Origin of the sequence: Micromonospora sp. WMMA1976, assembly GCF_027497335.1 — a bacterium.
Lineage (GTDB): Bacteria > Actinomycetota > Actinomycetes > Mycobacteriales > Micromonosporaceae > Micromonospora > Micromonospora aurantiaca.
Map to the genome: position 1 here is coordinate 2952827 of NZ_CP114912.1, position 57671 is coordinate 3010497.

46 protein-coding genes (2 of these 46 running past the window's edge) are annotated in these 57671 nt (G+C 69.9%); 26 read left to right on the forward strand and 20 right to left on the reverse strand.

The annotated features are described in order from the left end of the window. Nucleotides 1–284, reverse strand: the 5' portion of a protein-coding gene (locus O7546_RS13650; protein WP_281601007.1) for an arginase family protein. Its footprint begins 607 nt before the window's first position; the window shows 284 of its 891 coding nt (coding positions 1–284); the start codon lies at nt 282–284; its stop codon lies off the left edge, out of view. Between the two features lie 38 nt (nt 285–322). Next, nucleotides 323–1054 (reverse strand): class I SAM-dependent methyltransferase, encoded by a 732-nt coding sequence (locus O7546_RS13655; RefSeq protein WP_281601008.1) that lies wholly within the window; start codon nt 1052–1054, stop codon nt 323–325. An 80-nt stretch (nt 1055–1134) separates the two neighbouring features. Between O7546_RS13655 and O7546_RS13660 the strand changes: the two genes are divergently transcribed. Then, nucleotides 1135–1602 (forward strand): hypothetical protein, encoded by a 468-nt coding sequence (locus O7546_RS13660; RefSeq protein ID WP_281601009.1) that lies wholly within the window; start codon nt 1135–1137, stop codon nt 1600–1602. Nucleotides 1603–2070: 468 nt separating this feature from the next. Here the strand turns inward: O7546_RS13660 and O7546_RS13665 are convergent, their stop codons facing one another. Then, nucleotides 2071–3765: a DUF6119 family protein gene (locus O7546_RS13665; protein WP_281601010.1), complete on the reverse strand. Its 1695-nt coding sequence runs from the start codon at nt 3763–3765 to the stop codon at nt 2071–2073. A 99-nt stretch (nt 3766–3864) separates the two neighbouring features. Then, nucleotides 3865–4437: a DUF4352 domain-containing protein gene (locus O7546_RS13670; protein ID WP_281601011.1), complete on the reverse strand. Its 573-nt coding sequence runs from the start codon at nt 4435–4437 to the stop codon at nt 3865–3867. Between the two features lie 99 nt (nt 4438–4536). Here O7546_RS13670 and O7546_RS13675 point away from each other — a divergent pair, with 99 nt between their 5' ends. The 4 genes from O7546_RS13675 to O7546_RS13690 all read left to right on the forward strand — a co-directional run bounded on the left by O7546_RS13675 (nt 4537) and on the right by O7546_RS13690 (nt 15380). Further along, complete coding sequence (locus tag O7546_RS13675) at nt 4537–6483, forward strand: N-6 DNA methylase (protein ID WP_281601012.1); 1947 nt, start codon at nt 4537–4539, stop codon at nt 6481–6483. A gap of 99 nt (nt 6484–6582) precedes the next feature. Then, nucleotides 6583–7650 (forward strand): serine/threonine-protein kinase, encoded by a 1068-nt coding sequence (locus O7546_RS13680; protein ID WP_281601013.1) that lies wholly within the window; start codon nt 6583–6585, stop codon nt 7648–7650. 15 nt (nt 7651–7665) lie between these two features. Then, a complete protein-coding gene (locus O7546_RS13685; protein WP_281601014.1) occupies nt 7666–10467 on the forward strand; it encodes a helicase-related protein in 2802 nt (933 codons plus the stop codon). After that, nucleotides 10464–15380, forward strand: coding sequence for a class I SAM-dependent DNA methyltransferase (locus O7546_RS13690; protein WP_281601015.1), 4917 nt, complete (start codon nt 10464–10466; stop codon nt 15378–15380). Before O7546_RS13685 ends, O7546_RS13690 begins: the two co-directional genes overlap by 4 nt. Nucleotides 15381–15721: 341 nt before the next feature. Here O7546_RS13690 and O7546_RS13695 read toward each other — a convergent pair whose 3' ends face one another. The 5 genes from O7546_RS13695 to O7546_RS13715 all read right to left on the reverse strand — a co-directional run bounded on the left by O7546_RS13695 (nt 15722) and on the right by O7546_RS13715 (nt 20771). Then, nucleotides 15722–15910, reverse strand: coding sequence for a DUF397 domain-containing protein (locus O7546_RS13695; RefSeq protein WP_281601016.1), 189 nt, complete (start codon nt 15908–15910; stop codon nt 15722–15724). Next, nucleotides 15903–16784, reverse strand: a complete 882-nt coding sequence (locus tag O7546_RS13700; protein ID WP_281601017.1) for a helix-turn-helix transcriptional regulator — start codon at nt 16782–16784, stop codon at nt 15903–15905. The genes O7546_RS13695 and O7546_RS13700 overlap by 8 nt, the downstream gene beginning before the upstream one ends. A 279-nt stretch (nt 16785–17063) precedes the next feature. Further along, on the reverse strand, nt 17064–17210 hold the full coding sequence (locus O7546_RS13705) for a hypothetical protein (protein WP_281601018.1): 147 nt from the start codon (nt 17208–17210) through the stop codon (nt 17064–17066). After that, on the reverse strand, nt 17177–17560 hold the full coding sequence (locus tag O7546_RS13710) for a hypothetical protein (RefSeq protein ID WP_281601019.1): 384 nt from the start codon (nt 17558–17560) through the stop codon (nt 17177–17179). The genes O7546_RS13705 and O7546_RS13710 overlap by 34 nt, the downstream gene beginning before the upstream one ends. 196 nt (nt 17561–17756) lie before the next feature. After that, complete coding sequence (locus O7546_RS13715; RefSeq protein ID WP_281601020.1) at nt 17757–20771, reverse strand: N-6 DNA methylase; 3015 nt, start codon at nt 20769–20771, stop codon at nt 17757–17759. A gap of 486 nt (nt 20772–21257) precedes the next feature. Between O7546_RS13715 and O7546_RS13720 the strand changes: the two genes are divergently transcribed. The 3 genes from O7546_RS13720 (at nt 21258) to O7546_RS13730 (ending at nt 25319) form a co-directional block, all read left to right on the forward strand. Beyond that, nucleotides 21258–24122, forward strand: a complete 2865-nt coding sequence (locus tag O7546_RS13720; RefSeq protein WP_281601021.1) for an AAA domain-containing protein — start codon at nt 21258–21260, stop codon at nt 24120–24122. Nucleotides 24123–24229: 107 nt separating this feature from the next. Further along, nucleotides 24230–24562 (forward strand): hypothetical protein, encoded by a 333-nt coding sequence (locus tag O7546_RS13725; RefSeq protein ID WP_281601022.1) that lies wholly within the window; start codon nt 24230–24232, stop codon nt 24560–24562. Between the two features lie 19 nt (nt 24563–24581). Further along, complete coding sequence (locus O7546_RS13730) at nt 24582–25319, forward strand: TauD/TfdA family dioxygenase (protein ID WP_281601023.1); 738 nt, start codon at nt 24582–24584, stop codon at nt 25317–25319. Between the two features lie 19 nt (nt 25320–25338). Here the strand turns inward: O7546_RS13730 and O7546_RS13735 are convergent, their stop codons facing one another. Continuing rightward, a complete protein-coding gene (locus O7546_RS13735) occupies nt 25339–25617 on the reverse strand; it encodes a hypothetical protein (RefSeq protein ID WP_281601024.1) in 279 nt (92 codons plus the stop codon). A gap of 87 nt (nt 25618–25704) precedes the next feature. Between O7546_RS13735 and O7546_RS13740 the strand changes: the two genes are divergently transcribed. The 3 genes from O7546_RS13740 to O7546_RS13750 are packed head-to-tail and all read left to right on the forward strand — an operon-like array spanning nt 25705 to nt 27617. After that, on the forward strand, nt 25705–26334 hold the full coding sequence (locus O7546_RS13740; RefSeq protein WP_281601025.1) for a hypothetical protein: 630 nt from the start codon (nt 25705–25707) through the stop codon (nt 26332–26334). Beyond that, entirely contained in the window at nt 26283–27149 is an 867-nt protein-coding gene (locus O7546_RS13745; RefSeq protein ID WP_281601026.1) for a protein phosphatase 2C domain-containing protein, read from the forward strand. The genes O7546_RS13740 and O7546_RS13745 overlap by 52 nt, the downstream gene beginning before the upstream one ends. A 27-nt stretch (nt 27150–27176) precedes the next feature. After that, nucleotides 27177–27617, forward strand: coding sequence for an NUDIX domain-containing protein (locus O7546_RS13750; protein WP_281601027.1), 441 nt, complete (start codon nt 27177–27179; stop codon nt 27615–27617). A 299-nt stretch (nt 27618–27916) separates the two neighbouring features. On the opposite strand, the gene O7546_RS13755 is transcribed toward O7546_RS13750, so the two are convergent. Beyond that, entirely contained in the window at nt 27917–30445 is a 2529-nt protein-coding gene (locus O7546_RS13755) for a DUF262 domain-containing protein (RefSeq protein ID WP_281601028.1), read from the reverse strand. Between the two features lie 191 nt (nt 30446–30636). Between O7546_RS13755 and O7546_RS13760 the strand changes: the two genes are divergently transcribed. The 3 genes from O7546_RS13760 to O7546_RS13770 are packed head-to-tail and all read left to right on the forward strand — an operon-like array spanning nt 30637 to nt 40509. Next, nucleotides 30637–37065 carry a DEAD/DEAH box helicase gene (locus O7546_RS13760; RefSeq protein WP_281601029.1) on the forward strand — a complete coding sequence of 2143 codons (6429 nt, stop codon included), beginning with the start codon at nt 30637–30639 and terminating at the stop codon, nt 37063–37065. Further along, complete coding sequence (locus tag O7546_RS13765; RefSeq protein WP_281601030.1) at nt 37062–39233, forward strand: UvrD-helicase domain-containing protein; 2172 nt, start codon at nt 37062–37064, stop codon at nt 39231–39233. Before O7546_RS13760 ends, O7546_RS13765 begins: the two co-directional genes overlap by 4 nt. Nucleotides 39234–39282: 49 nt before the next feature. Beyond that, on the forward strand, nt 39283–40509 hold the full coding sequence (locus O7546_RS13770; protein ID WP_281601031.1) for a serine/threonine-protein kinase: 1227 nt from the start codon (nt 39283–39285) through the stop codon (nt 40507–40509). Between the two features lie 46 nt (nt 40510–40555). On the opposite strand, the gene O7546_RS13775 is transcribed toward O7546_RS13770, so the two are convergent. Next, complete coding sequence (locus O7546_RS13775) at nt 40556–40771, reverse strand: DUF397 domain-containing protein (protein WP_281601032.1); 216 nt, start codon at nt 40769–40771, stop codon at nt 40556–40558. Continuing rightward, nucleotides 40764–41654, reverse strand: coding sequence for a helix-turn-helix transcriptional regulator (locus O7546_RS13780; RefSeq protein ID WP_281601033.1), 891 nt, complete (start codon nt 41652–41654; stop codon nt 40764–40766). Before O7546_RS13780 ends, O7546_RS13775 begins: the two co-directional genes overlap by 8 nt. Before the next feature lie 321 nt (nt 41655–41975). Between O7546_RS13780 and O7546_RS13785 the strand changes: the two genes are divergently transcribed. From O7546_RS13785 to O7546_RS13810, 6 genes are all read left to right on the forward strand, one after another. Next, nucleotides 41976–42257, forward strand: a complete 282-nt coding sequence (locus O7546_RS13785; RefSeq protein ID WP_281601034.1) for a DivIVA domain-containing protein — start codon at nt 41976–41978, stop codon at nt 42255–42257. Beyond that, nucleotides 42254–42505: a hypothetical protein gene (locus O7546_RS13790; RefSeq protein WP_281601035.1), complete on the forward strand. Its 252-nt coding sequence runs from the start codon at nt 42254–42256 to the stop codon at nt 42503–42505. Before O7546_RS13785 ends, O7546_RS13790 begins: the two co-directional genes overlap by 4 nt. Nucleotides 42506–42636: 131 nt before the next feature. After that, on the forward strand, nt 42637–43227 hold the full coding sequence (locus O7546_RS13795; RefSeq protein ID WP_281601036.1) for an SAVMC3_10250 family protein: 591 nt from the start codon (nt 42637–42639) through the stop codon (nt 43225–43227). A gap of 9 nt (nt 43228–43236) precedes the next feature. Continuing rightward, complete coding sequence (locus O7546_RS13800; RefSeq protein ID WP_281601037.1) at nt 43237–46695, forward strand: protein kinase; 3459 nt, start codon at nt 43237–43239, stop codon at nt 46693–46695. A gap of 6 nt (nt 46696–46701) precedes the next feature. Next, a complete protein-coding gene (locus O7546_RS13805; RefSeq protein WP_128136632.1) occupies nt 46702–47316 on the forward strand; it encodes a hypothetical protein in 615 nt (204 codons plus the stop codon). Between the two features lie 142 nt (nt 47317–47458). Then, on the forward strand, nt 47459–48253 hold the full coding sequence (locus tag O7546_RS13810) for a class I SAM-dependent methyltransferase (RefSeq protein ID WP_281601038.1): 795 nt from the start codon (nt 47459–47461) through the stop codon (nt 48251–48253). On the opposite strand, the gene O7546_RS13815 is transcribed toward O7546_RS13810, so the two are convergent. The 5 genes from O7546_RS13815 to O7546_RS13835 form a co-directional block, all read right to left on the reverse strand. Continuing rightward, complete coding sequence (locus O7546_RS13815) at nt 48254–48484, reverse strand: hypothetical protein (RefSeq protein WP_128136630.1); 231 nt, start codon at nt 48482–48484, stop codon at nt 48254–48256. 76 nt (nt 48485–48560) lie between these two features. Beyond that, entirely contained in the window at nt 48561–48881 is a 321-nt protein-coding gene (locus O7546_RS13820; RefSeq protein WP_281601039.1) for a hypothetical protein, read from the reverse strand. Continuing rightward, entirely contained in the window at nt 48881–50077 is a 1197-nt protein-coding gene (locus O7546_RS13825; protein ID WP_281601040.1) for a WXG100 family type VII secretion target, read from the reverse strand. Before O7546_RS13825 ends, O7546_RS13820 begins: the two co-directional genes overlap by 1 nt. Continuing rightward, nucleotides 50074–50394 carry a type VII secretion target gene (locus tag O7546_RS13830; RefSeq protein WP_194802458.1) on the reverse strand — a complete coding sequence of 107 codons (321 nt, stop codon included), beginning with the start codon at nt 50392–50394 and terminating at the stop codon, nt 50074–50076. The genes O7546_RS13825 and O7546_RS13830 overlap by 4 nt, the downstream gene beginning before the upstream one ends. Then, nucleotides 50381–50782: a YbaB/EbfC family nucleoid-associated protein gene (locus O7546_RS13835; protein ID WP_269696924.1), complete on the reverse strand. Its 402-nt coding sequence runs from the start codon at nt 50780–50782 to the stop codon at nt 50381–50383. The genes O7546_RS13830 and O7546_RS13835 overlap by 14 nt, the downstream gene beginning before the upstream one ends. Before the next feature lie 162 nt (nt 50783–50944). Here O7546_RS13835 and O7546_RS13840 point away from each other — a divergent pair, with 162 nt between their 5' ends. From O7546_RS13840 to O7546_RS13860, 5 genes are read left to right on the forward strand one after another with little or no spacing between them, the layout of a single operon-like run. Beyond that, entirely contained in the window at nt 50945–51802 is an 858-nt protein-coding gene (locus tag O7546_RS13840) for a hypothetical protein (RefSeq protein ID WP_194802460.1), read from the forward strand. A gap of 19 nt (nt 51803–51821) precedes the next feature. Further along, complete coding sequence (locus tag O7546_RS13845; protein WP_091427010.1) at nt 51822–52148, forward strand: hypothetical protein; 327 nt, start codon at nt 51822–51824, stop codon at nt 52146–52148. A 1-nt stretch (nt 52149) separates the two neighbouring features. Further along, nucleotides 52150–52644: a hypothetical protein gene (locus O7546_RS13850; RefSeq protein ID WP_194802461.1), complete on the forward strand. Its 495-nt coding sequence runs from the start codon at nt 52150–52152 to the stop codon at nt 52642–52644. Then, entirely contained in the window at nt 52637–53122 is a 486-nt protein-coding gene (locus O7546_RS13855; protein WP_194802462.1) for an EndoU domain-containing protein, read from the forward strand. Before O7546_RS13850 ends, O7546_RS13855 begins: the two co-directional genes overlap by 8 nt. Nucleotides 53123–53124: 2 nt before the next feature. Further along, nucleotides 53125–53538, forward strand: coding sequence for a hypothetical protein (locus O7546_RS13860; protein WP_194802463.1), 414 nt, complete (start codon nt 53125–53127; stop codon nt 53536–53538). Between the two features lie 6 nt (nt 53539–53544). Here O7546_RS13860 and O7546_RS13865 read toward each other — a convergent pair whose 3' ends face one another. Together O7546_RS13865 and O7546_RS13870 are read right to left on the reverse strand one after the other, a co-directional pair. After that, nucleotides 53545–54912 (reverse strand): pyridoxal-dependent decarboxylase, encoded by a 1368-nt coding sequence (locus O7546_RS13865; protein ID WP_281601041.1) that lies wholly within the window; start codon nt 54910–54912, stop codon nt 53545–53547. A gap of 41 nt (nt 54913–54953) precedes the next feature. Next, entirely contained in the window at nt 54954–56921 is a 1968-nt protein-coding gene (locus tag O7546_RS13870; protein WP_281601042.1) for a BTAD domain-containing putative transcriptional regulator, read from the reverse strand. A 94-nt stretch (nt 56922–57015) separates the two neighbouring features. Between O7546_RS13870 and O7546_RS13875 the strand changes: the two genes are divergently transcribed. Next, nucleotides 57016–57671, forward strand: partial view of an alpha/beta hydrolase gene (locus tag O7546_RS13875; protein ID WP_281601043.1) — the 5' portion only. The gene runs 226 nt beyond the window's last position; the window shows 656 of its 882 coding nt (coding positions 1–656); the start codon lies at nt 57016–57018; its stop codon lies off the right edge, out of view.

Consider the following 57671-nt stretch of genomic DNA (forward strand, 5'->3'; position numbering starts at 1 on the left):
TCGCCGCCGAGCACCAGCGGCGCGCGCCCCCGGCCCAGCGCCGCCGCGACCCGGTCGGCCACCGCCGAGGCGACGGCGGCCACCGCGCCCGCGTTCTGACCCCTGGGGTACGCCGGATCCGGCCGCCACCGGAAGCCCGGCACGTCACCGGCGTCCTCGACGTCGGCGCCCAGCCGGTCGAGCAGGCCCGCGGCGCGCAGGGCGTCCGGGGCGCGCTCGATACCGGGGGTGTGCGCGCCGGCGCTCGACGGCGCCCCGACGACCGTCCACTGACGATGATCCATCACCCCACCCTAACCTCGGGTGGGGCCTGACATCGGGATCAGCGCAGCACCAGCAGGTCCAGCGCGTCGATCACCGGCCCGGTGTCCGCCTGTGCTGCCTCGCGCAGCCGCCGGACGCCCTCCGCGTACTCCGCATCGGTGATGAGCTGAAGCGGCGTGTGCGCCTCCCGGCGCAGGCCGGCCGCCGCCTCCCGCAGCGAGGATGCGGTGACCTGCGGAACCTGCTCGACCGCCGCGGTGGTGAAGCCGGCGGCGGCGAAGGCGCCCTCGACGTCGGCGATGCCCGGGTAAGTGTCGAGCACGCGGATCGCCTCGGGGAAGTGGTCGAACAGTGTGATCGCCTCGTGCCGCCCGGCGAACGCGGACCGGATGAGCACCGGGGCGCCCGGCCGCAGCACCCGGCGCAGCTCGCGTGCCGTCGCGGCCAGGTCGGGTACGTGGTGGATGACCGTGGACAGCCAGGCGCCGTCGACGCTGCCATCGGCCAGGGGGAGGTGCCCGGCGTCGCCTGCTACGAGGGGCGCGAACCCGCAGCGGGCGCGCATCGCCGCCGACGGTTCGACCGCGACCACCTCGACGCCGGGGAACCAGGTGGTGAAGGAGCGTGCCCAGGTGCCGGTGCCGGCGCCCAGGTCGAGCAGTCGCATCCCCGGGCGCGGTACGAGGTGCCGGGCGACGGCGGCCCGCCAGGCCGTGAGACCGTCGTCGGTGAGGTGCCGGGTCGCGGCGAACGCCTCGGCGTCGGCGTCGTGGTACGCGATGCGGGCCATACGCGACAGCCAACTCCCCGGCGGGCCGCCGAGGCAAGCACTGTGACGCGTTACCTGCGGACCTCGGAGAGGGGTAGAGAGTGCGGTATCGGATCCACTTCGACGCAGAGCTGCCGGCGAACGCCCTTCGCCGGTTCCTGCTGACGGAGTACGGCGTCGCGCCGGAAGCTGCGTACGTCGGGCGGATCGAGGACCGGGCCGTCGACGATCCTCGGCCGGTGGTGATGCTCACCCCACCCGACGAGGACGAGGGTTTCGGCTGGATCCTGACCGGTGACACCGAACTGGCCGACGCCACCGGTCTGCGCGAACATGACCTCGCGGTCACCCTTGCCCGCGCGTTCGGCGTACGGGCGCTCGTCGACGACGGCGGCATCCATCCTGACCGGTGGGTGCTGGTGAGCGCCGACGGCAGCAGCGGCCGGGTGCTGACCGACCCCGACGCCGCCGCCGACGGGGACCTGCGGATCGTGCACGCGCTCGAACCGATCAGCGGGGAGCCGCAGCTCGCCGTCGTACCGCCGCCGGACTGGGCCCGCGACTGGTGATCGGGCGGGTCCACCGTCCGGTCGCGTACCCGATGCCACCGGTGCGCCGCCGCCTGGCGCCGGTCGCGGCGACGACCGGCGCGGGCGCCACCGTCCATTGGACGGGCAAGCCATGGCCGCGTGACGGATCGGGTTGCGGGGGACGGATGGTGCCGTGTTCCTCGGCGAGCCGCACGGCGTTGTTGAGGAGCTGCCCGGCCGCGGCGAGCCGGCCGTAGTGGGCCGCGGTGAGCGCGAGCGTGACCGCGTCGCCGACGCGCCGGCACGGCGGGCAGCCGGTGTGGAGGACGCACCGGCGAAGCGGAAGGGCGCGCTCGTGCAGGGCCGCGGGGAGCAGGCTCAGGGCGTGGCGGAACTCGTCGGGTCGCACCGTTCCTCCTGGGTGGTCGATGGCGCGGCGGCAGGTAGGGGTGACCGGCCCGGTGGGTGTGCGGTCCGCCGGGCGGTCGGATCCGGAAGCGGTGCCGGTCAGGCGGGCGGAATGGCGACGACCTCGACGTCGACGCCCTCCGTGCGCAGCGTCTTTACTGCCTGGTAGAGCGCCACCTGCGCGAACGTGAACAGCGAGTCCACGGTGACGGTGCGGCCGGCACTCAGAGCGATGGCGTAGACCACTGTGCGCGGGCGGAAGTCCTCGGGCAGGTCCGGCCCGCCCGGCTGCGCGCGCACCAGGTCGCGGAACCGGTTACGCGCCTGCTTGTCGTAGCGCAACGCGTCGAACGACGTGACGCCCTGCGCGAAGAGGTGACTGAGCGGCGAGCTGCCCGATGCCCGCTTGACGTGGATCAGCTCACCGTTCGGCCCGAGCAGGTCACACGCCTCGATGCCTCGCGGGTGCTGCCCGGTGCGGAGGAGCTTCTTGTCCAGCAGCACCAGGCCCGGGTGCTTCTTGGCTGCCTCGCGGTTGTAGCAGTCCTCGTTCGCCAGGTCCTTCGTCCACGGCGGCAACACGACGCTGGGCGGCCGATTCAGGATGCGAGCCACCTCCTGGCGCAGGAACTCGCGGTGGCGGTCACCGATCTCGTACCACTGGCCCTCGTGCAGCAGCATGTGGCTGTCGCTGACGGCGACCTCCGCGGTGACCCAGTGGGACACCGGCGTCGACGCCATCTCCTCGGTGCCGGCGGCGTCGGCGTAGAGCGTCAGCGTGCCCTTACGCAACCCGGTCCACCGGTCACCGCCGAGGGCGTGGACGGTGTGCGACAGGATGGTCCCCAGGTCCAGGTCCGTGGTCAGGCTCGGGCGTCGCCCGGATCGGGGCACGCGAACCCGGTACGAACCGACGTGCTCGACGTCGGCCACCAGGCTGCCCGGCACCGCGACGCCGAGATCCGGAGGGTCGGGCAGGCCCAGCCGCCGATCGAGAACGTCGACCAGCGCCGTGTGCCGGGGGTCGTTGGGACGCAGAGGCCGGATCTGCTCGATGAACTCCAGGTCGGCGAGCGGCGACTCCTGCCGGCACACCCGGTCGATCTCCCGCAGATCGGCGAGCAGCCGCTCGGGGGAGACGCCGAGAGGGATGCGCAGCGCATCGCTGCCTTCGACCTTCACCGAACCGCGTGCCCGCTGGCACGCCGTCAGGTTCGGGTTGTCGACGCGGCCGCACACCTGGCCGACGATCTCCCCCCACTTGTCGATGCCGTACCTCCAGATGGGCTGCCCACCCGGAACCAGGCTCCGGTCCACCCGGCCGCTGGCACCCACCACCCGGCGGCGAACCTGGCGGATGTCGGCGGGCTGAAGCGTCCGCACGGCGAAGGAGACACCGAACGTCGGGTCCACCTTCTCCAGCTCGATCATGAACCGACCCAGGGTGCCGAAGGTCAGGGCGTACGCCCGGTCGTCCACCCCAAGCAGCAGGGCGCCGCCACCGCTGCTGTAGCCGATTGTCACGTCACTGCCGACCAGGCCGGACAGGACGCCACACCACTCGGCCCGGTCACGCGGCGCGCTGCCGTGTACCAGCAGCGCCGGTGCGTCGAGGACCCGGTGCGGGGTGGGCGCGAAGCCGTGCCGCCGCAGGTAGTCCACATTGAGCGCGGAACGTAGGCCGTCTTCGGTGGCCGGAACAGTGAGTCGGTAGACCGTCGTCGGGTAGGTGCCGGACAGCGGCTGCCCGTCGTCGGCCAGTGGTGACTCGTCCGGGTTGTTCGCACTGCGCATGTCGATCTCCTCGCGTAGAGACTCGGGCTGGCGGTGGTGCGGCGGGGTGGCGCCGGAGGGCGGGGTTCGCGGATCCCGCCCCGGCCGGCGCAGGTCAGGTCAGCTCAGCGAGACGGTCACGCCGCCGGAGAACGGCGAGTCGTGCAGCTCCAGGCGGGCGAGCTTGACGTTCTTCGGGATGTCGAAGACGACCACGCCGGTGACCTGGTTGCCGGGGTTGATGTCGTTGAGGAACGTCTCGGCGTTCTTGTTGGCGTAGATGGCGGCCGAGCCGTCGGCGGAGTACTCGGTGCCGTTGGCGGCGTACGCCTTCTGGCTGCTGCCGTCGAACATCTGCGACTCCTTGCCGATGTTCTTCACGTTGACGGTGACCAGGCAGAACTGGCCCTGCGCCTTGGCGCCGAGCATCGACGTGCCGACCTTGCTGACACCGCACTTGGCGGACTTGACAGTGAACTCGAACTTGCCGTCGCGGGCCGGCTGGCCGATCTTCGCGGTCTTCGGCTTGTCGTCGCTCTTGCCGGCGTCTGCCTTGCCGCCGTCGGTGTCGCCGGAGGCCGGCTCGGTGCCGGTCTCCGCCTTGCCGCCGGTGGCGTCGTCGGTGGTGCCGGCACCGCAGCCCAGGGCGACGAGGGCGCCGGCGATCAGGGCGAGCGTGGTGGTCTTGCGCATCGCTTTCCTCCTACTGTGAACGTGGCGGCGTCAATAAGAGCATCGTCTGTGAACACTGTCAACAGAGATGATGCTTGACGGATGTGACACACTCCGAACGTGCAGGAGACACCGACAATCACCGCAGCGGAGATCGCCCGGCTCGCCGGTGTCGGCCGGGCCGCCGTCAGCAACTGGCGCAAACGACACGGCGACTTCCCCGAGCCGGTCGGCGGCAGCGCCACCAGTCCCGAGTTCGACCTGGCGCAGGTCGAGCAGTGGCTCCGCGGCCAGGGCAAGCTGCCCGAGATGTCCCGCGCCGACCGGCTCTGGCGTCACCTCACGGCAGGAAGAGAGAATCCGGCGACCGCCCTCGCCGCCGTCGGCGAACACCTGCTCATACGCCAGCGCGGCGGCGAGCGATCCAGCCGGGCCGGCGACCAACTGGCGGGCCTGCTCCCCGAGGTCGATGCCCTCGCCGACGAACTCGGCCCGCAGGGCGCGTTCGACGAGCTGTGGCAGCGCTTCTCCGCACCCGGCCCGGGGCGCCCCTTCGCCACCCCCGACGACCTCGCCGACCTCATGGCAGGGCTCGCCGGCGTCGGCGGCGGCACCGTCCTCGACCCGGCCGCCGGCACCGGCGCCACTCTCCGCGCCGCCGTCCGCGCCGGTGGCACCGCCGCGTACGGGCAGGAACTCGACGAGGAGCTGGCCCGCCTCGCCGGATTATGGCTTGCCCTCCGCGCGGTCCCCGGAGAGGTACGCCCCGGCGACTCCCTGCGCACCGACGCCTTCCCCGGCCACACGGTCGACGCTGTCGTCTGCCACCCACCGTTCGGCATCACCAACTGGGGCGTCGAAGAACTCGGCTACGACCCGCGCTGGGAGTACGGGGTCCCACCGCGTACCGAACCCGAGCTGGCCTGGGTGCAGCACGCCCTGGCCCACCTGCGCCCCGGCGGGCACGCCGTCCTGCTCATGCCCCCCACCGCCGCCGGCCGCCGCGGCGCCCGCCGCATCCGCGCCGAACTGCTGCGCCGCGGCGCGCTACGTGCCGTGATCGCGCTCCCGGCCGGGGCGGCCGCGCCGCACGGCGTACCCCTGCACTTGTGGGTGCTGCGGCGGCCCCCGGTCGACGCGCCCGCCCCCGCGCGGGCGCTGCTCGTCGACGCCGCCGACGGCGACCTCACCGCCCTCGCGCCGCGGGTCCTCGCGACCTGGCGGGCCTTCACCTCCGTGCCAGACGCCGACCTCGAGGAGGCCGGCTTCGCCCGCGCCGTCCCCGTCATCGAGCTGCTCGACGAGGAGGTCGACCTCACCCCCGCGCGCCGCCAACCCGCCGGGGGCGAGGCGACGGGAGAGCATCTGGTACGCACGAGGGAGCGGCTGGCCGCCATCGTCGGGGAGCTGCCAGCGCTGATGCCGCAGGTCACGCCCGAGTCAGACGGGGCGGCATCGCCGCTGACCCTGTCGATCGCCGAGCTGGCGCGGACAGGGGCGCTGCACCTGATCGGCCCGGTCCGCGCCGCGGGTAGTGACGGCGAGACTCCGCTGTCGGGCGGGCCGACGGTGCTAACTGTGCAGGACGTACTCAACGGCACCGAGCCGTCCGGGCAGGCCGACGAGCGGCTCGGCCAGGAGATCCGCCTTGCGGCGGGCGATGTGGTGGTGCCGATGATCGCGCGGCAGCTCACCGCCAGGGTCGTCACGTCGGAGGGGGCGCTGCTGGGGCGCAACCTCTACCTGCTGCGGCCCAACCCGGCCGCGCTGGACCCGTGGTTCCTTGCCGGGCAGTTGCGCACGTCGGCCAACGAGAAGCAGGCGTCGAGCCTGTCGGGGACGCTACGGTTCGACATCCGGCGGGCGCAGGTGCGGCGGCTGCCCCTGGCGGAGCAGCGGGCGCACGGGGAGGCGTTCAGGCGGCTCGACGCGTTCGAGTCAGCTATCCGACAGGCGGCGAACCTGGGTGCGGAACTGGTGCAGATGACCGCGGACGGACTGGCCCGAGGGGCCCTGGCGCCGACGGCGCGACGTCCGGACCAGGGCAAAGCGCCGAAGGGGCACTAGCTCCATGATCGCGCGGCGATGTACGGTCGTGCGTCCGCCGGGCGTGGTGCCGGCGGTCCGAGTCGACACTGCGGTGGGCTGTCACCGTGAGGGGGCAGGATGACGCTGGGTTCCATCGGCGGTTTCGAGTTGGTCAGGCCGTTGGGTTCCGGTGGCATGGGTGAGGTGTTCTTCGCGGTGTCGCCGACCGCGGACCGGGTCGCCCTCAAGGTGATCAGGCAGCACCTGATCGAGGCCCCGACGGTCCGGGAACGGTTCGCCGCCGAGGTGGAGAGCCTCAAGCTCGTCTTCGGCTCCCGGGTGGCCCGGCTGGAGGACGCCGACCCCTTCGCGGACCCGGCCTGGCTCGCCGTCGAGTACGTCCCCGGCGCCACCCTGCGCCAGCACGTCGACGCCCGAGGACCGCTGTCGCTCTCGATGGCGGCGATGGTGGGGGCGATGCTCGCTGATGGTCTCGCCAAGGTTCACCAGGTCGGGCTCCTGCATCGGGACCTCAAGCCGCAGAACATCATCCTCGGTCCGGACGGTCCGAAGCTGATCGACTTCGGCCTGGCCGTGCTGATCGAGCGTGAGCACTACCTGACCGAAGCCGGCGCGCTCGTGGGCACGCCCGCCTACATGTCGCCGGAGCAGGTCCGGGGCGAGCGGGAGCTGACGCCGGCCGTCGACATCTACGGCTTGGCGGCCACACTCGTCTTCGCACTCACCGGCCACGGCCTCTACCCGCCGACCAACTCGTGGAATCTGCTGCTGCGGATCACCGAACCGACCGACCTGCCTGACCTGTCCGGCGTGCCCGGCGAGCTGGTGCAGGTGCTCGGTGCCATGCTGGCCCATGATCCGACCGCCCGGCCCGCGCTCGACGACGTCCGTGCCCGCCTGCTGGCGGTCGCCACCGGCAGCAGCGGCAAGACCGCCGTCGACCTGCGCCGGGACGTCGCCGCGCTCACCTACGACGGCGACACCGAGCTGCTGGTCCCGCCCGACCTGCAAGATCCGAAACAGGATCCGGAGGACCTGCCGGTCGTCGAGGTGGACAGCACCGTGCGGGTGCCGGTCACGGCGGCCACGAAGGTCGACCCCGAGCGGCCCGCCAGCCCTCGCCCCGACGTGACCTGGCTGGTCGACAAGATCCGCCGCCAGTACGCCCGCCGCTCCACCCTGTAGGAAGGCTCCTGTCGTATGAACACCACCCAGGACGCTGCCTTCGCCCCCGGCTCCCGCATCGAGGTGCGCGACGAGGAGTGGCTGGTCCGCAGCGTGAAGACCGGCACCGCCGACGGCACCATGATCAAGGCGGTGGGTGTCTCCGAGTTCGTCCAGGACGTCGAGGCCACCTTCTTCACCGCTCTCGACGAGATCCAGGCGATGCGACCCGAGGACACCGTGCTGGTCCACGACACCTCGTCGCGGTTCCGGCAGAGCCGACTGTTCCTGGAGGCCGTGCTGCGGCGTACGCCGCTGCCCCGCACCGAACGCGGCCTGGCCCTGACCGACCGGTTCCTGCTCGACCCGCTGACCTACCAGCAGCGCCCCGTCGAGCTGGCGCTGTCCGGCCTGCGTCCACGGATCCTGCTCGCCGACGTGGTCGGCCTGGGCAAGACCCTGGAGATCGGGCTGATCCTCGCCGAGCTGATCCGCCGGGGCCGGGGTGACCGCATCCTGGTGGTCTCGCCGCAGCAGGTGCTGGAGCAGTTCCAGCGCGAGTTGTGGACCCGGTTCGCGATCCCGCTGGTGCGGCTGGACTCGACCGGCATCCAGCGCATCCAGCAGGAGATCCCGGCCGGGCGGAACCCGTTCACCCACTTCAAGCGGGCCATCATCTCGGTCGACACGCTCAAGGACGCCGGCCAGTTCGGCCACCACCTGGACGCCACGACGTGGGACGTCGTCGTCATCGACGAGTCGCACAACCTCATCAACCGGGGCACCCAGCGCAACGAGCTGGCCCGCCGCCTGGCCGCGAAGACCGACGCGCTGCTGCTGGCCAGCGCCACCCCGCACAACGGCGACAAGGAGTCCTTCGCGCAGCTGATCTCGCTGCTCGACCCGGCGGCCATCGCCAACGAGAAGGACTACCAGGCCAAGGACATCGCGCACCTCTACCTTCGCCGCACCAAGATCAGCCCGGAGGTACGCGACCAGATAGGCGACCGCTGGGCCGACCGCGGCCCGTCGCAGGCGGTGCACTGCGCGGCCGGCCCGATCGAGGAGCAGATCTTCGACGAGCTGACCGACGTGTGGCTGGCCGGCAAGTGGACCGACGAGGCGATCACCGGGCAGCACCGGCTCTTCCCGTACACGCTGTTGAAGTCCTTCCTCTCCTCGCACCGGGCATTGCACGAGACGGTGAAGGCCAGGCAGAAGAAGGCCACCGGCACCGAGCGGGCGGCGCTGGACCGGCTCGCGGAGCTGACCTCCGCGATGACCGACCGGGACTCCAGCAAGCTCAATGGGCTGGTCGACGAGCTGAAGAGGATCGGTGTCGGGAAGAACAGCGTCACGCGGGCGGTGGTGTTCTCCGAGCGGGTCCCCACCATCAAGTGGCTCGCCGAGGTCGTCCCCGAGATGCTGGGCCTGAAGCCGAACCAGATCCGGGTGCTGCACGGCGGCGTCGCCGACAAGGACGAGCAGACGATCCTCCAGGAGTTCGAGCTGGCCGGCAGCGACGTCCGGTTGCTCTTCACCGGTGACGTCGCCTCCGAGGGCGTCAACCTGCACCAGCAGTGCCACCACCTGATCCACTACGACATCCCGTGGAGCCTGATCCGGATCGAGCAGCGCAACGGCCGCGTCGACCGCTACGGACAGAAGTACCAGCCGCAGTTCCGCGCGCTCATCCTCACCTCGGAACGTGAGGACGCCAAGGACGACCGGACGGTCGCCGAGAAGCTGCTCGACCGGGAGGAGACCGCCCACCGCAGCCTCGGCAGTGTCGAGGCGGCGACCGGCCTCTACGACGCCAAGGCCGAGGAGGACCGGCTGGTCCGTGACCTGCTCGCCGGCAAGACGGTGGATGAGTCGTACGCGGAGGCCCACGAGGAGATCGACGTCATGGCCGACCTCTTCGGCGACGTCGGCACCGCACCGGTCACCGCCGACGTGCCCCGGGCGCGAGTGCCGAAGCTCTTCGACTCCACCCGCGATTTCGTCGACGCCGCCCTGTACGAGATCTACGACGACCGGCCCGAGGACCACATCGACCTGCGCCGGGAGGACGAGCTGCTGACCTTCCTCGCCCCCGACGACCTGGTGCACCGGCTCACCGACCTGCCCCGCTCCTACCTGCGCGCCCACCGCGAGGGCGAGGACCTGCGGCTCAAGGTCACCTTCGACCGGAAGCTCGCCCAGCGCAAGCTGGACCAGGCCCGGCAGAGCAGGACCCCGATGTGGCCGGAGATCGCCTTCCTCAGCGACGTGCACCCGATGGTCGACTGGCTGGTCGACAAGGTGCTGATCCGGCTCGGCCGCCAGCAGGCCCCCGTGCTCACCGCCGAGGTCACCGCGCCGACGTTCCTGATCCAGGGCGTCTACGCCAACCGCCTCGGCCAACCCACGGTCGTGCACTGGATGGCCGTCGCCGGCCTGCCCGCGGCACCGTCCATCCGGCCCATGGACGAGGTCCTGCGCGAGGCCAACGTCGGCCCGACCATGGTCAACCGAGCCGAGGCCATCGCGATCGCGCCGTTGAAAGAGCTGCTGCCGGCGGCCGTCGACGTGGCCCGGCGCTACCTCGAAGGCGAACGCGACGCCTGGGCCGAGGCCAACGCTGAGCCGCTGCGCCGCTACCGCGAGCAGTTGGCGACCTTCCAGCAGGCCAGCCTGCTCGACGAACTGCCCGGCCCGCACCGGGAGAAGCGGCGCCAACGCGTCGACGCCACCGTTGCCGAGCAGCACGACCTGCTCGACCGTCTGGAAACCGCCGGAGACCCGCTGCTGCGGGTCCTCGCCGTCCTCGTACCGCCGCAGGAGAGTGCCGCATGAGTTTCGAGTCGCTGACCAACCGCGGCGAGTACCTCTCCGCCCACTACCTCGCCGAGATCCTGCCCACCACCCTCAAGGGCGGCCTGCTCAAGCAGTGGGCCGAGCGGGAGAAGGGTGGCGAGCAGACGCCGCGCACCCGGTTGCGCCGGATGCGCCGGCCCTTCTTCGACGCCAAGGCCGAGCTGACCGACGCCGACTTCTTCGACCCGGAGCGGCTGCGCAAGCACCACCGGGACGTGCTGGAGGCGCTCGGCTTCGACCCGCAGCCGCAGACCGTAACCGTCGAGCGGACCGGCCAGGAGTACGAGGTCCGCGTCGCCCACGCCGAACTGGACGCCGCGCACGGCATCGTCGCGCTGGACTGCGGTTGGGCGGTCGACACCGAGGCGGCCCAGGACCCGGACGGCGCGGGTCGCCTGCTCGACCCGCTCACCCTGTCGAGCACCGAGACAATCGAGACGGGCGCGAAGCTCGCGTCCCTGCTGTTCGCCGCCGACAGCCCGAAGCCCCGCTACGTGCTGATCCTCAGCGGTGGCGTGGTCACCCTCGCCGACCGCACCGTCTGGGGCGAGGGCTGCTACCTGGCCGTCAGCCTCGACACTGCGTACGCCCGCAACGACGACAGGGAACTCGACGTCGTCGCCGCCCTCTTCGGCGCCGACTCACTGCGCCCACCCGCCGAGGGTGGCACCGAACCCCTGGCCGGCCTGGTCGCCGGCTCCCGCCAGCACGCCGTCGGGGTGTCCAGTGAACTCCGCGAGGGACTGAAGGTCTCCGTCGAACTCATCGCCAACGAGGTCCTCGAGCAGATCCGGCGGGCCGGCTACCAGCCGCAGCAGGTGATGGCGCTGGACGAGCTGGCCAAGGAACTCGGCCGGGAGGCGCTGCGCTACCTGTACCGCATCCTGTTCCTGCTCTACGCCGAGGCGCGTCCCGAACTGGGCGTGCTGCCGGTCAACGACCCGCAGTACGTCGAGGGCTACAGCCTCGCCCGACTCGGTGACCTGGTGTCCCGGCGGATGGCCCTTTCTGCCGAGGGCAGCTACCACCTGTACGAGTCGCTGGACCTGCTGTTCCGCATGGTCAACGAGGGCCACCGGCCGCGCGGCGGCGCGGCGGCCGACGACAAGGCCAGCGAGGGGGAGGGGCTGCGCTTCGAGCCGATGAAGTCGGACCTGTTCCTGCCGGAGAAGACCAAGCTCATCGGCCGGCTCATCCCCGAGCCGGACGCCGACGACGTGGACGACGCCGACGCGCCGAAGATCGACACCCGGCTGCGCAACAAGGTCCTCTACGAGGTGCTGCGCCGGCTGATGCTCACCAAGGGCGGCAAGAAGCGCCGTGGCGGCTTCATCTCGTACGCCCAGCTCGGCATCAACCAGCTCGGCGCGGTCTACGAGGGCCTGATGTCGTACACCGGGTTCGTCGCCACCGAGCAGCTCTACGAGGTCGCCAAGAACGGCGACCCGAAGGACGGCTCGTGGATGATCCCGGCGTCGAAGGCCGACGAGTACGACGACGGCGTCTTCGTCTACAAGGAGGACCCGTACACGGGCGTGCGCAGCCGGGTCAGCTACCAGCCCGGCCAGTTCGTCTACCGGCTCGCCGGCCGGGACCGGCAGACCAGCGCCTCCTACTACACCCCGCAGTCGCTGACCGAGGTCACCGTCCAACTCGCCCTCAAGTACCGCCTCGACCAAGACGGCACCGTCACGCCGGCCCGGGAGCTGCTGGACTGGACGATCTGCGAGCCGGCGCTCGGCTCCGGGGCGTTCCTCAATGAGGCGATCAACCAGGTCGCCGCCGAGTACCTGCGCCGCCGCGCTCGCGAGTTGCAGGTCGACCTGGACCCGGAGCAGTACCACCTCGAACTCCAGCGGGTGAAGGCGTACATCGCCCTGCACAACAGCTACGGCGTCGACCTCAACCGCACCGCTGTCGAGCTGGCCGAGGTGTCGCTCTGGCTCAACGTCATGCACGCCGGCCTCCAGGCCCCCTGGTTCGGCCTGCACCTCCAGCGCGGCAACTCGCTGATCGGCTGCGGACGCAAGACCTACGAGCCCAAGCAGCTCGCCGACAAGTCCTGGCTGACCACCGCCCCGAAGGAACAACCATTCCGGGACGGGCCGATCGACGAGGGCACCATCCACCACTTCCTGCTCCCCGCCGACGGGTGGGGCGCGGTCGCGGGGGAGAAGGAGGCCCGCGAGCTGGCGCCGGCCGAGACCGCCCGGCTCAAGGCATGGCGTACGGCGATGAAGCGCGTCCCCTCCACCAAGGGCAAGAGTTCGCAGGTCAAGCGGTTGCAGGCGCTGGCGCGGCGGGTCGAGTTCCTGTGGGGGCTGGTGCAGCAGCGCCTCGCCATCTCCGAGCAGGAGATCCGCCGCGACATCCGGGTCTGGGGCGCTGACGACCTGCCGCCGGTCACCGAGGCGGTGCCCCGGGACGAGATCCTCGCCGACCTGACCGCGCCGGGCACGCCGTACTGGCGGCTCAAGACGCTGATGGACGTGTGGTGCGCGCTGTGGTTCTGGCCGCTGGACAAGGTCGGACTGCTCGACGGCTCCGACCCGGCCTATCCGGCCGCGCCCGTCCAGGTCTCACACGTCAAGGACGAGCCGGCGTACGAGCAACCGGTGGTCTTCGAAGCGGCGGACTTCTTCGGCAATGTGCAGCCGCAGCAGTCAAAGATGCCGACGAAGGCGACCGGCACCCGGCGGATGACAGTGGCGGAACAGCTTCGCCAGCAGGTGACGCTGTCCAACCTGGACGATTGGCTCACCTTTGCCGAAGCGCTCATCGGCCGAAGCGACGCGGACGAGAACACCGAGCGGTTCTTCGGCCGGAGGCTCACGAGCCTGAGCGAGATCAGCGAGTTCGAGCGGAAGCTCGACGGCGTCATCGGCGTGGACTCGCCCTGGACTCTCTCCGATCGATTCCCCTGGCTCCTCGCCGCCGACCAGATCGCCGAGCAGCAGGGCTTCTTCCATTGGGAGCTCACCTTCGCCCAGGCATTCGCTAAGGGCGGCTTCGACCTTCAAGTCGGCAATCCGCCATGGGTCCGGCCGCGGTGGCTGGAGGACTCGATCCTTGCAGAGCATGATCCATGGTTCCGGCTCTCGGATAAGCCCCCAATCGAGCAGTGGCAGAGTCGTAAGTCGATACTCCTTCGAACCCCGACACCACATGACGACTTCCTCAAGCAACTAGCGGCAAACGCTGGAATGGTGACGATGCTCACACATCCGGTAGCTTACCCGCTTCTTGCCGGCACCCAGCCGGATCTCTATAGGGCGATTGTTTGCCAGGTCTGGTGCAACACCGGCTCCTCCGGAATTGCCGGCCTCGTGCACCCTGACACCCACTTCGGAGGAAGCAAGGAGGGGCGCCTCAGGGAAGCAGCATACAGTCGGCTGCGAGTTCATGGCGGGTTCGTGAATGTAGCAAACTGGGCTTTTGCCGACGCGAGCCGAAATGTTGAGTTTGGCGTCCACGTTTATGGAGCGCCTCGCGAAATCGGGTTCCTTCACCTTAGTCGGCTCTACGGAGCAAGGGTGCTTTCGGATTCCCTTGACCACGATGGGTCGGGCGCTCTGCCGGGTCAGCGACATAACGGAAGTTGGGATGTAAGACCTCACCGATCACGGATTATTCAGGTCAATCGTGAAACGTTAAAGTTGTGGATGGAACTCAGGGGGGAACCGGCGGGCGACTTGGCTCAAGCCTCCCTTTTGCAACCCATTACAGTTCAAGAGGAGCTCGCCATCAGGCGACTTGCTACTTTCCGGCGCCGGCTGGGTAGCAGCAAGGTTTCGGTCAGTAGTGGATACCATGAGGCGAATGGCAAGAAGGAAGGTCTAATTCGATGGCAGCAGGGCCGTCCTGCTGATTCTACTCAATTGGTGCTGCAAGGACCTCACTTCGGAATCGCCGCTCCATTCGCCAAGGAGCCCCGCGTTCCGTACCGCAGCAATAACGACTGGAATCCAATCGATCTGAATACCATTCCTGCCGACTTCGTGCCGGGTGCGAATTACGTGCTCGCTGGACGTGAGGCGAGCGCCCGGGAGGCTCAGGATCGATGGCACGGCCGCAAGTACACCGAGTATTATCGCCTGGCATGGAGGCGCATGGTTGCCTTCAACACTGAACGGTCGCTCTTTGCGGCGCTCATTCAGCCTGGCCCGTCGTATGTCGATTCGGTCCAGAGCTTGGCGCTGGAGGACAATCGCCACACGGCACTTGCTGCTGGCTTCTGGGCATCCCTTCCGTTGGATTATCTTGTTCGCGTCGCCGGGCGCCCCCACGTGCAGACCGCTGATGCGCTCGCTATGCCAGCAGCCTCGCCACTCAATCCGCTCGCCGATGCCTTACTCCTGCGCACGTTGCGACTGAACTGTATGGTGTCTGGCTACAGACACCTGTGGGCGCACCTCTTCCAGCCCGCTTGGCGCCACGAGTCTTGGGCGGCAGATTGGCCGAGGTTGAAGAAACTAGGCGAAGTGAATGAAGTCTGGGATTATGCCAGTCCGTTGCGAACAGAACGTTCTCGGCGATCCGCACTGGTCGAAATCGATGCACTAGTGGCGGTCTGGCTTGGCCTGGGTGTTGACGAGCTTATTGCAATCTTGCGATCGCGCTACCCGATCCTCGTCGACCGCGAAGAGCGGATGTGGTTTGATTCAATGGGTCGGAGGTTAGCTGCGGACTCGTATGCCTTCGGCTACGGACAAAGAAAGGAGCACTACGAGCAGTTTACGGCGTACCTCGATGATCCGGAGCGGAATCCGGCGCCGCAGGGATATGCGGCGCCGTTCTACAAGGCGGACCGAGAGAACGAGTACCGCCAGGCGCATGCCGTGTTCAGTGGGCGGCTTCAGGATGCGATTGACGCGGGCTGGCATCCGGCGTAGCCTCTACCCCTCTCTATGAATGGCAAGGATCAATGAATCGCCAGGGTCTCGATTTCGGTGGATGCCTCATAGCGCTGTTCGTCCTGATGGTACTGCTCGGGTGTCTGTTCTGGACCACAAAGAATTTGTTTGGCAGCGCTGGGGAGCCTGTGGGCTACGCCATCATGGCGCTCGTTGCACTCGTCGTCATCCGTCGCTTTTGGCAAAGTGTGAACAAGTAATCGCTGGGAAGCGGCAGGGCGTGAGGTGTTCCTTCGCGGATGCATATGGAGTCTGCTCCGCATGCGAGAACGCGTCCCCGCGGTTGGTCGGGGCGCGCTCCCTTGTGACGCGGCTGGTCCTCAGCGTTTGGTCGCCCGGACGAACCTTGCCCAAGCGGCCGGGGAGAAGGTGAGGGCGAATCCGGCCGGATCCTTGCTGTCGCGTACGGCGACGAGGCCGGGCAGATTGTCGGCGACCTCCACGCAATCGCCGCCGTTGCTGCCGCTGCGGGTGCTCTTGCGCCACTGGGCGTTAGCCAAGTCAGCCATGGTGGACCTCTCCGATGAGCTTATTGATGAGCTGCCTCGATTGTGCCTCATCGAGCGTCAGGTCATCGAGGCTCGCCCAGACCTGCTCGTAGGCCGCGTACTCCTCCGGTCGATCCAGGTAGAGCGCTCCGGTCCACGACTCGCAATAGACGATCGGCGGCTCTGGTGTGGTCCGTTTGGCGGGTGGAAAGTCGAGGATGACGAACGTCCCTGCCTCCGCGCCTCGGTGGATCCCAGCGGTCAGCGGAAGCACGCGGATCGAGACGTTGGGCATCTGCCCGACCTCCAACAGGTGCCGCAGTTGGTCGGCCATGGTTGCGGTATCGCCCACCGTACGGAGCAGCGCTGCCTCGGCCAAAATCGCCTCCAGCTTGGGTGCCCGAGGGAGCCGCCGGTGGAGGAGGGCCTGCCGTTGCAGTCGCACCTCGACCAAGCGCTCGCGCTCTTCTTCCGTCACCTCGTGGCGGTGCTGATACACCGCCATTGCGTAGGCGCGCGATTGGAGCAGTCCGGGGATCAGCGCTTCGTCGAAGCGGCGAATGAACGACGCGGCGGATTCCAGGCCGACGTACAGCTCGAACCAGTCGGGGATGGCGTCGCCGTACGAGTGCCACCAGCCCTTGGCCTTGGTCTCGTGGGCCAGGGCGGTGAGCGCGCCGGTCAGCTCGGTGGTCGCCCCGTACAGCTCGCACATGGCCTTGGCGTCGACGGCGCGGACCGCGCCGAGGCCGGTCTCGATGCGCCACATCTTCTGCCGGCTGCACTGCAACGCCTCTGCCGCGCCGTCGAGGGTCATCCGGGCCTCGGTGCGCAGCTCGCGCAGCGCCCGCCCGAGCTGCCGTCGCGGCACTGTCGATCCCATGTCGTCGGCCATCCGCCACCCCTCTCCGTGTTGCACGGTGTTACATCCCGACGCCATCGCTGAAACGTGGAACCGTTGCCGTTCGGCGATTCTTCGGCAGCTCCACCGCGTCAATAGCGATACGCGTCTGACCATACAAGACGGTCCCGGCAACAGTCATGCACGCGCAATTCCCATGCGGCGATTGTCGGCGTACCAATGGGGGTTCTGGATGTTTTTCGGGATGGGCAGAATTCGTTGCCGGCTCCGGCGGGTCGGCCGGAGCCGGCGGTCGGAGCGGGGGAGTCCGGGTCAGCCGGCCAGCGGGCTGAAGTTGCGGCCGTCGAGCACGTTGATCAGCTCGTCGTCGCGGTGTACCTCGTAGCCGCGCCGCCGCAGCTCGGCCACCAGTTCCGCCTCGTCGCTCAGCGGGATCTCCAGCAGGTCGCCGTTGAGCACGGTTGCCTGCTGCTCACCGAAGCGCGTGCGCAGGTCCTCCGGCAACAGCGTGCAGGCCGTTCCGCCACCAACGGCGGCCAGTCTCCCTCCACGACCGAACTCACCTCGTTGATGTCGAACGGTTCGTCGTCGTCGGGGCCCCCGTCGGGGTCGTAGCACTCCGGGTCGGCGGGGTTCGACAAGTGGGTGGTCCGGATCCTCCCGGCCTCACCCCAGGCGCGGGCGGCGGCGATCGCCTTGATCTCGGCGGCCTCCTCGGCGGCGGTGTCCGCGTCGGCGAAGGCGAGGCAGTCGTGCATCTGTGCGTGGCCGTAGACCAGGCGCCTGGTGGTCGGGTGGTGCGTCGTCATGATCCAGATCCTGACCGAGGCGTACGACACGCAAGATCAGGTGTTGGTGTGCTCCCGCCGCTGGGACCGATCGTGTCATCGGCTGGACGGTCAGAGATGATCATGCGATGCGTGCCCATGCGCATCGCTGAGGCTGACCAGGGGACGCCTGACCCACCACGCCAGGACTGCAAGGCGAAGTCGGACTGGTGGGCGGTCAGCCGAGCAGACGGGCCACCTGGGCGTCCGCCTGGCCGCCGGCCGGGTGACGAGCGAGTTCGTTGCGGACCATGCGGCGCAGGACCGTAAAGTCGGCTCTCTCGTCGAGGCTCAAGCGAGAGACCACTTCGTGCTGCACCGCGCCGAGGTCCGCAAGGCGCTGATGGACGTCGTCAGCGGGGTCGTATAGCGGGATGGGCAACTTCCAGACATGTTTGTCCACATGCCGCTCGTCCTTTCCGTAGGACATCAGTGGACGGGTGAGCTCCGTGAGGAGTGGACTGTTCAGGGTCGCGCACAGATAGAGGCCCTCCTCCAGGCAGGAGATCGGTGCCCAGTAGAGGCTGTGATCGATGATGGCGCCCGGATCATCCACCAACGCGGCGGCGATGTGCATTCCAGACTTGGCATAGACCAACCGCAACGCGGGAGCATGCAACTGGCTCGTGAGCTTGCGGCGGAAATCGAGCTGTTCAACCAGGGTGAGACGGTCGCTGCGCCGATGCGCTTCCCACAGAGCCTCGGCCCGCCGCCACCAGTCGGCAAAACCGGGAAAGTAGTCGATCCGGGCGGTGGCGCCGGCCATGAGCGTCGTACCGTCCAGAGGTAGGACCGCTTCTCGGGCGGGCAGGATCCGGTACGGCAGCAGGCTCTCCCCGAGCAGCACTGGCCGGACGAATTCCGACTCCACGACGCCCTCAAGCGCAGGTAGCTCCTTCCAGGGCAGATTCTCCTTGTTCCGGCGAGCCGATCGCACGGCCCGCCGGCCGGAGCGTAGGCCGAGTGGCCCGTCCGGCTGCGAGTCGACGAAGAACAGGAAGCGGGGAGTGACCGTCGCGCCGTTTCGCATCAGCGGCCCGTACGGCGACGCGGTGAGGGTGCGTCGGAGGTCGATCGGCTTCCTGCTGATGGCCGGTTCGACCAGCCGCCACGCGTCCTGTGTCACGGGTATGCGGCCGATCCATCGTTCGGTGACGGTGGGCAGTTGGCGGTAGCTGCGCAGCCCCGCTCGGCGGCCGAAGACGACGGCGGAGCCGATGAGGAAGGGGTGGGGCCGCAGGTGTCGCAGGTCCCAGGAGCCGGTGAATGCCACCCCCGTTTCCTCACCGGCGTCGTTGTACCAGCCCGTGCGGAAGCCCGCGAAGTGATCTGCGGTGAGCACCGCGCCGGGCATCACGAACGCAAAGCTGCCGCCGACCCTGAGATACTGCTGAACGGACCGAGCGGCGAAGAGACCGGACAGGTCCTGCTGAGTGGCGTGCTTGCCGCCATGCCACAACCCGCGCTCGGTGGAGAGTCTCCGGAAGCCGGCCTGCATCTCCCGAGTCATGTGCCGGTATGACAGCCACGGCGGGTTGCCGACCAGGACATCCACCCGATTGTCGGTGTCGCCGTCCTGGCTGGCCAGCCAGATCGGGCGGGTGAGGTTGCGGGTGTAGTAGCTCCAGATGTGGTCCCGTCCCTCGTCGTGCAGCCGGCACATCAGCTCGAAAGTCTGCCGCAGCATCGGCCGATGCTCAGCGATGATCTTCATCCGGTCGAGGAACGCCTCGACTGAGGGCAGACCCTCGGATTCGCGGGGCTTCGCGGCGATGTCGGCAAGGCCCTTCACGATCTCGTCGAAGCATCCGGCGTCGTCGAGGAGCGTCTTCGGGAACCGAAGGTGTTCCTGAACGCTGCCGGGAACGTCGCTGACGTCGACCTTGATGTGGTCCTCGTGGAAGAGATCCAGTCGTTCCTGCCACTGCATGCTGTCGCCGAGGAACACCGGAATAGTGATCACGTCACGCCTACCGGACAACCGCGGTAGACCAATGGCGATCAGATACGTGATCCGCGCCAGCGCCACCGCCACCGGGTGCAGATCCACGCCGATGACCTGATGGGAGAGTTGTGTCAGGGCACGGCCGAGCGGATGACCGGCCGCCTCGGCTGCGGCAAGATAGCGACGTACGGCGTGGAAGAGGAAAGCGCCGGAGCCACAGGCCGGGTCGAGCACCCGCTGCCGCAACGGGTCGGTGACCACGGAGTCGACCATGTGCTCGGCCAGCCACCCCGGCGTGTAGTACTCGCCCAGCCGCTTGCGGGTCTCGGTACCGATCATCGACTCGTACAGTTCCTTGAGCACGTCGTGGTCTGCCTCGACCCAGGCGAACCGGGCGAGACGGCGAATGAGGCTCTGAATGAAGTCGGGCCCGCCGGGGATCTCGGTGGTCCAGCCGAAGAAGTCGTGTTCGACGACGCCCAAGATCCCGGCTCGGGCGAAGCGTTCCCCGCGGATCAGGGCTGTTGGCTCGGACCGGCTGATGTCGATGCCCATCACGAGGTGCGCGATGATATGTGCACTGTTCATCAGCAGGGTGTGCTCGACGAACAGGATCGGATCGTCGACGAACTGCTTACCCAGTGCCCTGCCGAGCAGGTCGGCCCAGAGCCGTCGTTTCAGCCGGACGGTCGGCTCGTCCTGGTGCTCGTCATACAGGGCCGCCAACGCCGCCCGATCGATGATGAATGAACTGCTGCCGGCCCCGAGCCGTAGGGCGATCTCCGCAGGGGTCGGCGTGACCCGCTGGCTCGTGGCCAGCACACCCTCCAGCCAATAGAACAGCCTCAATCCGGATGGGCGGGCAGCCGTCAAGGTGTGGGTGTCCACCCTGGTCAGCGCTCCCAGCCGCAGATCGTATGCATGCCAGGTCGCGCCATCGGTGAGCACGCCGAGGTGCCGCTGACCGGTCTCCTGGGTGCGGGCGTGGAGGTAACCGGCGAGTTGCTGCTCTGCCCGACGCAGCGCAGGCCCTTGGCCGAGTTGTCGTTTGACCTCGATGACGGTGCGGCCGATCTCCACGTCGATCCGCCGGCCCTGACCGGCGGGCGCTTCGAGGTTGACTTCCTCCAACTCGTCCGCGGAAAGGCCGAGATCGATGGTGAGCAGGAGTTGACGGATATCTGCCTGGAGTGTGGCCTCCGTGCGTGGCCGACTCCGGTCCGCGAGTCGCGCCAAGAGAGCCTGCAACGAATCGTGACCACCTGCGGACCCACTGCCCGCAGCGTCCGATCGGTAGTGGCTTTGGCTCTGGTCGGGTTTACCATCCGAACGCGCCATGTAATAGTGTGAACACGTAGCGGTTAGTCCACGATAGACTCGGTCGTTATGAATATCTGTCGCATTCCTGACTGCGGCCGAGCCGTCTACCGGTCTTGTAGCAGCGGCGGTGTCCGCGGCGGCAGGCGAGACAGTCATGCATCTTCGCGTTGACGTGGGTCCCGCGGACGGGACCGGTCGTGTCATCGGCTGGACGGTCAGAGATGATCACGAAGGGGCGGGCCTGATCTGCGGTCCGGGCCGACGATCGTGCCCGGTCGGGCCAGCCACCTCCGGCGCCTCCGCTCCTAGTGTGGTGCGGACAACACCCGCCGGCACCTGCGTATCTCAGGCGCGGGACAGCGGCGCTGCCACGGCGCGGAGCCGTCGCCGTGACCGCGGGTGACGGGGGTCGACATGGGTGCCGGCGCGGAGCGCAAGCTCGTCACGGCCGTACGACAGGCACTGTCGCAGGGACCGATGCCGCAGGAGGATCTGCTCGTCGCGTTGCGGCAGGCCGGCGTACGCACCGACAGCAGCGGCCTCTACATCGCGTGCGCGACGCATGGCCTCGCCGATCTGCGGGGCCACGTCTGGGAACCGCGCGGCTGGGCCGCCCCGGCGACCGCGACCGGGACGGCCCCTCCACAACCGAGCCCGCCTGCCTCACCCGGCAACCGGCGCGCAGCCGCCGAGATCCGTCGGCTCGCCTCCTCCATCGGTGTCCCGATGGACGAGCCGACCCCGCCGGTCGGTCCCGTACCCGCCGCCTGGCCACGGATCGCCGAGCAGGCGACCCGGGCGCTGCACGAGGAACTCCGGGCCGTCACCGACCGGCGCACCCTCCAGGACGTACCCGTCAGCGGCGGCGTCGTGGTCGCGGAAACCACCTCCCGGAAGCTCATGCGGTTCGAGGCCGAGGGTGACCTCGGGGTGTCCGAAGGCGCCCAGGCGACGCTCGTCGTCGACGGCACGCCGATCGACGTCGAGGTGGTGTCGGTCTTCGGCAACGTGGTGACCCTGTCGGTGCCGCCGGCAGCTACCGTGCCGGAGGAGGCCGTGCTGCGCTGCGACCTCTCCTGGTTGCTCTCCTCCCAGAGCAAACGGCTCCGCGAGCTGGCCAACGGTGGGCCGGGCTTCAATGCCGAGGCCGCCGCCGCCCTGCTGACCGCCGGCCGGGCCGCCGCGCCGGACGACCTGCCGGCCGTCACGGCCGAGCACCTCAACCACGGCCAGCGGTACGCCGTCCAACTCGCCCTCACCCCCGGTGTCACCTGGCTCTGGGGCCCGCCGGGGACGGGAAAGACGACCACCATCGGCGCCCTCGTGGCGCAACTGTGCGTACGCGGGCTACGCGTTCTGCTCACCGCCCCCACCAACGCCGCCGTCGACATCGCGGTCAAGTCCGTCCTGAAGGAGATCCCCGAACTGGCCGGGGGCGGGCTGGTGCGGCTCGGTCAGCCCTCCGACACCGACCTCGTCGGGCGGGCCGACGGGCACGTGCTGATCGACGAGATCGCCGCCAAGCGCGGTGCGGCGCTGGCCCAGAGGCGCGTCCAGGAAGGGCAGGAGATTCGGGATCTGCGGCTGAAACTCAAGGCCCTGCAACGGCGGCACGCGAACCTCACCGATGACGACCAGGAGGAGCGGCTGAACCTGGAGCGGGGTCTGGCCGAGGCCACCGCCCTGGTCCGGGAACTCGACGAGGCTCTGCTCAAGGTGCGCCGGCAGGTGTGCCGCGAGGCCGAGGTTGTGGCGGCCACCTCGCACCAGGTGGTGCTGCGGACGCTCCGCGAACTCACCTTCGACGTGGTGATCCTCGACGAGGCGAGCATGACCACGACGGCGCTGGCGATGCTCGTGGCGGGCGCAGGCAGCGGCCACACCATCGTCGCGGGCGACTTCCGGCAGTTGCCGCCGGTCGTCGTCGCCGACACCCCGTCCGCCCAGGAGTGGCTGCTGAAGAGCCCGTTCGAAAAGGCCACAGTGGACCTCGCGGTCAGCGGGAAGGCGACGCCGGGCCGGCTCGCGGCGCTCACCGAGCAGTACCGCATGCGCGGCGACATCAACCACGTGGTGAGCGAGGCGTTCTATCCGGAGAGCCCACTGATCACCGGACCGAAGGTGTCCACCAGGCCACGACCCAGCCGCGCGGACTGGGCCGACGGGGAACTCGTCCTGCTCGACACCTCGCAGCTGGGCGCACGGACCGCCCGTAAGCAGGGCATGTCCTCCCGGTACAACCTGATGCACGCGCAGCTCATCGCCGGGCTCGCCGCCGGCTCGGACGGCGACGTGGCCAGCCTCGGTGTCATCTCACCCTTCGCCGCGCAGGCCGGTCTGCTGGGATCACTGCTCCCGGAGGCCGGGCAGGAGGGCTGGGCCGCCTCGACGGTGCACCGTTTCCAGGGCGGGGAGCGGGACATCGTCGTCTACGACACGGTGGACACCGGCCGCGGTGTACGCCCGCTGCACCGCTGGTTCACCGAGGGCGAGTCCGGCGGCACGGGCGCCCGGCTGCTCAACGTGGCGGCCAGCCGCGCCCGCGACCACCTCGTGGTCGTCGCCGCCCTGGACCAACTGCACCGGCAGCGCACCACCCGGGACGCGGTCTGGCGGTTCTTCGCAAAGCTGCTGGAACGAGGGCGGATCATCGGGGTGGACGAGGCGCTCCACAACCCGTCGGTGACCCGCCGGGTGACCCACGACATCATCGAACTGCTGGTCGCCGACCTGGCGGACGCCAGATCGGTGGACATGTGGCTGCCCCGCGCACCACTGCTCGGCCTGAAACCGCTGACCCCCTCGCTGAAGCTGATCGCCGAGCAGGACGTCGACACCGAACCGGTGACGGTGTGGGTCGAACCGGACCTCGACGGCTACCTCTCGGCGGAGGCGATGGAGGCCAGACGTGGGGGCGTGAACATCCGCCCGTGCACGCCGATCCTGGAGTCCAGTGCCGTCATCGACGACGTGGTCTGGACCTCGACCGGTTCGCTGCTCGGCCCGGACCCCGGTGTCGTCCTCCGCACCCGGCACGCGGGGTTCGCCGACGCGGTGCGGCGGGCACAGCGGCGACGGCCCGGGATAGCGCCCGGCAGCGGGCAGCTCGGCGACGACTGCGGTCGCTGCGCCCGCATGCTTGTCCGCTTCGAGGTGGGCCGGCGCGGGTTACCGACCGTCGGGTACGGCTGCCCGCGCTGTGACAACCCGTCCGGTCGACGTTCTCGCCCAGCCAATCGTGGCGGGTTCGACCTGGCCGGCGTGGACCAGCGCCGGTAGCTGCCGGGCAGGGCCCTCGTCGCCCCGGTGCCATGACGACCAGCCCCAGTCTGAAGTGGACGCACGGCTGAGGTGGCCCACTCGGGGCGATCGATAGGTTGGTCGGTATGGCATACCGGAACTACACCGCCGATGGCAGCTACTGGACGGTCCGCAAGCAGGGGACCGTCTACTGGGTCGCCCGCATGCGGCGCGTCAACGGCTCCTACGAGTGGTTGGACACCTGGGGCGGATACGAGCGCGCCGGTGCCGCCGCCGGCGCGGCGGCACAGCTCGCCTATAACCAGGCCCGGGAAGACGTGCTGAAGGAACTGGTCGGAAACCTGCACACCGCGTTGGACCGAGCGGGCCTGGGGGCGCTGCCCACCCCTGCTCCGGTGCGGCCCCCCGCACGGTCGGAGCTTCCGGCGGCCGTCGAGCTGGAGGAACCTGAGGACTGACCACGGGCGGGCGGGACGTATGCGGTTGATGGAGCCGGGACGCGAGGTCGAGGTGAGTCGGGATCTGCTACCCGCCACTCTCGCCCGCCATGGTGTCGTCCTGATCCGGCAGGGGTCCATCGCCGAGGTCAGGGCACTGCTCGACCGCTGGACGGTTCCGGTCGACCACCCTCACCAGGTGGCCGACGGACTGACCGTCATCGCGCCTCGTGTTCGCCTCGACGATTGTGACAACGAGGGCGGCTTCACCGATCTGCCCCTGTCGCCGCACACCGATCGCAGCCTGCACGCACAGCCGCCCAGCGTGCTCGCCACGCTGATGCTCACTCCGGCGAGGGCCGGGGGCAGCGCCACGCTGGTGGACGGCGCGCAGGTGCTGGCGTTGCTCCGGCGTCGGGCCGAGGATGCCGCGATCGCCGGGCTGCGGCTGAGGACGGCGACCGGCCAACCGGGTCCACCGGTCGTCGAGTTCGTCCCCGGCCACGCCCGCATCCGCTACCGCGACGACCGGATCGCCGGTCCGTACAGCACCGAGGGGCGCGCGGATCTCGTGGCCGGGTTCCGTCGCCTGGCCTCCGAGACGACCCGTTTCCTGCAACTGGGCGCGGGTGACGGCTACCTCGTACACAATCACCGCTTTCTGCACGGTCGAACAGCCTTTACCGGCGGTCGGACCCTGGTGCGGTTCCTGGCGAGAGTCGACAACGACCATCCGTACGCCTGGTTGAACCGGGGGTTCCCGATTGCGAGTTCCTAGACCACGCCCGACAGAGTCGTCACCGCTGGGCCGCGTCCACCTCGTCGCCGCGCTGTCGAAGGTTCCGCCGCCGTCCGACGCGGCCTTTCCACAGGCGGTCCGAGCTGTTCTCGAGGCGTACCCCGACCCGGAACCGCTGCTGCGCGCGGTTCTCGGCGATCACTCGGTTCGCACCCGCTCCCGGTTCGCGGCACTCTACGCGCTTCTGCTTCGACTGCGGCGCGAGGAACGCCACGCCGAGTACGGCTCGGTCGTCCGACAGCACGAGGACGAGTTCGGGGCGGAGCCCTACTTCCACACCTTCCGCGCGATCGTTGCCCGGGCCAAGGGTGACCTCGCCTCGCTCCGCAGTTCGGTCGAGTACTCCCGGCAGGCGGTCGCCGCCATGCCCGAGGTGGCGGCGGTGGTCCATCAACTGGCGGCGTTCTGGGTCGAGTACCTCGAACGCCTGGAGGACCCCGGTCCCGCGCGGGACCTCGACGAGGTCGAGCGGCACGTCGACCGCGCGATCACCCTGACCCAGGGTCGCATCGCCCACTACTACGAGACGAAGGGACGGGTGCTGGCCCTGCGCGGCGAGTTCGAGGCTGCCCGCGCCGCCGTCGCGCAGGCGATCGAGCTTGAGCCGCGCGCCTCGCGCGACCACCTGCGCCGGCTCACGCAGTACCAGTCGAGCCGGATCCGGATCGACCTCATGCAGGAGCGAGCCCGGTGGGCCCAGGCACACACGCGGTTCCGCACCGAGTTGACCGAGTTCAAGGGCCAGCAGTTACAACTTCTCGGCTTGCTGGCGGCCGTGGTGGCCTTCATCGCCACCGCCAGCAACATCGCCAGCCAGAGCAGCGGCATCGAAGGCCTCCGACTCATGCTCGTGGCGTCCGGCGCGATAGCCGTCGTCTTCGGTACGTTCTCTCTCGTCAACAACAGCCGCGTGCGTCGGGTCGCCGCAGCGGTCGCCATCGGATGCGCGATGATCGGGGCGGGGATGTTCGTGCCGGCCTCGTGGATGTCATGAGAATGGGACCAGCCATGAAGGTGGGAGAAGCGATCACCGCCGCCGGCGGTACGCGGGCGAACGAGGACCGTGTCGGCCACCGCGGCACCCTCGCCTGGGTGATCGACGGCGCCACCGACCTGTACGCCGACACCGCCCTGCCCGCCGACAGCGACGTGCAGTGGCTCGTCAACGGCGTCGGTGAGCGGTTGGCCCGAGCCGGCGCCGCCGACTACCGGGGCTCCGCCGCCGATCTGCTGGCATCGCTCGCCGCCGACGTCGCGCGCGAGCAGGAGGTCCTGTCGTTTCCCGCGAGCAGGGTGCCCCCCGCCTGCTCCGTTGCTGTCTGTGTCGACTGGGGCTCCGGTTACGACATCGCCCGCATCGGCGACGCCACCGCCGTCGTCGACGGCGCGGACCCGGTGGTGCTGGCCACCGGCTACTTCGACCGTCGCGAAGCCGCCGCGGTGGCGACGAACGAGAGCGACGCGGACCGCGTCGTCGCGGCGATGCACCAGCGACGGCTGCACACCATGACGTCCGGTGACGTCGAATCGGTGTTCTCCGGCCACCCGCGTCGCCAACTCCGCCCCCACACCGCCCGTGGCGAATGGGCGACCACCGACTGCATCCTGCTGTGCACCGACGGCTTCGCGCGGCTGGTCACCGATTACGGGCTCTACCGCACCTGGACCGAGGCGATGAGCGACGCCCGTGATCGAGGGCTGCACTACCTGGAAAAGCTGATCCGGGACGCGGAGGGCGAGTCCGGCCATGGTGCCGGCCGGTTCAAGCGGGCCGACGACATCGCCGCTCTCCTTCTGACTCCGCACTGATGCCGCACCCATGGAAGGACCGCCCGCATGACCGAGCGACCGCCGTACCTGGTCGAGAGAAATCCGGGGTACGTCGAGTACCAGCTGCCGATCTCCGTCAAGCTCGTCGTCGATCACCACGGCCGGGTGCCGCTGCTGCGCAACGAGCGTGACGAGTGGGAACTGCCCGGCGGCAAGCTCGAAGTGGGCGAGACCCCCGAGGACGGGGTCTGCCGGGAAGTCGCCGAAGAACTCGGGCTGACCATCACGGGGGTCGACATCATCGACTCCTGGGTCTACGAGATCACGCCGATCCGGCACGTGTTCATCGTCAGTTTCGGTGCCGTCTACGTCGGCGACGAGGATCTCGTCTACTCCTCTGAGCACAAGGAACTCGGTGTGTTCACCTACGACGAGGTGCCGCACCTGCACATGCCCGAGCCTTACAAGCGCACCATCCAGCGCTGGCGGGAGCGCCAGCGGACCTGACGAGTCCGCTTAGCGGTGTTCGTTGGTGGCGCGGACGACCAGGACGGCGCCGTCCGGCCCAGCGCGAACAGAGCGCTCAGAGCTTCGCTGGCCGACAGTGCCAGCGCGATCCCGGTGCCGACGCCGGGCGCCGCTCCACCTGGAGCTCCTTACGTCATTCTGTGTCGGCTGAGTCTGATCTTGGCCAGCTGAGCGGCCTTGTGCTACATCGTCAGACGGTGGACGCCGTACTGGTGTGCGAGTCGGAAGCCCGTACGACCACCGATCTCGACGAGGACGCCCGGTGGGCCGGCCCACCGCTACGTCGTGAGGGTCTCGCCCGCCTCCTCGGACATGTGGGCCTGCTCGTAGAACCAATGAAGGTGCTCCACCAGACTTGCAGCGGCCCTTTCGTCGGCAAGGACGGTTAGCGGGAAGCCGGGGCGCAGCGTGAGCTTCGCGGCAGCGATGTTGACGCCGGGAACTCGGTTCAGCCGTTGCCGGAACTGCTCACGGAGCGTGATGTCATCGAACGGGAAGCGGTTAGCCAGGTGCTGGAACACAACCTCTACCTTTCCGCTTGGGTAGAGGGTCAACGGCCAGATGTCACCGTCACGGTGGCCGCGCTCGCGGGCCATAAGGAAGCAGGACGTCTCCGCTCCGCCACCGTACAGAAGAGTCCCACCCAGTTCGATCCATCGGTCAAGCAGCGTCAGCGTGGCCTCGGCAACGCCCTTGCTCTGCTGCAACACCGCGAGCTGCTCAGCGAATCGGTCGGCGCGTGATTGGCCCTCGCCAGGACGAGGGCGGGGCAGCCGCCGGGGCATCTCGTCCGGTGCCAGCCCGGTCAACTGTGCCAACTCGTCAAGGTCGATACGTTGGGCCTGGTCGGCCCGGCCGTGCTGGTCGAACGAGACTCCTTCAGCCTTCAGAACCGCGACCGGGTTCTCCATGCGTCCGTCCGGCCACCGGAAACCAGGAGCCATCGTTCCCTCAACCTGCAACACACGATGAGCGTTGGGTACCGGGACGGCACGAAGCCGGTTGCCGACCGGCTGAGGTGCGGTGCCGATCAGGGCGGCGAGGTCGCCGTACGTGGTCCAGGAGCCGACAGGTAGCGCAGTGAGCGCCTTTTCCATGAGGTCCCAGCGCACCTCGGACTGATCCACCGCCTGATCGGTAGGACCGGGCCAGTAGTTGATGATGCGCTCGGCGAGGGCGTCGGCGCGCGCGTGAATCTGCGGTCGCCCCCAGCGTTCACAGGCGACGATGTCCCGAGTGAGACATAGGCCGCTCTTGGCGAGCTGGACCCGCTTGACCGCGAAGGGGCTGTTGCCCAACTCGACGTTGTATCCGGTCAAGGTGAGGTTGCCGAGCGTGTGCTTGAGGGCGTCGTGCACTTCGGTGACGTTCTCGTGCGGTTCAAGGTCCGCGGCAAGCATGCGCTGCCACTCCGGACTTGTGCTCTGGGGTAGCACATGTTCGATGGTCAACTTCGTCAGCGAGATCGGCTCCTTGCTGCCATACGACTCCTCCAGCCAGCGCAGCACCAGCGTCCGCTGAGATGCCCGCCCATTGGTGTAGAACGGCAGCGACCGCACCGCATGGCGAACGTCGGCATCCGTTGCGTAGTACTTGCGGCCGGCCGACAGGTATGCGTGTACGGCCTCGTCGACCGGCCGGTCCTTGTCCATCTCGGTGACGATGGACAGTAGGTTTCGGTTGATGTTTGCGGTGGCTCGGCCGATCAGCAGCCGCCGAACGAGGAAACTCTCCACATAACGCATCGCGGATGCGATCTGCACACTGGTCGCGGTGCCCAGGTCGCGCCTGTCCAACAGGTGCAGCAGGACCGGGTAGACGGTGGTGGTGCCCCAGGCGTGCAACCGCTCCAGGCGCAGCCGTACCTCTAGGTCCTTCTCCTTCTCGGGATGCAGGATGATTTCGAGAAGGGCGCCGAGGCGGGCGAACCGGCGAACCTCCGCCTCCATCTCGTCCTCCGTGCCCAGCCGGTCGAGACGCGCCTGCTGCCGGGCGTACGTGTCACCCTGTGTGATGCGTGGGTCGCGATGAACCAGGTCGAGCCAGAACAAGGTCTCCATCTCGGTCGAGCTGAGCCGGTTCTGCAACGGTAGCCAGTGCGCGTCGTAGACCTTCTTGCTGCGGTCGGGAAGACGCATGAACAGATAATTGCGCAGCAGGTCGGCCTGGGTGAGCTTGAGGCCCGTGTTGTTCAGCGACTCGAAGATTCGGTACACGTTGTCGCTCGCGTGAGCGACGACCGAGACCAACGCCAACCCGAAGATCACTGCTTCTTCCACGCGCTGCACAGGCGCCGCCTTCGGCTCCTCGAGCCGGTCGCGGAAGAACTGGTACGCCGCGCCGACCGCTCCTGCGCCGGCCTGCGCGGAGGAGTCCACACACGCCAGGTATGCGTCGAGGTCGGCCTGGGTGGGAACGAGCTTCAGCCGCCGGGTTGGCGCCCACTTGTTGATCAGATATTGGTCGGTGAGGCGGTCATGGTGCTCGGTGCCTTCGCTGGCTACCCGGTGATCGCGGATCGCGCAGAGCAGGATGGAAAGGGTCGTCAAACGCTGCTGGCCGTCCACCACGAGAAACTCCCCGACGCCAGCGGGACCGTTGTCGGGGCTGGGTGCCAACACCAGCGAGCCGATGAAGTGCGTCGTCTTCGAGTTCTCGGCCCGATCCTCGGCGAGCCGAACGATGTCCTCCCACAGGCGTTCCAGGTGAAGGTCCTGCCAGGAGTACGTGCGCTGGTAGAGAGGCACCTGGTACTGCTTCGTGCCTTCGAGTAGGCCCTGCAGGGTGGTCTCTTCCGCTGCAACCATCCGGCGCTGTCACCTCATTTGATCCGGATTGTGATCAAGCGGACCACACCGGGTAGTTCGTCTGGGGCCGTCGCAGCGTAGGCGATGATCGACACCGTGCGGTGTCGCGAATCTGACTCATGCGCGCTCCGGGCTGTCGGGCAGCTCAGAGCCGGTCAGGGGGTGAAGTAGCATGCGGCGGTGATCCGCTCATGAGACCGACGATCGCCGCCGATACGCTGCGTCGGACCCTCACCCAGTACCTGACCACCACCTTCGGCCTGACCGAGGACGGCGTACGCCAAGGTCTGGAGGGTTTCCTCTCGCACCCGGAACAGGGCATCTTCCGTGGCCCTTACCTGCGGATCCGCACCCCCTTCCGCCCGGCGGCGGGGAACTGGCGCGCGGGCCTGGACTGGGCGCCGGCGGACTTCACCCCCTACCTGCACCAGGCGAACGCGTTCGCCCGGCTGTCGACGAAGGGCAAGGCGGCCGAGCCGACGCTGATCACCACCGGCACCGGCTCGGGCAAGACGGAGTCGTTCCTGATCCCGGTGCTGGACCACTGCCGGCGGCAGAAGCAGCAGGGCAGAGCCGGAGTCAAGGCGATCCTGCTCTACCCGATGAACGCCCTCGCGACCGACCAGACGCAGCGCATCAACGAGCTGCTGTCCGACCCTGCGCTCAGCCAGGTGACCGCCGGTCTCTACATCGGCGACGTCGCGGCAATCGAGTACCCGCACGTGTTCACCAAGCGGTCGGAGATGCGCCGTACCCCTCCGGACATCCTGATCACCAACTACAAGATGCTGGACCTGCTGCTCCAGCGCGCCGACGACCTGCCGCTCTGGGAGGGCGCTGAGCCGGCATACGTGGTGCTGGACGAATTCCACACCTACGACGGCGCGCAGGGCACCGATGTGGCGATGCTGCTGCGCCGGCTCGCCGCCGCGCTCGACCTCGACGAGCCGGAACGGCCCCTCGGGCCGATCTGCCCGGTGGCAACCTCCGCCACGCTCGGTGAGGGCGGTGGCCGGGACGGTCGTACCGCGATCCGTGAGGTCGCCGAGCAGGTCTTCGGCATCCCCTTCGACCCCGCATCGCTGGTGGGGGAGGACCGGTACGAGGCCGGGGAGTTCATCGCCCGCCAGGACTTCAGCCTGCCGCTGCCTACCCCGGAGCAGCTCGCGGCCGTCGACGACCGCGACCCCGATGCGATGATGGCCGAGGTCGCCGAGTTGGTCGTCGGCGAGCGTTGTCTCGACGCCCCGACGCGCCTCGGTGATCTGCTGCGTCAACATCCGTTGACGAAGGCGGTGCTCGACTCGCTCCAGGCCAGGCCGTGCACCCTTAGCGAGATCATCGACGTGCTCCCCCGTAAGAACGCCACCGGCTGGGGCAGCGTGATGAAGACTCCACACGAGATCACGGCGAAGGCTCTCGCCCGGTTCGTCGGCCTGCTTTCCGTCGCGCAGAACCCAGAAGCTCCCGGCCGCCCGCTGCTCAACATCGAAACCCACCTGTGGGTACGCGCGGTCTCCCGCCTGCTGCGCGGCACGTCCCACCAGGCCGCATTCGGCTGGTACGGCGAAGCGCCGCGGGAACTGGACCCGTACGCCGCTGCCGCCGACGTGGTCGTGGCCGACAACCGCTACCCACGGTTGCCGGCCATCTACTGCCGGCACTGCGGCCGCTCCGGCTGGATGGCGTTGTCGCCGGAGAAGGACCCGCAGGAGTTGGAGACCGACCCCGACAAGATCTACCGAGCCAGCGTCGGTCGGGACAAGCGCCGGGTCCGCGCGTTGATCGCTGCGACCGAGGACGAGGTACGCCAGCGCTCCCGTGGCCTGCTGGTTCTGGAGTACGGCCGTCGGGTGCGCCCCTTCGACGAGCAGCGCGACCGCAGGCCCACCGACGACGCGATTGTCGTGCTCGGCGACGTTCTCGACATCGACGGTGCCGAGAAGGACCGCTGCCCGTCCTGCGAGTTGGACCACGGCATCCGCTTCCTCGGCGCCGGCCTGGCGACCCTCGCCTCGGTGGCGATCACGCAGCTCTTCACCGGTGGGGAGCTCGACGAGGCCGAGAAGAAGACGCTGCTCTTCAACGACTCGGTCCAGGACGCCGCACACCGCGCCGGTTTCGTCGCCAACCGGTCCTACTCGTTCTCGCTGCGCTCCCTGCTCGCCAGCCGACTGACGTCGGGGGAGTCGATCGGGCTCGACGACCTTTTCGCCAGGATGATCGAGGCGGCGGCGCAGCCGGAGATCCTCTCCACCGTCGTGCCGCCGGACCTGCACGACCAGCCCGGTGTCGACAGCCTGCTCGCCGGTGAGCACAACGGCAGCCGGGAAACCTGGGAGCTGATCAGCGAGCGGCTCGTCTTCGCCACCGTGATGGAGACCGGTCTGCGTTCCCGCCAGGGCCGCACCCTGGAGTTGACCCGCAGTGTCGCCGTCGAGGTAGGCCTCGACGACCCCGCCGGGGCTGCCGCGATCTGCCGAGACGTCCATCTGACCGGGCCCGGCCACCTCGACGGAACGCCGCCGGACGACGCCCGCTACCTTGCCTTCCTCCGCGGCCTGCTGGAACGGCTGCGCACCCGCGGTGCCGTCTACCACGAGTGGCTGGTGCCGTACCTGAAGCGCGGTGGCACCCGGTGGCAGGTCTGGGGCGGTCGCCCCGCCGGCATGCCCGCGTTCCCGAAGGGGCTGTCCGCGCCCGCGTTCCTGCTCGCGACGCCGAAGTCCCGCTCGGAGTTCGACGTGGTCACCGCGCGCGGCAACTGGTACCAGGACTGGACGTCGCGCTGCCTCGGCCTCGACCACGGCGAAGCGGCCGGTTTCCTCACCCGGCTGCTGCCGGCCCTTGCCGCCGCCGACGTGGTCGCCGCTGGCGACACCGAGGACGGCAACACGGTGTACGGGCTGATGCCCGGCCACCTACGGGTGACCCGGCTCGACGACGCGTCCGCTGCGGCGGCCGGGGTCGGCTGCGACACCTGCCACTGGCAGCAGACGGAGCATCCCGACCGGGTTGCCGACTGGATCGGCCAGCCGTGCCGCCAGTACCGCTGCCGAGGCCGACTGCAGGCCGTCCACGACGACACCGCTGCCGACGACTACTACCGGCGGCTCTACCTGGACAGCCCGGTGTTCCGGGTGGTCACCGGCGAACACACCGGCATGCTCACCCGCGCCCAGCGGGAGACGGTGGAGAAGCAGTTCCGCGACGGCGAGCGCTACACCGACCCGAACGTGCTCTCCTGTACGCCCACCCTGGAGATGGGCATCGACATCGGCGCCCTGTCGGCGGTGGTCCTGGCGTCGCTCCCGCACGGCCCGGCCAACTACGTTCAGCGGGCGGGCCGCGCCGGCCGCAAGAGCGGCAACGCGCTGGTGCTGACCCTGGTCGGGCGAACCGAGCGCGACCGCTACTACCTCACCGATCCGCGCGACATGATCGCCGGCCAGATAGTTCCGCCCGGCTGCTTCCTTTCCGCCGTGGAGATCCTGCGCCGCCAGTACCTCGCCCACCTGATCGACCTGGCCGCCCGCGGGCGCCTGGCCGGAGTGTTGCCGATGCCACGGCGGGCACACGTGCTGTTCGGTCCGACCGGTTGGTTGACCGGCCTCGCCGAGGCTGGTCGTCGCGACGGTGGCCGGCTGGTGGAGGAGTTCCTGACCCTCTTCGGCGACAAGGTCCTGCGGGCCGCCGCCGATCAACTGCGTGAGTTCGCGGTGGACGGCATCGTCCACCGGGTCAAGGAAGCCGATGAGGTCTGGGAGTCCCGGCTGGCCGACCTGCGCCGTCGAATGCAGGAACTCGCCACCGCCCGGGGCACGCTGGTGCCCAGCGACCCGGACCATGCCCGCGAGATCAAGATGCTGAAGGCGGAGGAAGGTGCGGTCCGCCGCCGGCTGCGGGAGGTCAGCGGGGCTGCCGCCCACGGCACGCTAGTCGAGTTCGGTCTGCTGCCGAACTACGCGCTCATCGACAACCGGACCGACCTGGAAGCCACCCTGACCTGGGAGGACAAGGTCGACGGTGGCCGGCGGTTCCACAGCGAACTCCGCGAGTACGCGCGCCCTGCCCGTCAGGCGCTCGTCGAGATCGCCCCCGGCAACAGCTACTACGTACGCGGCTACAAGCATGAGATCTCGGGGCTCGACGTCGGCCCGGTGGACCGTCCGGCATACGAGCAGTGGCGGATCTGTGCCCAGTGCGGCTACGTCCGCACCCACCTGGCGAAGGAGGACACCAGCGCCTGCCCGCGTTGTCTGGACGCGGGCATCGCCGATCACGGCCGGCTGTTCCAGGTCCTCCAACCGACCCGGGTGCTCAGCCGCGACAAGCGCGACGACGCCCGCATCCGCGACGACAGCGACGACCGGGACCGGCGTTTCTACGCCACCACCGTCGCCGTCGACGTCGACCCGGCCAAAGTCGATTCGTCCTGGCGGCACGCCCATGACACCTTCGGTGTCGACTACAGCCGGCACGCGATGATCCGTCACTTCAACCTGGGTGCCCAGCGCTACGACCGGGCGGCTGAACTCTTCGCTGGCGAGGAGGTGCGGATCAACCGGTTCCATACCTGCACCTCCTGCGGGGGCACCACGGTCGACGGCACCCCTGCCGTGAGTCAACAACTCGCCGCGGAAACCTCCGGGTCGGCCGTCGTCAAGGGAGCCGAGCACCACCGGCCGTGGTGTCCCTACCGGCGCTCGCCGGCTGCCCCGGACGCCCATGTCGACCTGATCCTGGCCCACGAACTGGAAACCGAGGCGCTGCGCATCCTGATCCCCGCCGCGACCGCCGTGATACAGGAGCGCGTCGCGTCCTTCGCCGCCGCCGTCCGCCTCGGTATCGCCGCGCAGTACGGCGGCGACCCCGCGCACCTGCAGGCCGTGTCGGCGACCATGCCGGACGGGCAGAGTGACGGGACGCGCAACTTCGTGGTCGTCTTCGACACTCAGCCGCAGGGCACCGGCTATCTGCACCGCCTCGCCAAGCCGGAGGAGTTCCGTGCCATCCTGGAACTGGCGCGGCAGCGAATCGCCGACTGCGTCTGCCGGCACGAAGGTAGGGCGGTGTGTCACCGCTGCCTCCTGCGGTACGCGCGTAACGAGCACTTCGCCCTCATGAGCCGCGACGAGGCGTTGGGCATGCTGGACAAGCTCCTCGACAACTGGAACGTCGAGGAGGGCACTCGTACGGACGAGATCTCGCTGATCCACCAGGTGGAGAGCGAGTTGGAGTTGCGTTTCCTCACCAAACTGCTGGCGCTTGGCGAGACACCCGGCTCGGGCCTGAGAATCGACCGGCGGACCGACCACGACGGTGCCCGCATCGCCGACCTGCGGTTCATCCGGGACAACGGTCAAAGCGTCACCCACTGGCAGATGAAGCTGCAGAACACCGTCAGAGGCACTCGTCCCGACGTCCACTTCAAGCGCCTCGACGCCCCGTCGCCCGAGGTGGCTGTCTACCTCGACGGATTCAAGTACCACGCCTCGTCACAGTACAACCGGCTCGCGGACGACGCGGAGAAGCGGGCCCGGTTGCGGGCGCACGGTTATCTGGTATTCGCCGCGACCTGGGACGACGTCAAGACCTGGGGTAGCGCGGACGGGCTGGGGCAGTGGACCCCGTATGGCGGGGTCAGTAAGCAGGCTGCCCGGGAGAGGTATCGGCAGTTCCTCCCCGGCGCCGACCCTGACGAACTCGAGGAGACCATCTGGGTCAACCCGATCGAGCAGCTGATGCGATTCCTCGCGAATCCCGACCTCACCCGTTGGCAGCGTCGTGCGGAAGCGACCTTGGCCGGCATGCTCAAGCAGGCTCGGGACAATACCGCCACCGACTCCAGCGGTGTGGCAGAGCGGCTGTTGGCTGCACTGCGCGGAGAGCCCTTGCCCAGGCCGACTGCAGGAAAGATCATGATTGCTCGCGCTCGGGACCACGCCGACTGCCCGGTGGCCATGGTGGTCGACGGGCGAAGCAAGCCTCTGCCGACATGGTCGGCGCTGGCCGTCCTGGACGACCTGCCGGCTGCCGTGGCCGATGCGGGCCACCAGGAACGCTGGGCGGCGTGGCTGGCCTGGGGCAACGTCATCCAGTTCCTCGGCAACGGCGGTGGTGATGCAGGTCAGCTCGCCGTGTCTGGTCTTGACGCCTTCGAGCCGGCCTCGATGGCGGTCACCGAGGGCACCGGGCTCGTGCTGACTCAACGCGCACTGCCGCTCGACGAGGAGACGGCGACGTGGCTCGGCGTCGTGGCGCAGCCGGTGGCCGCCGAGCCCGAGACGCTCGACAAGGAGTCGCCGTGGCGGGACGTCCTGCGTTACCTGGATCCGGCCGAAGACACTCTGGACCATCTCGTCCAGCAGTTGGCCCGGCAGGGTCTACCCGCACCGATCGTCGGCTACGAGCTGGGTGACCAGGGCTGGCAGGCCGAGCTGGCCTGGCCGGACCGGCGGATCGCCATCGTGCTCACCGGTCCCTCCGACGATCCGGAGACGGAGGACCGCGACCGGGCGTACGCGGAGGCGGGCTGGCACGCCCGTACCGCTCGGCAGTGGTCAGTTGACGAGTTGGCGGCGGAGATCAGGGCGACGAGCGGGGGAGAACGTCGATGAGCACCGGAGCAACAACCCTGCGGATGCTGGACCGGGCCGACAAGGAGGTCATGAAGCTCAACCGCGCCGACATCGGGGCTGTTTACGAGTTCATGCACAAGTTCCGGCACAACCCGGAAAACCCGGGGCTGCACCTGAAGCCGCTGGGCGGCGACTCCCGGCTGTGGTCCGCCCGGGTCAAGAAGGACTACCGCGCGCTGCTGCTGCACATCGCCGACCGCGACTATCTGCTCGTGTCGGTCAAGCACCGCAGTGAGGTGTACGACGACTTGTCGCGCTACGCGTACCGGATCAACCGGGTCACCGGCGGCATTGAGGTCGTCGACCTCACGCCGGTCGGCGACAGCATCGTCGGTCGGGTCGTACCGCCCGAGGTCGAGCCGGAGCCTGCACAGAAGCCGATCTTCGACGCGTACACCGACGCGCAACTGCTGGAGCTTGGCGTCGCCGAGCCGCTGTTGCCTCAGATCCGCGAGCTCACCACCGAGGCGGAACTGCTGGAACTGCTCGACCGGGCGCCGCAGCTCACCACGGACGTGCTCTTCGCCCTGTACGACGGAACCCCGTACACCCAGGTACTGCAACAGGTCACCGAACCGGTACGGGCCGGCGAGCTGGTCGACCCGGAGGACTTCCAAGCCGCGGTGCAACGCCCGGCGACCCAGGTCACCTCGGACGACGAGGCACTGCAAGCGATCATCGGCGAAGCATTCGAACGGTGGCAGATCTTCCTCCACCCCACCCAGCGTAAGCTGGTGGAGAAGAAGTACAACGGCCCCGCGCGGGTGGGCGGCGGCCCCGGCACCGGCAAGACCATCGTGGCCCTGCACCGGGTGGCGCACCTGGCCCGGCAGCTTCCGCCCGGCTCCGACAAGCCGATCCTGCTCACCACTTTCAACCGCAACCTCGCCGCCGACCTGCGCACCCGGCTGCTCGCACTCGGCGGCCAGGAATTGGTAGCCCGCGTCGACATCGTCAACATCGACCGGCTGGCCAGCCGGGTGGTGACCGAGGCGAAAGCCGGCGGCAGCCGTCGCGTCGTCGACGACAACCGTGTACCCGACCTGTGGAGCGAGTTCCTCCTCGAGACCGACGAGTCAGGCTGGGACGCGGAGTTCCTCGCCGCCGAGTGGACCCAGGTGATCCTCGGCCAGGTGCTCAACTCGCGCAACGAGTACTTCAAGGCACGCCGCCCGAACCGCGGCCGCAGCCTGACCCGCGTCGAACGGGACCAGATCTGGCAGCTCTCCGAACGCTTCACCAACTGGCTTGAAATCCGTGGGGTGTGGACCTGGCGGCAGGTGGCCCAGCGGGCGGCCCGCCTCGAGATGGACCGTGCGTCCGCCACCGGGGAGACCTCCGGCGCCTTCCATCGCCCCCGCTACCGCCACGTGGTGGTGGACGAGGCGCAGGACCTCAGCGCGGCGCACTGGAAGATGCTGCGTGCCATGGTCGCCCCCGGCCCGGACGACATGTTCCTCACCGGCGACACCCACCAGCGCATCTACGACAACCACGTCACGTTGAGCAGTCTGGGTGTCAACATCCGCGGCCGATCCTCGCGTTTGACCCTCAGCTACCGCACCACCCGGCAGATCCTCGCGGACGCCCTGCAGATGATGACCGGCGAGGTGTACGACGACCTCGACGGCGGCGAGGAAGACCTCGCCGGGTATCGCTCACTACTGAGGGGAGCGCGGCCGGTGTTCCGGGGAGCCCAGACGTGGGCGCAGGAGCGGGACCTGATCACCCAGCAACTGCACGCGTGGGGAAATCCGACCGACGGGTCCGTGGCGGTCTGCGTGCCGACCAGGGATCTCGCGGCGGAGGTGATCAATCGGCTGAAGGCCGACGGGTTGCCGGCCATCGAGATCGGGCCCGACGGCCCGACGCAGCCCGACGGCGTTCACGTCGGTACGATGCATCGGTTCAAGGGCCTCGAATATCAGCGCATCATCATCGGAGGGGTCAGCGACGGGCTCATTCCCCGCCAGCTGACCAACCGCTACCGGGACAGCGACCCGAAGCGCTACCAGCGTGAGCGCCAGCGGGACCGGTCCCTGCTCTTCGTCGCCGCCACCCGGCCCCGCGACGAGCTGGCAGTGTTCTGGCACGGCACGCCCAGCCCGTTCCTGACCGCCCGACTGGTGCAACGACAGGTGCCATGAGAGGCGGTCCGTTCCAATCCGGGATGGCCTCTGACAGAGGGAGACGTAGGTGCAGGCGCGGGATCGCGTCAGCGATCGGTACGAGCTGACGTATCCGATCGGTCGTGGCGGGATGGGCCAGGTGTGGGCTGGTTACGACGAACGCCTCGACCGACCGGTGGCGGTCAAGTTCCTCCGGATACAGGAGGTGCCCGAGGTCGAACGCGAGGTTGCGATCAAGCGGTTCCGCCGTGAGGCACGAGTGACCGCTCGCCTCGATCATCCTGGCGTGCCGGTCATCCATGACCTCGGTGTGCATGGCGATGACCTGTACATCGTCATGCAGCTCGTCCAGGGCTGCCAACTGGCCGATCTCATCGCGGAGCAGGAGCGACTCTCGGTGGCGGCGTCGGCGTCGATCGCCGCGCAGGTCTGCTCCGTGCTGGCCGCCGCACACGCCGCCTCCCTGGTACATCGCGATCTGAAGCCGCAGAACGTCATGGTCACGCCCCCGGGCGCCGTCAAGGTCCTGGACTTCGGTGTCGCCGCGTTGATCGGGCCGGCCGAGCAGTCGCGCCTGACCGCCACCGGCCACACGCTCGGCACTCCCGCCTACATCGCCCCGGAACAGGCGTCGGGTGCCGTCGTCGGACCTGCCGCCGACCTCTACGCCCTCGGGTGCGTTCTGTTCGAGATGCTCACCGGACGGCCCCCCTTCGAGGCCGGGAACTCGCTGGAGATGCTGCACCGGCACATGCGCTCGCCCGTCCCGATCATCGTCGAGTATCGGTCGGACGTTCCTGACGACCTGGCTCATCTCTTGTTCTGCCTGCTGGCGAAGGACCCCTCGGACCGGCCCGCCTCGGCTGCCGAGGTTGCGCAACTGCTCGCGCCCTTCGCCAGCGGCGAGGACGCGAGAGCCGGCGCCGGCCCGTTCGCTCCGGTCACCGCTACGGATTCCACGCCTGCATCGAGACCAGGTCAGTCGCTGGCGGAGGTGCGGACGCAGGTCGAGGAACTTGCCGAGCACGAACGGTTTGCTCAGGCGGCCGAACTCCTGGAGCGGACACTCAGGTTCACCCCGGCTGCCGACCTGGCCGGTAGCGAGATCGTTCCGTTGCGGCTCGATCTCGCCAACCTCGTCATGCTGGCCGGTGACTTCCGGCGGGCGAAGCGCCTCTTCGAGCAGCTCGCCCGGGACCTCGACGGGTGCGGTAACCAGCAGGATCTAGTCGACGAATGCCATCGAAGAGCGCTCAGCTGCAAGACCGAGCTCGGCGAGCCGACGGAAGGGTGAAGACCGAGGCGCCGAGAAGGCCGAGCCGACGGGCCGGACGTCCCCGTCAGTGGCGATGCCGGCCGACGCCCGAGGGCTGCCCCGGACCGGTGAGAAAGGCGGACCATGCCTGCCGTGCGAAGGTGAGAGCGGATCCGTCTGGATCCTTCGAGTCGCGTACGGCGACGATGCCGGGAAGGTTGGTGGCTACCTCCACGCACTCGCCGCCGTTGCCGCCGCTACGGGTGCTCTTGCGCCAGACGGCGCCGGTCAGGTCAGTCATGGCGAAGCTCCCCAATGATCCCCTTGATCGTGTCTCTTGATTCTGCCTCACTCTGCGCCAGCCGAGTGGCGCTCGCAAACGCCTCCTCGTAGGCCCGCAGCTCCGCAGGCTTGTCCAGGTACAACGCTCCGGTGAGGGATTCGCTGTAGACGACCGAGGGTTCGGGTGCTGCCCGGCCGCCCTTCGTCGCAGGGAAGTCCAGGATGACGAACGAACCGGCGACGGCGCCGAGGTGTGGGCCGGCGGCGAGCGGCACTACCCGTACCGATACGTTGGGCCGCTCGGAGGCTTCGAGAAGGCCGTTGAGCTGCCCGGTCATGACGGCCTGCCCGCCGACTGAGCGCCGCAACACGGCCTCCGAGACGACGGCATCCAACTGAGGCGGCTCGGGCATCCGTCGGCTGAGCAGGTTCTGCCGCTGTAGCCGCACCTGCACCGCGTGCTCGCGATCCTCGTCGGTGCCGGCGGGCTGGTCGATGCGCGCCAGTGCCTGGATGTACTCACGAGTCTGGAGCAGTCCGGGAATGACGGTCTCCTGATACTGGCGAAGTGACGCGGCGGCGGACTCCAGGCCGACGTACAGCTCGAACCAGCTCGGCACCGCGTCCCCGTACGCGTGCCACCACCCCTTCGACTTCGTCTCCGCGGCCAGCCCTCGCATCGCCTCGGTCATCTCCGCGGACACGCCGTACAGCTCGCACATCGCCTTGACGTCGAGCACCCGCACCGACCCGAGGCCGCACTCGATGCGCCAGATCTTCTGCCGGCTGTACTCCAGCGCCTCGGCGGCGGCGTCGAGGGTCACGCCGGCCTCGTTGCGGAACTGGCGCAGCAGCCGGCCGAGCTGTCGGCGCGGCACGGTCGAACCGATGTCTTCCGCCATCCGGGCACTCCCTGGTTCCATCCGGCAACAACGAGTGACATTGCTCTGCAACGTCTACTCGTTCCCACGAAATAAGTCAATGCACAACGTGGAAAGTCTCGGGTGGAACGTTGCGCATCCACTGCGCACTGTCACAGGATGACTACCGGCACGATTGCCCGGCGATCTCTACGCCCGGCCGTTGTGCGTGTCGATCGGTGATCCGTTGAACAGCCCTGGTGCCGTACCGCTGAACGGAGCTGCGGTGTCAGGGCGGGGTGGGCCCGCCGGCGCGGGACGGGCGGGCGAGCCCACCCCTTCCACGACAAGGAGGACAGTCCGATGAGCAACCGTAGCGATCGACCGGGGCGGGGCAGCGGGACGACCGCGTACCCCTCGCTGCTGCCGTGGCAGGTGCGCGAGCGCCGCTTCCCGCCCGCCCGGTTCGGGCGCCGCGGCCTCGACCCCGATGCGGTGTACGCCTACCTCCGCCGGGTCGCCGGCGACATGGCCTCGCTCCACGCCGAGATCACCCGGCATCGCCAGGAGACCCTGCGGATCAAGGTGGCGCTGCGGCGCTGGCAGTCCGAGCAGGCGCGGCAGGCGAACGGCGAGCGCCGGTGACCGGGCGCTGGGTCATCCACCTGCCGGTGACCGCCGCCGACCTGCCCGCCGCGCAGCGCCTGGCCCGCGTCGTCGCCCGGTGGTCCGGAATGCTGCCGCAGGCCGACCCGGGGGAGACCACCGTGTCGGCCGAGGACGACCAGAACGTACGCCATCGGGTCTTCTGCGACCTGCTCATGCCCGGCGGCCGACGGTGCCTGCTCCGCGCCGACCACGACGGCCCCTGCTCCCGCCGCGTCCACGGCTGACGTGTTCAGCAGGTGGTCGCGTTGGTGCAAGGGGCCGCGCGGACACCGATCATCGTCGATCGAGGGTCAGCATCGCGAGCGTGCGCCACGTAGGGTGGGACTAGGACGTCTCCCCGTAACCGGAGTGCATCTTGAGCCTGAAGTACTACCTCTACCTGTCGCATCTCAAGATCGGACTCCTGGCGGCACAGGTCGCCTCCTCCGCGCAGCACGAGACCGAGCTCGCCGTGGACCTCAAGGTCGTCCGCTACAGCCGCAAGGCGGTCCTGCCCGAGCGCCACGACCTCGACAAGCTGGAGAAGGTGATCCGGCACCTGCAGGACGCCGACCAGATCGGCGCCGCTTACGAGGAACGCCCCTACGTCCAGGCCTGCCTGGAGATGCGCTGGCAGGTCTTCCCGACCGCCGGCATCGTGGTCTTCGCGGGGACGCTCGACGACCAGGTCATCGTCCTCGGTGGCTCGGCGTCGCACGTGGTCGGTGGCGGTGACGCCGAACCGGTCGGATCGGTCCCGCCGTACCTGTTCCGCAAGCTCCAGGAACTGCGAGCCGACCCGGGCGAGTTCGACGACGAGCGCTTCCACGAATCACTGGCGCAGATCGGCGCCGCGCTCCCGGGGCCGGCGCAACGGGTCGAGTTCATCGCCAAGCGGCTGGCCGAGAAGTCAGGGGCGAACGGCGTGCTCCTGGGCGGCCCGATCTACGTGGCGCTCGTCGACTAGGGCCTCGGCGTGGACGCGGGGCAGGTCATCCGGTGGCGGCCGGGGGAGACCGTCCTCGACACGTTCCGCATCGAGGAGGTCGTCGAAACGGGCGGCACGGGGTTCGTCTACCGCGCGCATCACCTCGCCTGGGGCGTCGACCTCGCGGTGAAGACGCCGCGCCCCGACCTGGCCTCGGCGCCCGGGATCCTCGATCTGCTGGCGCAGGAGGCGCAGGCCTGGACCGATCTCGACCCGCATCCGAACGTGGTGGGCTGCAACTACGTGCAGCGCGTCGGCGCGTACCCGGTGATCTTCGCGGAGTGGGTCGCGGGCGGTGACCTGACCGCGGCGGTCCGGGACGGGCGGTGCCGTGATCTGCCGCATGCTCTCGACGTGGCGATCCAGATGCTGCGCGGCATTGGGCACGCCCACGCGGCGGGCCTGGTGCACCAGGACGTCAAGCCCTCGAACGTCATGTACGACGGCGAGACGGCGAGGGTCACCGACTTCGGCACGGCCAAGGCGAAGGCGTCGGTCTCCTCGCCCCCGCAGGGTGGCGAGGAGACCGGGTACGCGACGCTCGGCGGCTTCACACCGCAGTACTGCTCGCCGGAACAGGTCGATCCGGAGGGCCGGATCGGCCGGGCCAGCGACATGTGGTCCTGGGCGCTGACCGTGATCGAGTTGCTGCACGGGCGCCGGCTCTGGAAGTGGGGCCACGAGGGTGCGGACGCGCTGGCGGAACTACGCGACGATCTCCCGCCGGCGCTGCGCGACCTGCTGGCGGGCTGCCTCGCCCGCGACCCCCGGTCGCGCATCGGCGACACCGCCGAGGCGGAAGCCGTGCTCCTGCACGTGTACGCCGACGGCACCGGAAGCCCCTACCCGCACTCGGACCAGATTCCGCCGTCGCTGCGGGCCGACGGCCTGTCCAACAAGGCGCTGTCGCTGTGGGATCTCGGTGAGCAGAGCCGGGCGATCGAGCTGTTCGAGCGGGCCAAGGCGATCGACCCGAACAACGTCCGCGCGGTCTACAACCACGGGCTGATCAGGTGGGCCGACGGCCTGGTCACCGACGAGACCCTGCTGTCGGAACTGCGCGCCACCGGCGACTCCTGGGAGGCGGACTACCTGGCCGCGATGGTGCACATGGAACGCGGCGACGGTGTCCTCGCCGCACGCCACCTGGCCGAGGCGGACCGGAAGCACCCGGGCTCACCCGAGATCGCGGTCGCGCGGGAACGCTGCGCCCGGCTGGAGCCGAGGGGCACCCTCGAGGTGTTCGGGCGCACGTCCGGCAGGGTGGTGGCGATGGCCTGCGACCACGACGCGACACACGTCGTGGTGGCGGAGGAGTCGGGCCGGGTGCGGATCTGGGACGCGTTCGGCGGCCGGGTCCTCGCTGAACTCCCCGATTCCGGTCGGACTCCCGTCGACGTCGCCATCGACCACGCCGGCGTCCGGATCCTCGTCTGCTACCGGGATTCCCTGGTCGAGATGTGGCGCCTCGTCGACGGAGCCGCCGAACCGGACGGCCGGTGGGAGGGAGGAACGGCCGTGGCGCTCAGCCCCGAGGGTGGCTTCGCGGCCGTGGGCACGGCCGACGGCCGCGTCCTCGTCCTCCGCACCGGCACGTGGGAGACGGTTGCCGACATCCGGCCCCACGAGGGCAGGGTCACCCGGGTGGTCCTCGGCCCGGACGCCGAGGTGTTCGTCTCGGCTTCGCTGGGGCGTGTCCACTCGGGCGTCGACCACCGGGTGGAGCAGTGGTGGCCGCTGCGGCGCACCCGGATGCGGGGCCTGGAGATACCTCCCGACGAGGTGGAGCCCGACGACCAGAAGGTGACCGTGGCAGCGGACGGCTCCACCGTCCTGAGGTGCGGCTTCCGCTCGCTGATGGCGGTGGACATGCGGGTCTGGGACGGGCCGCGACAGTGGGAGATCCCCTGGCTGATGAGTTACGACCTGCTCGGCGTCTCGGGCCGTGCGGGCTGGGCCCTGGTCGACCCCGGGACCGGAGACCTCCAGGTCCTCGAACTGGCCAACCGCCGCTGCGTCCGCACCTTCCCCAAGGACTTCGAGCGGGGTACGCGTCGCGACACGACGGCGTTCAGCGGCGACTGCGGGTACGCCGTCGTCGCCGAGTCGGAGGGCTTTCCCCGCGATCAGACCTCGCTTTCCCGCCTGCCCATGCCGCTCAGCGGACACCTCGCCCCGTGGTCGTACGCGCCACCCCGCCCGGTCGGTGTCCTCGCTCACGAGGAGAGCGCGTTCGAGCAGGTCATGGACCGTGTCGAAGCGCTGATCAAGTCCGGCGAGCAACGGCTGGCGGCCGATGCGATCCGCGAGGCCAGGGCCATTCCCGGCTATCACCGCCACCCGCGTCTGCGCCGTGCCTCCCGAGCCGCCGGCCGGAACCTGCGGCGCACCGGGCTGGCCGGCGTCTGGGTGCGGCAGGAGCTGTCCGACGTCATGCTCACCCGTGGAACCTTCGACGTCAGTGATTCCGGCAGGCTGTTCGCCTTTCCCGCCAACGTCGACGAGGTGGAGGTCTTCGACCTGGAGACGCTCGAGAAGGCGGGCTCGGTGACCCAGCGACGGAACCCCGCCACCACGCTGCGCTTCGCCAGGGGCGACCGCGATCTGGTCGTCGTCTACTCGGACGGGTCGGTCGCCTGCCACGACACGGCGACGTTCCAGCCACGGTTCCGGGTCGCCGGTGCGCTGCCCAGCGACGAGGGGACCACGACGCTCGACCTCTCCGGCGACCTGCTGACCGTCGGATTCGGGTACGGCCTGGCGACGGTGTGGTCGCTGGACGCCGCGGCCTGTGTCGCGGCGGTCCGCACCGGGCCCGGAACGATCGCCGGTGTCACGGCCGACGAGGAGTCTCGCCTGGTCGCCGTGCACCTGCGAACGGGCGACACGAACACCGTGGAGGTCCGGTCGATGGACACCGGGAAGGCCGTGCGGACCTTCCCGCACGTCGACGCGCACACGGAGATCCGCTTCGCCTCCGGTGTGTTGTTGATGGCCGGGATGACCCGCCTGAGGGCGTGGCGACCCGGTGGCCGGCGCCCGCTGTACGAGCTCCAGTGGGTCAAGCACAGTTCCTCGGCCGCCCTGTCCTTCACCGGCGGCCGTCGCCTCGCCGCCATCGCCGGTCAGCAGGGCTTCGTGGTCTGGAACACCGCGACCGGAGACCTGGTGTTCGACGGGAGGGCCGTCGGCGATCCCGACCACCCCGTCTACGGCATCGACAACGTGGCGGTGTCCGCCGACGGAACATTCGCCGTCGCGGGCGACCCGGGCGAGCAGACCGTCGATGTCTGGGACCTGCGAACAGGACGCCGGATCCGCACGCTGCACGGTCACCTCGCCTGGGTGAACACGGTACGCGCCGACGGCTCCTTCAGCACCGTCGTCACCGGCGACTTCCAGGGCAACGTCCGCGTCTGGGGCCTCGACTGGGACTTTGGGGAGTGATCGATCATGTTCGGGCGCCGCCGCCGGCACGAGGAGCTACGGGCGAAGTTCCTGACCAACCGGGATCGGGTCCGGTCCTGGTGGGAGGACTGGGAGATCCCCGAGGTCGTGTGGGCCGACGAGTTCAACGACGTCCCCGCACCCTGGATCGTGCTGGAGCAGGACCGGGAGAGCTGGCTCAGGATCCACGCGCCCGTCATGGACACCTACTTCTGGACGTTCCTCGGGCGTCCGCTGACCCCGGGCGTCCGCGAGGTGCGGGTCCGATGGCAGTTCGGGGCGGGGCACCGGTTCGAGGAACTCGACCTGACGATCGTCAGCGTGTGCGACCCCGCGTACCTGGCCGAGAAGCTGACCCTGGCGGTTCACCAGGCCCGGTTGAAGGGCTGGCGGGACGAGGACGCGCAGCCGGTCTACCAGTGGCTGGTCGAGGGCGTCGGCATGACCCCCCTCGACAACGCCGTACGGGGAACCAAGCGGTTGGGATTCGTCCTGATGACGTTCAGCCGTTTCCCTGACACCGACGGCAACGTGATCGTGCGACTGACCGCGGTCGAGACCGACCGCGCGCAGGACGGCTCACCGCTCGACGCCGACGGGGTGTCCATTCCCGAACGGTAGGCGATCGGCGCCGGAGGCGACGGTGCGGATGCCGTACGGCAGTTGCGGCGCGCAGGGGACGAGCGCGGCGGTCGAGGCGTTCGGGGCGTGCCCTGAGCAGAACCGCTGGCCTCGGAACCGCCGCGGCGGGCAGGCTGCCGGCATGGCGACGGGCTTCGGCGGTGAGGTGGCGACCTACTACGCACGGCATCGGCGCGGCTATCCGCCCGAGGTGCTCGACGCGCTCGCGGCAGCCTTCCGTCTCGGCGGCGACGACACGGTGGTCGACCTCGGCTGCGGCACCGGTCAGTTGAGCCTCCCGCTCGCCGCTCGGGTGCGTGCGGTCATCGGCGTGGACCCGGAACCGGACATGCTGGCGATCGCCCGGCGTACCGCCCTCGACCAGGGGATCGGCAACGCCACCTGGGTGCTCGGCAGCGATGGCGATGTGCCCGCGTTGTCCCGGCTGCTCGGCAGGGGGACGGTCGGTGCGCTGACCGTCGCCGTCGCCATCCACTTCATGGACCGCGACACGCTGTTCGAGGCGGCCAGGCCGTTGCTGCGCCCCGGCGGTGGCATCGCCGTCGTCACCAACGGCGAACCCCTGTGGACGCAGGACGCCGAGTGGTCGCGCGCACTGCGCGGATGCCTGGAGCGGATGCTCGGCCACCCGGTCACGGCGAGATGCCAGACCGACGAGGACGGGCGTCGGCGCAACCGGGAGGCGCTCGTGCGTGCCGGCTATCGGTACGAGGAGACGTCGGTGCGGTACGACGCACCGCTCACCGTCGACGACATGGTCGGCGGCGTCTTCTCCGCCATGTCCGCCGAACGGTTGCCTACCGACCAGCAGCGAGAGCGCTTCGCCGCCGAGCTTCGGGATGCGCTCGGCGGCAGGACCGAGGTGACCGAGAGTGTGCGGGTCTGGTTGCAGTGTGGCGTGCGCGACGAGGGCTAGCTAACTCGCGAACAGCATGCGTTGCGGGAAGTCGCCCCGGTCGCGCCAGGCGTTGACGATCTTGGCGCTGATCGCGCTGGCGGCGGCATTGAAGTCGCCGTCCTCGACTCGCGCCTGCAAGGTCTGCGGGTCGATGACGAGGATGCGATCGAGCCTGTCCTCGAATCCAAACGCGTAACGCACCTCGTCCGGCGGGGCCTCGACCCGACGGGCGGCGACCATCATGCCCATGTCGCTACTCTCCGAACCTCCACCTCGTACGCGAGCGTGGGCCGGTGGTACATGTACACGACGGTGCCAACCATCTTCACTCCACCGGCAGCCGGTAGGTCGCGGCGACGAGTTCTCGGAGATGTGCCACCACGTCGGCTTTCTGGTCCGTCTCCGGCAGGTCCCGTTCGCCCTCCCCGACCAGAGCGGCACGCCAGTGGCTGACGACTTCGCGTTGGGCCTCCGGTGACAGGTCCTCCAGCCAGAACGAGCCGAGGTTGTTGTCGATGATCTCCTGGAGATGCTCGGCGGCGCGTCTGTCCGACAGCCGGGACACGAGAAACTCCAGTGTCCAGTCGAACAGACCCCCGGTCGCTGTCCAGTCGATCCCGGGCCGGAGGACGATGAGACCGGCCATCACTTCCCCACGATGAAGACGCGCGGGCCGAGCCCGCGATCGGCTATGAACTGTTCGACCATGGCTGCCTGCTGCGCCGAGAATCTGGAGACGTCGACCGGAACGAGATCGGCCTTCTCCAGGTGCCTTTCGATCTGGTACTGAAGTTGTGGCCACTGCCGGTCGAAATACTGACCGGGAAAGTTGCCCACCGCATCATAGGTGCGTCCCGCCTCGTCCACCCAGTCCGCAGAGGAGTCCGACGGTGCCCGTCGCAGCCGTACCCCCAGTTGCTGCTCGATCCTGACGGCCGTCTCGGCCTCGGCCGGCCGGAATCTGCCGGTCGCCGGATCCATGCCCAGATCGCGAACCCGCTGTTCCTCATCCATCTTTGGGATCTGGGGAGGGGCCGTATCCCCGCCGGGCTTCGACGGGCCGGGCGTCGGCTCCGGTGAACGGTGCGTCAGCCGGCGCAGCGCCTCCTTCAGCCTTTCGATCAGGTCGCCGAGGCGGCGCATCTCCGGTATCAGCCGCCGCAGACTCGCCAGCAATCCCCGCAGCAACCGCCCGATCCGCGCCGCCCACGACGCCACGGTCGTCGTCACCTGCTCCACCACCAGCGGCGTCGCCAGCCCGGCCGTGGCGACCAGTTCGGCCGCGTACACGATCAGGCGGGACACGCACGCGGCGATCGCGTCGCGGACCAGCAGCCGCACGGCCGCGACAAGGCCGGCGGCGCCCTCGGTGATCGCTGCCATCGCCTCGGCGCCCTGCGCCAGCCCGGTGACGGCCTGCTGCTGCTCGGCCGCCCAGCGGCGGTAGCCGGTGGCGGCGGCGCCCGTCCACCCGGGGACCTCGGTGTGGACGGCGTGGGCCAGCTCGGCGGCGTCCTCGCGCAGCGACGCGGCGACGTTGCGCCAGGTCTGCGCGTGCGCGGTGATCTCGGCGGGGTCGCCGGCCAGCCAGTCGAGGGCCTCGCTGAGCGGCTTGACGTGCTCGATGAGCCAGGCGATACCGTACTGGAGGAGGGCCCCGGCCGGGTCGGACACGAGGGCGAGCGCGTCGAGGCCGGCGCTGACCACGCCGAGGCTGCCGTCGATCCAGCTGCCGGTGCGGACGCCCTGAGCGATGAGTTCGATGTCCTCGCAGACCCACACGCCCGCCCAGGGACTCGGGCCGGTGTCTGAGGTGGCGGCGACCAGCGGGTTCGTGGTCACCGACGCTGCCGTACCCGGTCGAGCAGGTCCGCGGCGTGCGCGTCGGAGGCGCGGTAGCGCTCGGCGCTCGACCGCAGCTTCCCGGCGGTGTCCCGGACCGAGGTGGCGGCGGTGCCGATGCCGTCGGTGAGCGTCCGCTGGAGACCGTCGAGCAGGGCCGGCATGATCGCGCAGAGCTGCCCGTACGCGTCGGCGCTCAGCCGGACGTGCTGGCCGGCCTGCCGCGCGGTGTCGATGCTGTCGGCGCAGCGGCCGAGGTGGGCGGCGTGCGCGGTCAGGTCGTCCGGGTCGACCTGGAGGCCGTCACCGGGCGGCATCCGGCGCGTCCGGGTCGGGGCCGAGCCGCCGCTGGTGGGACTCGACGATCGCGCGTGCGGCCGGGTCGTCCGCGCCGAGCGTCTCGGTGGTGGCCTCGGTGAGCTGTCGCAGCAGGTCGGCGCGGGCGTCCCGGGTGACCGCCAGGATCTGCCGGGCGGTGTGTGCGGCGGAGTGCTGCCGGACGCGTTCGTCGAGCCGCAGGCCGGTGAGCAGCCCGGACGCGTCGACGATGACCTCGACCAGCCCGTCGGCGCTGCGGGCGGTGCCGGTCAGCGCCTGCGCGCGGGCGGACAGGTCCCGGGCGCGCGCCGCCCGGGCGGCCAGCGACGACTCCCACTCGTCGAGCCGTCGTGCCGCCGCGTCCAGCGCGGCCTCGTCCGCCCACATGACGACCCTCCCCAGAGGACAACGGTGCCCGATACGGTAGCAACCGGTAGCGCTTCGTGTGGGCCCCGTGACGGCACGGCGATGAGCGCTCCCCTGTGGAGGGACATCTCCGCGTGCCGGGCGTTGCTAGGGTCTGGTTGACCGTGACGGGGAGGCAACGGGATGACACAGGACGCCGCGGCCGACGACTACGCGCTGCGCGTCTCCGGCTACCGCGAGGAGCTGGCGGCCCTGCGCGCCGGCGCGCACCCCGCTGGCGGCGTGACCACCGACGGCCACACCGCCGGCGGGGTGACCGCCGAGGCGCACGGCCGGGCCGCCGACGGCCAGGTCGAGGTGACGGCGGAGGACGGGAGGCTGCGCTCCGTCGAGTTGGCCGCGCCGTTGATGCGGTTGTCCGAGGACGAGCTGGGCCGCCTGGTCGAGCAGGCGGTGAACGACGCGCTGACCGCGTCCCGGGGCAGCCTGGCGAGCAGTGAACCGGTGGCCGACCTGTCCGCGCTGACCGGAAGCCTCGGTGCCGTCCTCGCCGAGAGCGAGGCGGCGATGCGCCGGCTCCACGGCGCGATCGCCGACGCCGTCGCCACGGCCGGTCCGGCGACCGGGCTCGGCGGGGACGTCCCGGCGAACGGCCCGGCGGATCTCCTGCACCAGGTCATGGACGTGCTGGGTGCCGCAACAGGCGGCACGCCGTCCGAGGACGGCGGGGACGAGCGGTGGAGCGGATCCGATGACGCCGGGACCGTGCGCGCGGAGGTCGACGGCTCGGCCCGGCTGACCCGGCTGGAGGTCACCCGCCCGCCCCGCCGGCTGTCCTCGGCGGAGCTCGGCGAGTCGATGGTGGTCGCGGTCAACCGCGCGCTGGAGCAGATCCCCCCGGCGGCGGCACCGCAGGGGCTCGGCTCGGCCGCGCTCGACGCGCGGCTGCGCGAGCTGCAGGAGGCCAGTGTCCGCCAGATGTCCGCGCTCACCGGCGCGCTGACCGGCGTGATGCAGACCATCCGGGACCCGGGACGATGACCGACGGAGGGGAGCGCTGATGGCCCGCGAGATCGAGATCGATCCCGAGTCGATCATCGGGGCGGGTGACGACATCGTCGCCTCGGCGCAGCGTATGCGTGCCGCACTGTCCGCGTTCGACGCCGAGCTGGCGGCCTTCGGCACCCCGTGGGGCAACGACGACCTCGGCTCGCTCATCGGGATGGTATACGAGACGATCCGCGACCTGGCGCTGGAGAGCTACGACGCGAACCTCGTCGAGATCGAGGACATCGGCAAGCTGAGCCGGGTGATGGGCCTCAACTACCAGGAGACCGAACGCATGATCACCGAGAGTCTCGGCCGCTTCCGTGAGGTGCTCGGCTGACATGGGAATGACCCTGCCCGGAGAACTGGTGTCCCTGCTCGGCATGCTCGGCTACACCTGGCCCGAGGCCGACGAGACGAAGCTGCTGGAGATGGGCCAGGCGTGGCTCGCCTTCCCGGACCGGCTCCGGACGCCGGTGGCCGACGCCGACCGGTCGGCGCAGCAGATGTGGACCCAGAACCGCGACGACGCCATCGAACGCTTCCAGACGAGCTGGCAGGCCGCCGACTCGGCGAAGACCAACCTGGACGACGGCGCGTCCGCGGCGGCGCTCATCGGCACCGGGCTCATGGTGTGCGCCGGGATCGTCCTGGCGTTGAAGATCAACGTGATCGTGCAGCTGACGCTCCTGGCGATTCAGATCGCGCAGGCGGTCGCCACGGCGGTGGTCACCTTCGGCGCCTCCCTGCTGGAGATCCCGATCTTCAAGCTCATCACCGGTGTCCTCATCGACCAGTTGCTCAACATGGCCACCGAAGCGGTGCTCGGTGGGTAAGCGGGGAAAGGCCGGTCTCTTCACGCCGGTCGAGAAATGGCTCCGGGCCCGGATGCGGCACCGCCGCTACGCGCACATCTTCCGCGGCCACGTGAACACAAACGCCACTCCGCCCCGGGGCACCGGCTTCCACCACCGGTTCATGGGGGAGAACCCGCCGGGCGCCCGGGTCCGCGTCGACGCGGACGGCCGCGAGATGATCCTCGAACGGCACGCCGACGGCACGTACCGCGCCCGCGTCGACGTGCAGGACGACGGCGGTGTCTGGCGCCAGAAACGCGGTTCGAGCACCTTCTTCCCGGACAACTGGACGCCGCAGCGGGTCGACGAGACGATCGAGGGCGCGTTCCGGTCCGGCGGCCCGCACCCGGACGACCCCAACAAATGGCAGGGGAGGGCCAACGGGCTGCTCGTCGAGGGCTTCTACAATCCCGGTGGCACGACGTGGTACTCGGCTTGGCCGGTGGGGGGACGCTAGCTGTGGGTGACATCCAGTTCGGGCGCAATCAGAACGGCGCGCCCACAATGACCAGCGGTGACGCGCGATTCCGCCCGTTCGCCTCCCAGCTCGTCAGCGACATCCAGACGTACGCCCCGGACTGTCTCGAGCTGCTGCAGTGCATCGACGACGTGATGTCCGGGCGCTCGGACTACGAGGAGTACGAGGGCAACTCCGCAGTGGTGCGCTGCACGCCGACCGGCGTCAACGTGGACAGCCTCGGGCCGGTGCCGTCGGGAGCGTCGTACACGGTCGACGAGGCCCGCACCGTGATCCTCGCCTACTTCGACTTCCTCGCCCCCTCGCCGGAGGAGAAGAAGCGCCACCTCGCCACCTGGGAGCGGGAGCACGGCGGCCCGTTCCCCGGGCGGCACCTGCTGCGTCTGCCCGGCTGACGCCGCTCAGCGGGCCAGCCGGGCGATCGCCGCCACGGAACGGTCCACGTCGGCCTCAGTGGTGGTCGCGTTCGACACCGAGATCCGCATCAGCCGCCGCCCCCGCCACGTCGTCCCACCGGCCCAGCACGTCCCGTCGGCCTGCACCGCCGCCACCACCCGGTCGTTGCGCGCGTCGTCGCCGAACCCGACCAGCACCTGGTTGAGCACCACGTCGTTCACCACCTCGAACCCGGCCGCGGTCAGCCCGTCGGCGAACCGCCGGGCCAGCGCGCAACACCGCTCGACCAGCGCGGCGACGCCGTCGCGGCCCAGCTCCCGCAGGCCCGCCCAGACCGCGAAACCACGGGCGCGGCGCGAGGACTCCGCGGTCAGCTCCGCGCCTACGGGCACACCACCGGAACCCACGAGGTACGCGGCCGCGAGCGACATGGCCGCCGCATGCGCGTCGGGCCGGGCGCAGAACGCGAACCCCGTGTCGTACGGCAGGTTCAGCCACTTGTGGCCGTCGCAGGCCCACGAGTCGGCCGCCTCCAGCCCGTCCACCAGGTGCCGGGTCGACGGGCTGGCCGCCGCCCACAGCCCGAACGCGCCGTCCACGTGCGTCCAGCCGCCGTACCGGTGGACCAGGTCGCAGGCGCGGCGCAGGTCGTCGCACGCGCCGGTGTTCACGTTGCCCGCCTGCAGGCAGACGATCGTCGGTCCGGGACCGGCGTCGCGCAGCGCCGCCGCCAGCGCGTGCGGGTCGATGGCGCCCTGCGGGCCGGTGGGCACCGGGCGCAGCGCGTCGGTGCCGAGGCCGAGCAGCCGCAGCGACCTGTCGACGGTGGCGTGCCGTTCGACGCCGGCGAACACGCGCACCGCCGGTGCGCCGGACAGGCCGCGTCGTTCCACGTCCCAGCCGGCGTCGGCGAGGACCTGGTGGCGGGCGGCGGCGAGCCCGGCGGTGTTCGCGGCCTGCCCGCCGGTGACGAACCCGGCCGACGCGGTCGCCGGGATGCCGAGCAGTTCCTTGAGCCAGGTACCGGCGGCCGACTCGGCGGCCACCGCGGCGGGCGAGGTGACCGCGTTGAACGCGTTCTGGTCCCACCCGGCGGCCAGCATGTCCGCAGCGGTGGCGGCGGGCGAGGCGCCGCCGATGACGAAGCCGAAGTAGCGCGGCCCGGCGGTGGCGACGAGTCCCGGTTCGGCGGCGGCCACCAGCTCCGCGAGGACCTGCTCGGGCGGGGTGGGCGCATCAGGCAGCGGGCCGGCGAACGCCTCTTTCAGCGCGGCCTGGTCCACGGGTACGCCGACCGGCCGGTCCGGCAGGGACAGCCGGTAGTCGGCCGCGTGGTCGGCGGCGCGCCGGAACAGGTGCCTCAGCTCGTCCATCGCCGCACCCTAGCCGAGGGCGCGGGCCATCCGAGCCGCCCTCATGAACGGTAGCGGCCGCCGGTCACCGCGAGTGCGGCGTCGAGCCGGTCCAGATGCAGGGCCACCGGCCCGACGGTGAGCAGGCCACTGCCCGCCCCGGCCAGCTCGCCCGCCGCCGGGGCGAGCGCGGCCCGGGCCCGCAGCATCGCGTCCCGGTCCTCGAGCGCCACGGCGGCCCGGCCGGTCAGGCACCACAGCGCCTCCATGAGCAGGTCACGCGGCGGCGCCGGGGCGCGACGCAACGCCCTTGCGGCCTCGTCGCGCCGCCCGTCGGCGAGCAGGAGCAGCGGGCGGGCCCAGGGCGCGTACGGGCCCCAGTCGGTGTCGGCGGGGAAGACAGCCGGCCGGTCGTGCCACGCCCGCAGGCAGAGCAGCGCCAGCGGCGGCAGCCCGCGTTCCACGCCCGGCATGCCGCAGCCGGCCAGCGCGGTCGCCCACGACCGGTACGCCGCCTCCGCCTCCGGGTACGCGGCGCCGGTGGCGGCGGTCCGCATCGCGCGGTAGCCGCCGGTGAACACGCCGACGAGCGGGCTCTCGTGCCGGGCGGCGAGCCGGTCCGCCGCGTCGGCGTGCGCGTCGGCGGCTGTGAAGTCGGCGAGAGCGCTCCGCGCCTGCACCCGGATCAGGTGCCCGAGGATCTCGGCTGTGGCCAGGCCGTGCCGGGCGGCGAGCGCTACCAGTTCCACCCCGATCGCGTCCCGCTCGGCGGCCAGCCCGGTCCGGTGGAACGTCTGCATGTACACGCCGTTGAGCGCTTGGGCCAGCAGCGCCGGATCGGCCACCCGCCGGGCGATCGCCTCCGCGTCCCGCGCCGCCTCGGCGGGTCGCGGCGACGCCGTACCGCGGGACTCGATCGCGACGGTGGCCAGCAGCCGGGCGTGCGTCGCCTCCGGCGCATCGGGGCCCAGCCCGGCCAGGGCCCGCTGCGCCGCCGCGACGACCCGGGCCGCCTGCGCCGGGTCGTCCGAGCGGGTCCAGATCGCCGGTACGTCGTACCCGCCGATCACCCGCGCGGTGAACTCCGGGTCGCCCAGTTGCTCGGCCGCGGTGATGGCCGCCTCACGCTGGTCCCGGGCGGCCTCCAGTCCACCCGGCCCGGTCACCGCGAGGCTGCGCAGCAGCCCGACAGTCGACTCCAGCCGAGCCCGGGCGCCGGGGACCACACTGCGCTCGTACGCCGCTGCGGTCTCCGCCCAGACCCGCGCCGGACCGGTCGGCTCGGGTTCGGCCTGGCGCAGCAGGTCGGTCTCCAGCCGCCGCAGCCGCGGTCCCGGGTCCAGGCCGAGCTGGTCGCGCAGCAGCTCCCGGGCCCGGCGCAGCACGGCGAGCGCGTCGGCCTGCCGTCCGGCCCGGTAGAGCGCCGACGCCAGCAGCGCCCACCCGTCCTCCCGCCACGGGTACGCGGCGACGTGCGCGTCGAGGTCGGGTACGGCGTCGGCGGCCCGGTCCAGCGTCAGCAGCGCCTCGGCCCGCCGCTCCACGGCGGTCAGCCGGATCTGGTCGAGCCGGGACCGTTCGGCGTGCACCCACGGCTGGTCGAAGTCGGCGTACGCGGGTCCGCGCCACCAGCCCAGCGCCTCGTCGAGCCGGTCGAGCGCGGCCCGGGGCAGCGCCTCGGCAGTCGCGGTGACGGTGTCCTCGAACCGCCAGGCGTCGACGGTGCCCGGGTCGGCGCGCAGCGCGTACCCCGGTCCGTCGGTGACCAGCAGCCGGGCCGGCTCGCGCGGCGGACGGTGCGGTTCCAGGCGGCGGCGCAGCGCCGCGACGAACGTGCGGACCGCGCCCACCGCGCCGGCCGGTGGGTCGTCCCACAGGTCGTCGACGATCTGCCCGACCGGCACGGTCCGGCCCCGGGCGGCGACCAGCCGCGCCAGCACGGCCCGGTGCCGGGGCCCCTTCAGGTCGACCGGCACACCCGCGTCGTCCCAGGCCGTCACCGGACCCAGCACACCGAAACCGACAGGCACCGACCCTCCTCGACCAGGGTCACCGTATCGCGCTCATCGGTTGCTCATCCGGCGCCGCCACGCTGGTCAGGTACGACGAGACGAAAGAGGGATCATGATGAGCACCACCATCGCGGGATTCGACTACCAGCGCGTTCCGGTCGCCGAGGGCGTGACGCTGAACGTGGCGGTGGGCGGCTCCGGCAGCCCGGTCGTGCTGCTGCACGGCTTCCCGCAGACCCACCTGATGTGGCGGCACGTCGCCGCCGACCTGGCCGGCGAGCACACGGTGATCTGCCCCGACCTGCGCGGCTACGGCGCCAGCGACAGGCCGGCCGCGCACACCGAGGACACGTACAGCAAGCGGACGATGGCCGCCGACGTGGTGGCGCTGGTCCGCGCGCTCGGGCACGAGCGGTTCGCGCTGGCCGGGCACGACCGGGGTGCCCTGGTCGCGGTCCGGGCCGGTCTGGACCACCCGGACGCGGTCACCCACCTGGCGTCGCTCGATGTGCTGCCCACCCTCGACATGTGGGACGTGCTGCACGGCGTGAACGCCTCGGTGGCGTTCCACCTCTACCTGATGGCCCAGCCGCCCGGCCTGCCGGAGCAGATGATCGCGGGCAGCGCCGACGCGTTCTTCGGGCACTTCCTCGACGCCTGGGCCGGTGACCCGGCGGCCATGCCGGCGCAGGTGCGCGCCGAGTACCTGCGCGCCTCCCGGGAGGCGGTCGACTCCATCGTCGCCGACTACCGGGCGTCGGCCGGGAT

Bases quoted from the DNA above. Each gene is read 5' to 3' on its own strand.
- O7546_RS13730 (WP_281601023.1), top strand. From the start codon at position 24,582: ATGCGGTTGATGGAGCCGGGACGCGAGGTCGAGGTGAGTCGGGATCTG.
- O7546_RS13750 (WP_281601027.1), top strand. From the start codon at position 27,177: ATGACCGAGCGACCGCCGTACCTGGTCGAGAGAAATCCGGGGTACGTC.
- O7546_RS13765 (WP_281601030.1), top strand. From the start codon at position 37,062: ATGAGCACCGGAGCAACAACCCTGCGGATGCTGGACCGGGCCGACAAG.
- O7546_RS13700 (WP_281601017.1), bottom strand. From the start codon at position 16,784: ATGGCCGACGACATGGGATCGACAGTGCCGCGACGGCAGCTCGGGCGG.
- O7546_RS13710 (WP_281601019.1), bottom strand. From the start codon at position 17,560: ATGACGACGCACCACCCGACCACCAGGCGCCTGGTCTACGGCCACGCA.
- O7546_RS13720 (WP_281601021.1), top strand. From the start codon at position 21,258: ATGGGTGCCGGCGCGGAGCGCAAGCTCGTCACGGCCGTACGACAGGCA.
- O7546_RS13845 (WP_091427010.1), top strand. From the start codon at position 51,822: ATGGCCCGCGAGATCGAGATCGATCCCGAGTCGATCATCGGGGCGGGT.
- O7546_RS13850 (WP_194802461.1), top strand. From the start codon at position 52,150: ATGGGAATGACCCTGCCCGGAGAACTGGTGTCCCTGCTCGGCATGCTC.
- O7546_RS13685 (WP_281601014.1), top strand. From the start codon at position 7,666: ATGAACACCACCCAGGACGCTGCCTTCGCCCCCGGCTCCCGCATCGAG.
- O7546_RS13775 (WP_281601032.1), bottom strand. From the start codon at position 40,771: ATGACTGACCTGACCGGCGCCGTCTGGCGCAAGAGCACCCGTAGCGGC.
- O7546_RS13755 (WP_281601028.1), bottom strand. From the start codon at position 30,445: ATGGTTGCAGCGGAAGAGACCACCCTGCAGGGCCTACTCGAAGGCACG.
- O7546_RS13670 (WP_281601011.1), bottom strand. From the start codon at position 4,437: ATGCGCAAGACCACCACGCTCGCCCTGATCGCCGGCGCCCTCGTCGCC.
- O7546_RS13690 (WP_281601015.1), top strand. From the start codon at position 10,464: ATGAGTTTCGAGTCGCTGACCAACCGCGGCGAGTACCTCTCCGCCCAC.
- O7546_RS13840 (WP_194802460.1), top strand. From the start codon at position 50,945: ATGACACAGGACGCCGCGGCCGACGACTACGCGCTGCGCGTCTCCGGC.
- O7546_RS13865 (WP_281601041.1), bottom strand. From the start codon at position 54,912: ATGGACGAGCTGAGGCACCTGTTCCGGCGCGCCGCCGACCACGCGGCC.
- O7546_RS13815 (WP_128136630.1), bottom strand. From the start codon at position 48,484: ATGGGCATGATGGTCGCCGCCCGTCGGGTCGAGGCCCCGCCGGACGAG.
- O7546_RS13665 (WP_281601010.1), bottom strand. From the start codon at position 3,765: ATGCGCAGTGCGAACAACCCGGACGAGTCACCACTGGCCGACGACGGG.
- O7546_RS13820 (WP_281601039.1), bottom strand. From the start codon at position 48,881: ATGGCCGGTCTCATCGTCCTCCGGCCCGGGATCGACTGGACAGCGACC.
- O7546_RS13760 (WP_281601029.1), top strand. From the start codon at position 30,637: ATGAGACCGACGATCGCCGCCGATACGCTGCGTCGGACCCTCACCCAG.
- O7546_RS13725 (WP_281601022.1), top strand. From the start codon at position 24,230: ATGGCATACCGGAACTACACCGCCGATGGCAGCTACTGGACGGTCCGC.
- O7546_RS13785 (WP_281601034.1), top strand. From the start codon at position 41,976: ATGAGCAACCGTAGCGATCGACCGGGGCGGGGCAGCGGGACGACCGCG.
- O7546_RS13830 (WP_194802458.1), bottom strand. From the start codon at position 50,394: ATGCCGCCCGGTGACGGCCTCCAGGTCGACCCGGACGACCTGACCGCG.
- O7546_RS13805 (WP_128136632.1), top strand. From the start codon at position 46,702: ATGTTCGGGCGCCGCCGCCGGCACGAGGAGCTACGGGCGAAGTTCCTG.
- O7546_RS13810 (WP_281601038.1), top strand. From the start codon at position 47,459: ATGGCGACGGGCTTCGGCGGTGAGGTGGCGACCTACTACGCACGGCAT.
- O7546_RS13745 (WP_281601026.1), top strand. From the start codon at position 26,283: ATGCGCGATGATCGGGGCGGGGATGTTCGTGCCGGCCTCGTGGATGTC.
- O7546_RS13655 (WP_281601008.1), bottom strand. From the start codon at position 1,054: ATGGCCCGCATCGCGTACCACGACGCCGACGCCGAGGCGTTCGCCGCG.
- O7546_RS13835 (WP_269696924.1), bottom strand. From the start codon at position 50,782: ATGTGGGCGGACGAGGCCGCGCTGGACGCGGCGGCACGACGGCTCGAC.
- O7546_RS13780 (WP_281601033.1), bottom strand. From the start codon at position 41,654: ATGGCGGAAGACATCGGTTCGACCGTGCCGCGCCGACAGCTCGGCCGG.
- O7546_RS13680 (WP_281601013.1), top strand. From the start codon at position 6,583: ATGACGCTGGGTTCCATCGGCGGTTTCGAGTTGGTCAGGCCGTTGGGT.
- O7546_RS13695 (WP_281601016.1), bottom strand. From the start codon at position 15,910: ATGGCTGACTTGGCTAACGCCCAGTGGCGCAAGAGCACCCGCAGCGGC.
- O7546_RS13740 (WP_281601025.1), top strand. From the start codon at position 25,705: ATGCCCGAGGTGGCGGCGGTGGTCCATCAACTGGCGGCGTTCTGGGTC.